The 57,671-nt window shown below is 37.2% G+C and carries 58 protein-coding genes and 2 pseudogenes (1 of these 60 running past the window's edge); 31 read left to right on the top strand and 29 right to left on the bottom strand.

Annotated features, from left to right (window positions below; all coding sequences use genetic code 11):
* Positions 1–1,419, top strand: partial view of a beta-carotene ketolase CrtO gene (gene crtO / locus C7H19_RS11035; RefSeq protein WP_106456937.1) — the 3' portion only. It extends 276 nt beyond the left edge of the window; the window shows 1,419 of its 1,695 coding nt (coding positions 277–1,695); its start codon lies off the left edge, out of view; the stop codon is at positions 1,417–1,419.
* A 297-nt stretch (positions 1,420–1,716) separates the two neighbouring features.
* On the opposite strand, the gene C7H19_RS11030 is transcribed toward crtO, so the two are convergent.
* Positions 1,717–3,462, bottom strand: a complete 1,746-nt coding sequence (locus C7H19_RS11030) for a serine/threonine-protein kinase (protein ID WP_106456936.1) — start codon at positions 3,460–3,462, stop codon at positions 1,717–1,719.
* 109 nt (positions 3,463–3,571) lie between these two features.
* Here C7H19_RS11030 and C7H19_RS11025 point away from each other — a divergent pair, with 109 nt between their 5' ends.
* The 3 genes from C7H19_RS11025 to C7H19_RS11015 all read left to right on the top strand — a co-directional run bounded on the left by C7H19_RS11025 (position 3,572) and on the right by C7H19_RS11015 (position 9,882).
* A complete protein-coding gene (locus C7H19_RS11025) occupies positions 3,572–4,348 on the top strand; it encodes a WecB/TagA/CpsF family glycosyltransferase (protein ID WP_106456935.1) in 777 nt (258 codons plus the stop codon).
* A gap of 31 nt (positions 4,349–4,379) precedes the next feature.
* Positions 4,380–5,900, top strand: a complete 1,521-nt coding sequence (locus C7H19_RS11020) for a sugar transferase (RefSeq protein WP_245927452.1) — start codon at positions 4,380–4,382, stop codon at positions 5,898–5,900.
* Positions 5,901–6,087: 187 nt separating this feature from the next.
* The gene (locus tag C7H19_RS11015; RefSeq protein WP_106456934.1) at positions 6,088–9,882 is read left to right on the top strand and encodes a sacsin N-terminal ATP-binding-like domain-containing protein; all 3,795 of its coding nucleotides are present in this window, start codon (positions 6,088–6,090) and stop codon (positions 9,880–9,882) included.
* A gap of 84 nt (positions 9,883–9,966) precedes the next feature.
* Here the strand turns inward: C7H19_RS11015 and C7H19_RS11010 are convergent, their stop codons facing one another.
* Positions 9,967–10,479 carry a single-stranded DNA-binding protein gene (locus C7H19_RS11010; RefSeq protein ID WP_106456933.1) on the bottom strand — a complete coding sequence of 171 codons (513 nt, stop codon included), beginning with the start codon at positions 10,477–10,479 and terminating at the stop codon, positions 9,967–9,969.
* A gap of 82 nt (positions 10,480–10,561) precedes the next feature.
* Complete coding sequence (locus C7H19_RS11005) at positions 10,562–13,087, bottom strand: mannose-1-phosphate guanyltransferase (RefSeq protein ID WP_106456932.1); 2,526 nt, start codon at positions 13,085–13,087, stop codon at positions 10,562–10,564.
* A gap of 410 nt (positions 13,088–13,497) precedes the next feature.
* Here C7H19_RS11005 and C7H19_RS11000 point away from each other — a divergent pair, with 410 nt between their 5' ends.
* Positions 13,498–14,226 (top strand): SDR family oxidoreductase, encoded by a 729-nt coding sequence (locus C7H19_RS11000; protein WP_106456931.1) that lies wholly within the window; start codon positions 13,498–13,500, stop codon positions 14,224–14,226.
* 41 nt (positions 14,227–14,267) lie between these two features.
* Complete coding sequence (folE, locus tag C7H19_RS10995) at positions 14,268–14,993, top strand: GTP cyclohydrolase I FolE (RefSeq protein ID WP_106456930.1); 726 nt, start codon at positions 14,268–14,270, stop codon at positions 14,991–14,993.
* Between the two features lie 30 nt (positions 14,994–15,023).
* Here folE and C7H19_RS10990 read toward each other — a convergent pair whose 3' ends face one another.
* Together C7H19_RS10990 and C7H19_RS10985 are read right to left on the bottom strand one after the other, a co-directional pair.
* Positions 15,024–15,242 carry a DUF2283 domain-containing protein gene (locus tag C7H19_RS10990; protein ID WP_106456929.1) on the bottom strand — a complete coding sequence of 73 codons (219 nt, stop codon included), beginning with the start codon at positions 15,240–15,242 and terminating at the stop codon, positions 15,024–15,026.
* Positions 15,235–15,507 (bottom strand): hypothetical protein, encoded by a 273-nt coding sequence (locus C7H19_RS10985; protein ID WP_106456928.1) that lies wholly within the window; start codon positions 15,505–15,507, stop codon positions 15,235–15,237. The genes C7H19_RS10990 and C7H19_RS10985 overlap by 8 nt, the downstream gene beginning before the upstream one ends.
* Positions 15,508–15,600: 93 nt before the next feature.
* Between C7H19_RS10985 and C7H19_RS10980 the strand changes: the two genes are divergently transcribed.
* Together C7H19_RS10980 and fghA are read left to right on the top strand one after the other, a co-directional pair.
* A complete protein-coding gene (locus C7H19_RS10980) occupies positions 15,601–16,710 on the top strand; it encodes an S-(hydroxymethyl)glutathione dehydrogenase/class III alcohol dehydrogenase (protein ID WP_106456927.1) in 1,110 nt (369 codons plus the stop codon).
* Positions 16,711–16,712: 2 nt separating this feature from the next.
* Entirely contained in the window at positions 16,713–17,561 is an 849-nt protein-coding gene (gene fghA, locus C7H19_RS10975) for an S-formylglutathione hydrolase (protein WP_106456926.1), read from the top strand.
* 236 nt (positions 17,562–17,797) lie between these two features.
* Here fghA and purN read toward each other — a convergent pair whose 3' ends face one another.
* Positions 17,798–18,445 carry a phosphoribosylglycinamide formyltransferase gene (purN, locus tag C7H19_RS10970; protein WP_106456925.1) on the bottom strand — a complete coding sequence of 216 codons (648 nt, stop codon included), beginning with the start codon at positions 18,443–18,445 and terminating at the stop codon, positions 17,798–17,800.
* Positions 18,446–18,454: 9 nt separating this feature from the next.
* Here purN and C7H19_RS10965 point away from each other — a divergent pair, with 9 nt between their 5' ends.
* The 6 genes from C7H19_RS10965 to C7H19_RS10940 all read left to right on the top strand — a co-directional run bounded on the left by C7H19_RS10965 (position 18,455) and on the right by C7H19_RS10940 (position 21,601).
* Positions 18,455–19,336 (top strand): carbohydrate ABC transporter permease, encoded by an 882-nt coding sequence (locus C7H19_RS10965; RefSeq protein WP_342752277.1) that lies wholly within the window; start codon positions 18,455–18,457, stop codon positions 19,334–19,336.
* A 343-nt stretch (positions 19,337–19,679) separates the two neighbouring features.
* Complete coding sequence (locus C7H19_RS10960; RefSeq protein WP_106456923.1) at positions 19,680–19,991, top strand: hypothetical protein; 312 nt, start codon at positions 19,680–19,682, stop codon at positions 19,989–19,991.
* Positions 19,992–20,120: 129 nt separating this feature from the next.
* Positions 20,121–20,429, top strand: a complete 309-nt coding sequence (locus C7H19_RS10955; RefSeq protein WP_106456922.1) for a hypothetical protein — start codon at positions 20,121–20,123, stop codon at positions 20,427–20,429.
* Positions 20,430–20,468: 39 nt separating this feature from the next.
* Positions 20,469–20,843 (top strand): hypothetical protein, encoded by a 375-nt coding sequence (locus C7H19_RS10950; RefSeq protein WP_106456921.1) that lies wholly within the window; start codon positions 20,469–20,471, stop codon positions 20,841–20,843.
* 6 nt (positions 20,844–20,849) lie between these two features.
* The gene (locus C7H19_RS10945) at positions 20,850–21,305 is read left to right on the top strand and encodes a hypothetical protein (RefSeq protein WP_219907631.1); all 456 of its coding nucleotides are present in this window, start codon (positions 20,850–20,852) and stop codon (positions 21,303–21,305) included.
* 5 nt (positions 21,306–21,310) lie between these two features.
* A complete protein-coding gene (locus tag C7H19_RS10940) occupies positions 21,311–21,601 on the top strand; it encodes a hypothetical protein (protein ID WP_106456919.1) in 291 nt (96 codons plus the stop codon).
* Between the two features lie 18 nt (positions 21,602–21,619).
* On the opposite strand, the gene C7H19_RS10935 is transcribed toward C7H19_RS10940, so the two are convergent.
* From C7H19_RS10935 to C7H19_RS10920, 4 genes are all read right to left on the bottom strand, one after another.
* Positions 21,620–22,948 (bottom strand): sensor histidine kinase, encoded by a 1,329-nt coding sequence (locus C7H19_RS10935; protein WP_106456918.1) that lies wholly within the window; start codon positions 22,946–22,948, stop codon positions 21,620–21,622.
* A gap of 2 nt (positions 22,949–22,950) precedes the next feature.
* Positions 22,951–24,510: a circadian clock protein KaiC gene (gene kaiC / locus C7H19_RS10930; RefSeq protein WP_106456917.1), complete on the bottom strand. Its 1,560-nt coding sequence runs from the start codon at positions 24,508–24,510 to the stop codon at positions 22,951–22,953.
* 92 nt (positions 24,511–24,602) lie between these two features.
* Positions 24,603–24,917 carry a circadian clock protein KaiB gene (gene kaiB / locus C7H19_RS10925; RefSeq protein WP_106456916.1) on the bottom strand — a complete coding sequence of 105 codons (315 nt, stop codon included), beginning with the start codon at positions 24,915–24,917 and terminating at the stop codon, positions 24,603–24,605.
* A 68-nt stretch (positions 24,918–24,985) separates the two neighbouring features.
* Entirely contained in the window at positions 24,986–25,885 is a 900-nt protein-coding gene (locus C7H19_RS10920) for a circadian clock protein KaiA (protein ID WP_106456915.1), read from the bottom strand.
* Between the two features lie 268 nt (positions 25,886–26,153).
* On the opposite strand from C7H19_RS10920, the gene C7H19_RS10915 reads away from it, so the two are divergent.
* Together C7H19_RS10915 and C7H19_RS10910 are read left to right on the top strand one after the other, a co-directional pair.
* Positions 26,154–28,700 carry an ATP-binding protein gene (locus C7H19_RS10915; RefSeq protein ID WP_106456914.1) on the top strand — a complete coding sequence of 849 codons (2,547 nt, stop codon included), beginning with the start codon at positions 26,154–26,156 and terminating at the stop codon, positions 28,698–28,700.
* A 102-nt stretch (positions 28,701–28,802) separates the two neighbouring features.
* Entirely contained in the window at positions 28,803–29,282 is a 480-nt protein-coding gene (locus C7H19_RS10910) for an SRPBCC family protein (protein ID WP_106456913.1), read from the top strand.
* A 10-nt stretch (positions 29,283–29,292) separates the two neighbouring features.
* On the opposite strand, the gene C7H19_RS10905 is transcribed toward C7H19_RS10910, so the two are convergent.
* The gene (locus tag C7H19_RS10905; protein WP_106456912.1) at positions 29,293–29,682 is read right to left on the bottom strand and encodes a hypothetical protein; all 390 of its coding nucleotides are present in this window, start codon (positions 29,680–29,682) and stop codon (positions 29,293–29,295) included.
* A gap of 130 nt (positions 29,683–29,812) precedes the next feature.
* On the opposite strand from C7H19_RS10905, the gene pheT reads away from it, so the two are divergent.
* The 8 genes and pseudogenes from pheT to C7H19_RS10875 all read left to right on the top strand — a co-directional run bounded on the left by pheT (position 29,813) and on the right by C7H19_RS10875 (position 35,441).
* Positions 29,813–32,239, top strand: a complete 2,427-nt coding sequence (pheT, locus tag C7H19_RS10900) for a phenylalanine--tRNA ligase subunit beta (RefSeq protein WP_106456911.1) — start codon at positions 29,813–29,815, stop codon at positions 32,237–32,239.
* Positions 32,240–32,253: 14 nt separating this feature from the next.
* Positions 32,254–32,523: a YciI family protein gene (locus C7H19_RS10895; RefSeq protein ID WP_106456910.1), complete on the top strand. Its 270-nt coding sequence runs from the start codon at positions 32,254–32,256 to the stop codon at positions 32,521–32,523.
* Between the two features lie 60 nt (positions 32,524–32,583).
* Positions 32,584–32,760, top strand: a complete 177-nt coding sequence (locus C7H19_RS25635; RefSeq protein WP_181280583.1) for a hypothetical protein — start codon at positions 32,584–32,586, stop codon at positions 32,758–32,760.
* 42 nt (positions 32,761–32,802) lie between these two features.
* Positions 32,803–32,991, top strand: a complete 189-nt coding sequence (locus C7H19_RS10890; protein WP_106456909.1) for a hypothetical protein — start codon at positions 32,803–32,805, stop codon at positions 32,989–32,991.
* Positions 32,992–33,032: 41 nt separating this feature from the next.
* The gene (locus C7H19_RS10885; RefSeq protein WP_106456908.1) at positions 33,033–33,245 is read left to right on the top strand and encodes a hypothetical protein; all 213 of its coding nucleotides are present in this window, start codon (positions 33,033–33,035) and stop codon (positions 33,243–33,245) included.
* Entirely contained in the window at positions 33,242–33,628 is a 387-nt protein-coding gene (locus C7H19_RS10880) for a type II toxin-antitoxin system VapC family toxin (RefSeq protein WP_106456907.1), read from the top strand. Before C7H19_RS10885 ends, C7H19_RS10880 begins: the two co-directional genes overlap by 4 nt.
* A 79-nt stretch (positions 33,629–33,707) precedes the next feature.
* Positions 33,708–33,803 (top strand): annotated as a pseudogene (locus C7H19_RS27180) (YciI family protein); the annotation flags it as partial.
* Positions 33,804–33,962: 159 nt separating this feature from the next.
* Positions 33,963–35,441: an alpha-amylase gene (locus C7H19_RS10875; RefSeq protein WP_106456906.1), complete on the top strand. Its 1,479-nt coding sequence runs from the start codon at positions 33,963–33,965 to the stop codon at positions 35,439–35,441.
* A 9-nt stretch (positions 35,442–35,450) separates the two neighbouring features.
* Here C7H19_RS10875 and cofH read toward each other — a convergent pair whose 3' ends face one another.
* From cofH to C7H19_RS10850, 5 genes are all read right to left on the bottom strand, one after another.
* Entirely contained in the window at positions 35,451–36,599 is a 1,149-nt protein-coding gene (cofH, locus tag C7H19_RS10870; RefSeq protein ID WP_106456905.1) for a 7,8-didemethyl-8-hydroxy-5-deazariboflavin synthase subunit CofH, read from the bottom strand.
* Between the two features lie 37 nt (positions 36,600–36,636).
* Entirely contained in the window at positions 36,637–37,248 is a 612-nt protein-coding gene (locus C7H19_RS10865) for a DUF3318 domain-containing protein (RefSeq protein WP_106456904.1), read from the bottom strand.
* Between the two features lie 34 nt (positions 37,249–37,282).
* Positions 37,283–37,462 carry a hypothetical protein gene (locus tag C7H19_RS10860; protein ID WP_106456903.1) on the bottom strand — a complete coding sequence of 60 codons (180 nt, stop codon included), beginning with the start codon at positions 37,460–37,462 and terminating at the stop codon, positions 37,283–37,285.
* Between the two features lie 168 nt (positions 37,463–37,630).
* Complete coding sequence (gene folB, locus C7H19_RS10855; RefSeq protein ID WP_106456902.1) at positions 37,631–37,999, bottom strand: dihydroneopterin aldolase; 369 nt, start codon at positions 37,997–37,999, stop codon at positions 37,631–37,633.
* A complete protein-coding gene (locus C7H19_RS10850) occupies positions 37,999–40,269 on the bottom strand; it encodes a PP2C family protein-serine/threonine phosphatase (protein WP_106456901.1) in 2,271 nt (756 codons plus the stop codon). The genes folB and C7H19_RS10850 overlap by 1 nt, the downstream gene beginning before the upstream one ends.
* A 388-nt stretch (positions 40,270–40,657) precedes the next feature.
* Here C7H19_RS10850 and C7H19_RS10845 point away from each other — a divergent pair, with 388 nt between their 5' ends.
* The gene (locus C7H19_RS10845; protein ID WP_106456900.1) at positions 40,658–41,809 is read left to right on the top strand and encodes a CIA30 family protein; all 1,152 of its coding nucleotides are present in this window, start codon (positions 40,658–40,660) and stop codon (positions 41,807–41,809) included.
* 3 nt (positions 41,810–41,812) lie between these two features.
* Here the strand turns inward: C7H19_RS10845 and C7H19_RS10840 are convergent, their stop codons facing one another.
* From C7H19_RS10840 to C7H19_RS10820, 5 genes are all read right to left on the bottom strand, one after another.
* A complete protein-coding gene (locus C7H19_RS10840; protein WP_106456899.1) occupies positions 41,813–42,337 on the bottom strand; it encodes a cytochrome in 525 nt (174 codons plus the stop codon).
* A gap of 65 nt (positions 42,338–42,402) precedes the next feature.
* Positions 42,403–43,323 carry an AAA family ATPase gene (locus C7H19_RS10835; RefSeq protein ID WP_106456898.1) on the bottom strand — a complete coding sequence of 307 codons (921 nt, stop codon included), beginning with the start codon at positions 43,321–43,323 and terminating at the stop codon, positions 42,403–42,405.
* 63 nt (positions 43,324–43,386) lie between these two features.
* Entirely contained in the window at positions 43,387–44,313 is a 927-nt protein-coding gene (locus C7H19_RS10830; RefSeq protein ID WP_106456897.1) for a bifunctional riboflavin kinase/FAD synthetase, read from the bottom strand.
* Positions 44,314–44,364: 51 nt separating this feature from the next.
* Positions 44,365–45,219, bottom strand: a complete 855-nt coding sequence (locus C7H19_RS10825) for an MBL fold metallo-hydrolase (protein WP_106456896.1) — start codon at positions 45,217–45,219, stop codon at positions 44,365–44,367.
* Between the two features lie 220 nt (positions 45,220–45,439).
* Positions 45,440–46,018: a DUF1802 family protein gene (locus tag C7H19_RS10820; protein ID WP_106456895.1), complete on the bottom strand. Its 579-nt coding sequence runs from the start codon at positions 46,016–46,018 to the stop codon at positions 45,440–45,442.
* A gap of 63 nt (positions 46,019–46,081) precedes the next feature.
* Between C7H19_RS10820 and C7H19_RS10815 the strand changes: the two genes are divergently transcribed.
* The gene (locus tag C7H19_RS10815) at positions 46,082–47,365 is read left to right on the top strand and encodes a TldD/PmbA family protein (RefSeq protein WP_106456894.1); all 1,284 of its coding nucleotides are present in this window, start codon (positions 46,082–46,084) and stop codon (positions 47,363–47,365) included.
* Here the strand turns inward: C7H19_RS10815 and C7H19_RS25630 are convergent, their stop codons facing one another.
* From C7H19_RS25630 to C7H19_RS10795, 5 genes are all read right to left on the bottom strand, one after another.
* Complete coding sequence (locus C7H19_RS25630; protein WP_181280582.1) at positions 47,366–47,542, bottom strand: hypothetical protein; 177 nt, start codon at positions 47,540–47,542, stop codon at positions 47,366–47,368.
* 56 nt (positions 47,543–47,598) lie between these two features.
* Positions 47,599–48,060, bottom strand: a complete 462-nt coding sequence (locus C7H19_RS10810; RefSeq protein WP_106456893.1) for a DUF29 domain-containing protein — start codon at positions 48,058–48,060, stop codon at positions 47,599–47,601.
* A 22-nt stretch (positions 48,061–48,082) separates the two neighbouring features.
* A complete protein-coding gene (locus tag C7H19_RS10805) occupies positions 48,083–48,664 on the bottom strand; it encodes a YqaA family protein (RefSeq protein WP_106456892.1) in 582 nt (193 codons plus the stop codon).
* Between the two features lie 215 nt (positions 48,665–48,879).
* A complete protein-coding gene (locus C7H19_RS10800; RefSeq protein ID WP_342752274.1) occupies positions 48,880–49,338 on the bottom strand; it encodes a Uma2 family endonuclease in 459 nt (152 codons plus the stop codon).
* Positions 49,339–49,443: 105 nt separating this feature from the next.
* Positions 49,444–49,719, bottom strand: coding sequence for a hypothetical protein (locus C7H19_RS10795; RefSeq protein ID WP_106456891.1), 276 nt, complete (start codon positions 49,717–49,719; stop codon positions 49,444–49,446).
* A 348-nt stretch (positions 49,720–50,067) separates the two neighbouring features.
* Between C7H19_RS10795 and C7H19_RS10790 the strand changes: the two genes are divergently transcribed.
* Both C7H19_RS10790 and C7H19_RS10785 read left to right on the top strand, forming a co-directional pair.
* Complete coding sequence (locus C7H19_RS10790) at positions 50,068–50,499, top strand: DUF3574 domain-containing protein (protein WP_146136510.1); 432 nt, start codon at positions 50,068–50,070, stop codon at positions 50,497–50,499.
* A gap of 102 nt (positions 50,500–50,601) precedes the next feature.
* Positions 50,602–51,600 (top strand): glutathione S-transferase family protein, encoded by a 999-nt coding sequence (locus C7H19_RS10785; protein WP_106456889.1) that lies wholly within the window; start codon positions 50,602–50,604, stop codon positions 51,598–51,600.
* Positions 51,601–51,624: 24 nt separating this feature from the next.
* Here the strand turns inward: C7H19_RS10785 and ahcY are convergent, their stop codons facing one another.
* Positions 51,625–52,902 (bottom strand): adenosylhomocysteinase, encoded by a 1,278-nt coding sequence (ahcY, locus tag C7H19_RS10780; RefSeq protein ID WP_106456888.1) that lies wholly within the window; start codon positions 52,900–52,902, stop codon positions 51,625–51,627.
* Between the two features lie 196 nt (positions 52,903–53,098).
* Between ahcY and C7H19_RS10775 the strand changes: the two genes are divergently transcribed.
* From C7H19_RS10775 to C7H19_RS26730, 3 genes are all read left to right on the top strand, one after another.
* Positions 53,099–56,182 carry an efflux RND transporter permease subunit gene (locus C7H19_RS10775; protein ID WP_106456887.1) on the top strand — a complete coding sequence of 1,028 codons (3,084 nt, stop codon included), beginning with the start codon at positions 53,099–53,101 and terminating at the stop codon, positions 56,180–56,182.
* A gap of 102 nt (positions 56,183–56,284) precedes the next feature.
* Positions 56,285–56,548 carry a hypothetical protein gene (locus C7H19_RS10770; RefSeq protein ID WP_106456886.1) on the top strand — a complete coding sequence of 88 codons (264 nt, stop codon included), beginning with the start codon at positions 56,285–56,287 and terminating at the stop codon, positions 56,546–56,548.
* Complete coding sequence (locus C7H19_RS26730) at positions 56,532–56,714, top strand: type II toxin-antitoxin system RelE/ParE family toxin (RefSeq protein WP_245927450.1); 183 nt, start codon at positions 56,532–56,534, stop codon at positions 56,712–56,714. The genes C7H19_RS10770 and C7H19_RS26730 overlap by 17 nt, the downstream gene beginning before the upstream one ends.
* A gap of 177 nt (positions 56,715–56,891) precedes the next feature.
* Here the strand turns inward: C7H19_RS26730 and C7H19_RS10760 are convergent, their stop codons facing one another.
* Both C7H19_RS10760 and C7H19_RS26725 read right to left on the bottom strand, forming a co-directional pair.
* A complete protein-coding gene (locus C7H19_RS10760; RefSeq protein WP_106456885.1) occupies positions 56,892–57,458 on the bottom strand; it encodes a Uma2 family endonuclease in 567 nt (188 codons plus the stop codon).
* 99 nt (positions 57,459–57,557) lie between these two features.
* Positions 57,558–57,671: pseudogene (locus tag C7H19_RS26725) on the bottom strand (photosystem II q(b) protein); the annotation flags it as partial.

Below are 57,671 nucleotides of genomic sequence, written 5' to 3'. Positions count from 1 at the left end.
TTTTGTCCTCACCCCGATGGTAAATACTTTTTGGCGCATCGTTCCGTCGAGAAGACCTGCGCTGAGATTGCCCGCTATAGTTCCCGTGATGCTGAAAAATATAGGGAATTTAATGACTTTTGGCAGCGAATGATCGGTGCAGTTACGCCCGTGTTTAATGCTCCCCCAAAATCCATAGTAGATATTGCTGGCAATTACAACATTACTCAACTAAAAGAACTTTTCTCCTTAGTCGGGTCAACAAATCAAACGCTAGACTTAGTACGAACTATGTTTACGAGTCCGTTGGATCTTCTCGACGAGTATTTTGATTCAGAATTTCTCAAAGCACCCTTAGCTCGGTTAGCATCGGAACTAAGCTCACCACCCTCTCAAAAAACCATGACCATCGGCTCAATGATGATGGCCTTGCGTCATAATCCAGGAATGGCACGTCCCTTGGGGGGAACGGGGGCGTTGACAGCAGCACTCATTCGATGTGTCCAGAGTTTAGGGGGCGAGATCCGTACATCACAATCTGTTAAACGTGTTCTAATTGATGAAGGACGTGCGATCGGTGTACAATTGACTAATGGTCAAGAATATCGCGCAAAACGGGGAATTATTTCTAGTTTAGATGCCAAACGACTGTTTTTACAGTTGATCGATCCCGCCGATGTCGATGCGGCCGATCCGAAGTTACGAGAACGGGTTGAGCGACGCATCCTCAATCACAATGAAGCGATTCTAAAGATTGACTGTGCCCTGAGTGAACCTCCCCGCTTTGTGCATCACAATCATCAAAATGAATATCTAATTGGTGCGGTATTAATTGCTGATTCTGTGACTCAAGTAGAGCTTGCTCATACAGAGCCAGAAATAGGTAGAATTCCTCTTGACGATCCATCTATGTATGTGGTAGTGCCAAGTGTACTTGATCCATCCCTGTCGCCAGAAGGAAAACATACACTGTGGATTGAGTTTTTTACCCCCTATCAAATTGCAGGAGCCGAGGGAACGGGTCTAAAAGGGACAGGGTGGACGGAGGAATTAAAAGAGCAAGTAGCAGATCGTGTTCTAGAAAAACTCGCTGAATATGCTCCTAATATCAAATCAGCCATCATTGCTCGTCGCGTTGAAAGTCCTCCAGAACTGGAAGAACGAGTCGGAGTACTCAAGGGGAATTACTATCATTTGGATATGTCTTTCGATCAAATGATGTTTTTCCGTCCACTTCCTGAGTTAGCCAACTATCAAACACCAATTGAGGGTTTATTTCTCACAGGTGCTGGTACTCATCCAGGTGGCTCAATTTCGGGAATGCCAGGGCGAAACTGCGCTCGTATGTTTCTACAAACTCAACAGCCAATCGTCCAAACGTTAGCGGATTTAGGCGATACTCTTAAATCTACAGCAAAGTCCATTTTTAATCAACTGTAAGGTTATTTTGTATCGATAAATGCGGATTTTAGTAGATTTATAATAGTTACTGTAACCTGAGTTTTCGATAAAATTAGCCTGCATAGCCAGTGAATGAATTCACTATCTCATAGCTAAAGTCCATTAAAATGAATTTTTAAGTCAGAAAGATTAGTCGGTTAAAACCGATTTAAACTATAAGACAGGGATTTTAATCAAGGAGCGTACTAATTACTCACTATAGAATTTATTCCTTGATTATTTTAAACAAAACTCAGGTTACTGTATTGCTGCTATTGTTTCATCAGACGTTTTCTCTTAAAAATCTTTTTTAAGGCTTAATTGTTGTAAGCAGCTTTGATTATTGGATTCTGTTGCTACTAAAATCTTCTCATCATTTAAAGTAGTTATAGCTGTAATTGTGGCTGATAAATTTATTTCACCCTGAATTATTCCTTGAGCATTTAATACAATAATTTCACCCAATGAACTCGCTAAAATATATCCCCAAGATTGGGCTAAAACGAAAGAGGGTTTAAACGGTAAGGGAATACGAGTAATCTTTAAAGGTTTTAATTTAATTAAAAGTCCTAAAAATGGTTTATTTGTTTCTATAGCAAATATTTCATAATCAGCAACTTTACTTAAGGTGACTAATTCAATCGCTAAAGTAATTGAAAAAGCTTTAAATAAATTTCCTCGACGATTAAAGATTTGGAATAAAGTATGCTCACTTGTAGATTGATGAATCACTAAACAATGTGATTGATCTAGCGTAATAATTTGTTGAATTTTTCCTTCAGTAATAGTAGATTTAATGAATTTGAAATCTTGCAATGAGTAAATATTAATTTCTTGGTAATTTAAAGCGATCGCTATCCATTTTCCCTTAATATCTATACTACTAATTAGTTGGTTTGCTGACCATGTTAATAATTTTTTTAGTTGTTCTTGTTCTACAAAAAAATGATATAGTGTATAAAGATTAGACTCTTCAGAAAAAGTAAATATATAAACAGTATTAGAACTAAACTCTAATTTAATAATTTCATCTTCAAAAGTTATTTTATAATCATGAAAAAATTCTAAATCTGTTTTATCATAATAAAATTGAACCATAAGCACATTTTTTTCTACCCAATAAATCCAATTTTGCACTACAGATAAATTGGTAATTTTACGACTCAAATAAACTTTCTTAATAATCTGAGAAAAATTATTTAAACTAGAACTAGAAGACGGGATAAAAAAAATATTATCAGATGAATTGCCTAATAACTCTTGCTCGGCTAAACGAACTGCTTCTAACATTTCTTGACTATTAGTAAAACGTCTTTGCGGCAACTTTCGTAACGCTTTTTCAATAATCGTTTGTAAAGAGAGAGGAATCGTATCAGATAAATTAAATGATTGACTTAAATGGGCTGCCATTAAATCTTTAGGAAAACCCGAAAAAGGACGCGAACCAACTAATAATTCATATAATAAAATACCTACCGCATAAAGATCAGAAGCGGCAGAATATTTCCCATAAAATCTTTCTGGTGCCATATAAGCTGGCGAACCTGTATAACCCCCGCTATGATAGGGTTGTAATTGTTCTTCTGACCATCGTGCAATCCCAAAATCTGAAAGTTTAGCAATGTATCCAGTCGAAGTAATTTTGAGTAAAATATTCTCTGGTTTAATATCACAATGAATAATTTTTTTGCGATGAGCATGGACTAAAGCGGATAAAATATCTTGAACCAGTTTTAAGATTAATTGAAGTGTAATTTTTTGTCCTGATTCCATTAACTCTCGTAAGGTTCCACCCTCACAATAATCCATTACTAAATATCTACCACCTTGATGATGTTCTATCCCATGAAAAGAAATAATATTCGGATGCTTTAAACTGACTAAATAGGACAATTCCCGTAAAAATTTCCGAGTCGGAAACTGTTTTATATCTAAATCTTTCAGGGCAAAAACTTGCCCATTTTCTCGATCAATCCCACAAAATACTTTACCAAATTGTCCTTGTCCAATTTGTCCCAAAGTCCGATATCGAGAACGTTGCATTAACTAAAAAGTATCGTAGTGAGTGTTTTTTTGAAAAGGATGGGTATCCTAACTACAGAATCTCTAAAATTATCTCTATTTTAGTCCAGTTTGGGAAGGTGTTAACTCGATGTTAGGCTCTCTTTTTTCTCACCAAAGTATTTTAGGCACTCGTATTGATGCGACAAGTTATGAAGATGCTTGCGATCGCATTCAAACATGGTGCGAGCAGAATCTTTCTTGTTACATCGTAGCGGCTAATGTTCATGTTGTCATGACGGGCTATTGGCGCAAACGCTATCAACGCATAATTAATCAAGCTAAACTAATTACACCCGATGGAATGCCTCTCGTCTGGGGAATGCGACTACTGGGAATGAGACGACAACGCCGTGTTTATGGGCCTGATCTTATGTTAGCTTGGTGCGATCGCGCTGCACAATTAAATATTCCGTTGTTTCTCTATGGTGGCACCGAAAACACCTTACAAAAACTTAAATTTAATCTCCTTAGACAATTTCCAGACTTGACAATTGTCGGAACTTATGCACCGCCGTTTCGTTCTTTGACTCCAGAAGAAGAAGCCCGCGATCGAGCTATGATTGAATCTTCGGGAGCTAAAGTAGTATTAGTGGGTTTGGGCTGTCCAAAACAAGAGGAATGGATGTCTCGCCAACAAGGATTACAAGCGGTTATGATTGGTGTTGGTGCGGCTTTTCGTTTTCATAGTGGGGAAGTTTCCCAGTCGCCACGCTGGATGATGCAGATGGGGTTAGAGTGGTTATATCGTCTGGTTACTGAACCTAAAAGACTTTGGCGACGCTATTTAATTAATAATCCGAGTTTTTTGCTGTTGTTTGGGTTACAAGTATTACACCAAAAATTTAAACCCGTAAAGAATTTTTAACAACAATTTAATTATTTGACTCAGTTGGGGAATGCTAATCATAGAACAACCCAAGGGAATTAGGTTGATTCAGGAATATTTAGCCTTTAAGAATGCCCAAAAAAGCTCAATGATGAAACTTAAGACTAAATCTTATTCTTTTTCCGAGGACATTCGCGCATCTCGTCCGTTCCAATGGGTTCGTCATCCGACTGAACAAGGGTATCGAGTAGCAATCTTATTACTCAGTGATATTCTAGCGTTAGCAGGTGCTTGGCAGATCGCCCGTTACTTAAATCAGTTTTATTCTCCCTTACCCCCTCAACTCGTCTGGTGGAGTTGGTTTGATATACCGAGTTTATTCTGGGTTTTTGTGGGTTGTACGCTGCTTTTATTTGCCAAAGGAAATTTATATAGTGTTCCCAAAAGTAGCCAAAATTATCTGAGAACCGTTAAACTGATCAGTTCTGTCTATCTTCTTTCTTTAGTTTTAATCTATTTTTACGATCCTAAAGTTGATCCGCCCCGTTCACTTTTTTTTACGGCGTGGTTTAGTAGTGTTGTCTTTGTCTTATTCGGTCGTCTTGTGGCTACACTCATTTTAGGACAAATCCAAACGCGAAAACCCAAAAAACCGATTTTTATCATTGCGTCTGCGTCCCAACTACCGAAGCTAATTCAAATTTTACAACGACGTTCTCAATATCAGGTCGTCGGTGTAGCTTTAGCCTCAACCGCTAATTCATCAACCACATTAAACAGTATTTTAGCTTCAAAGGCGGTAGAAGTTTTAGCAGAAGATCTCCCTCAAACCGACTTGGCATCGGCTTTATATTGGAATTTACGCCGCACTGGGATTACATTACGCTTACTTCCCTCTAGTCGAGAAATTCTGTATCGTCGGGGTGTTTCCGAAATTATGGCCGGGCTACCCACACTCAGGGTAGAAACATCTTTGTTAGTAGGTTGGGACTATCGAGTTAAGCGTATTATTGATTTTATTGGCTCTTTTGTTGGCATTATTTTACTCTCTCCTCTCTTTTTAATCATCGCTTTAATCATTAAACTATCGTCCAAAGGCCCAATTTTTTTCCGTCAAGAACGAACTGGGTTACAAGGAAAAACTTTTTATATGTGGAAGTTTCGGACAATGGTGAATAATGCTTCTCAACTCCAAAGTCAACTCGAAGCCCACAACGAAAGCCAAGACGGAATTATGTTTAAAATGAAGAATGACCCGCGTATTATTCCCTTTGGTCATTTGATGCGTCGTACCAGTATAGATGAACTACCGCAACTATTTAATGTTTTAATGGGTCAAATGAGTTTAGTCGGCCCGCGTCCTTTACCTCTGCGCGATGTGGAAAAGTTCCAAGCTTGGCATCACATTCGCCATCAGGTTGTACCCGGAATTACAGGACTATGGCAAATTTCGGGACGTTCTGATATTCAAGATTTTAATGATGCTGCACGATTAGATTTATTTTATATCGATAATTGGTCGTTGAATTTAGATTTAGATATTTTAGTGGAAACGGCTAGAATTGTTTTGTTTGGTAAGGGCGCTTATTAAGTTTTGTATCAGCTTTTAAAAATATTTTTAAGTTGAGTCAATTAAAACTAAATGTTAGAAATGATGAGTAATTGGGAACACTAGGATTAGATAACCTATAACTACACTTCTTTAAAACCGACAACGCAAAGAGGAGATAGGTAGGGTTCAGTGTAAAAGTTAAATTTAACTAACAAAGTTGTTTGTCATGGAAGAAAAACAATTTATTAAAAAACTATTCGACAAAAATTCAGATTATAATAATCCAGATCAGGCTATTGCTACTGCAAATCTTTGTAATACAATTTCAAAAGATATATATACTGATAGTCAGCGTTTTATCTATGAACTTCTTCAAAATGCCGATGATGCAAGCAATCAACATAATAAGCTTGATGTTCAAATAGATTTTGTCGGTAATTATGTCATTATTTCTCATAAAGGAGAGCCTTTTTCAAAAATTGATATTGAGAGCATTTCAAGTGCGGGTGACGGAACAAAAACAGGTTTTAAAGGAATTGGCTTTAAGTCAGTTTTCTCTCATTCTAACTATGTAATTATTAAAAGTAATAATTTTTGTTTTCGATATGATAAAAATTTTTGGAAAAACCATTGGAATAGCAATTGGGTAAATCAAAAGATTTGGCTACATGAAAGACGAACTAAGAAAAAAGATGATCAGCTAAAAATGCCTTGGCAAATGATTCCAATTTGGACAGAATTACCACTAGAATTAAAACAGCTTTCTGCTTTTCAGCAATTTAACGTCTCAACAGTTATTCAATACGATCAAATTGAAGAAATAAAACAAGATTTATCTAATTTACTATCTAATACACAAATTGTACTTTTCTTGCGGAGTCAAGAAGTTAAAATTACAGTAAATAGTAACGAAAAACTGACGATTGAAAAAATCAAAACTGAAAAAACTACTGTATTAAAGAGAAACGGTAACTTACAAAGCGAATGGCTCATTAAAACAGAACAGTTTAATATTCCAGAAAAAGTCCAAAAAGAAATAAATGCTGATGAAAAATCACCAAAAAGGCTAAAAGAAGCTTTGAGTACTGAAATTTCGTTTGCAATTCAATTAAAGGAAAATAAATTAAACGCAGTTAATAAAGAAAATAGTTTAATATTTACTTATTTGCCAACTTCTATTAACTATAATTTTCCATTTTTAGTTAATGCAAGTTTTTTAACTGATGCGGGAAGACAACATTTACATCAAGATGTTTTTTGGAATAACTGGATTTTTGAGCAAATTCCTTTAAAGTTTTTTGCATGGGTTGCTGAACTTGCCAATAAAACAAGTGAATATAGTCAGCAAATCTTAAGAATATTACCTAATAGGCTAAATAGCTATGGTACTTTAGAACAAAGTTATAATCGAGGCTATCAAAAAGCTCTTGAAACTATTGCTTTCCTTCCAAATTTAAGTGGTGATTTGCTAAAAGTAAGTGAAGCTATTTTTGATAAAGTGAGTATGTCTGAAGTTATTAACAAAACAACACTTATCAATTATCTCAATCATAAGTTAGCTAAAAACTTTACTATTCAGTCTTTTTTACCAGATTTAGAATTAATAAGTACATTAAATAAAATAGGTGTTATAGTTTTTGATCTTGATGATTTAGAAGGTTTTATTACTTCTGATATTTTTATCATACAGCATCAAGTTCATGAAAACTTTAACTTAATAAAATTTTTATTTGACCAAGCTAATCATTCAGGTAATGCAGAAGAATGGAAATATAAAATTAAACATATAAATTTTATATTTAATGAAAACTGCCACTTATGTAAACCAATTAATTTACTTTTTGGTCAACATTCTAAAGTTACAAATGAGGAAGTAATTCATAACTCTATTTTATCTCAAATCAAAAATAATCAAGCTATTTATAATTGGCTTTTACAACTAGGAGTAAAAGAGCCAACAGATACAGCTTTTATTGATCTAATAATTCAACAGCCAGAAAATTTTATCAATCATTCAAATGCTATAGAAACAATACGCTTTATTTTTAATATTTATAAACATAATCTTATTACAAGCTCGCAATTTGAAGAATTAAGAAAGGTACAACTTATAACTAAACAAGGTACTTTATTAAGTTGTGAGAAATGTTATCTATCTAATTTCTACGAACCTGAATTAAAATTAGAGCAAATCTATAATGATGATATCTATGTTTCTGAAGATTATGTTGAAAGTCAAAATGATAAAATAGAATGGAAAGCCTTTTTTATAAAAATGAATGTAAAACAGAACATTGAAAGTTATGAATTAAATAATCCTTCTATTTTATCTTTAAGTTCTAGTTTTGGAAATGAATATTTTGATGTAAATAAAGGTTATCTTTCTCAAACATTTATTAAACGATATAATCGTTATGGTTTTGATTCTCATAACCAAATTTCATTTTTTAGAAACTTGAGTTTTCTAGAAAATACCTTAAATAATCATACATTTGCTAAAATTTTTTGGAATAGCGTTATTTCTACACAAGAACTAGAGTTAAATTATTTACTTGTCTTACCAACTTTATCTTATGGATTAGGCAAAAGATATAACTACTTTACAGAGACAATAAACGAAACATATTTTCAATGGTTTGTACATAATAAAGATTGTATCCCAACAACACAAGGTAGATGCTGTCAACCTAGATTTGTCTATCTAAATACTTCTGAAATTAAAGAAATAGCGGGAAAGTATTTACCTGTTTTTGATTGTGATTTTATACTTTCTTCTGAATTGTGTAGCTTTTTTAAATTTACCGAAAATTTAAAGCTTAATGATTACCTTACCATTCTCAAAAATATAGTTGATGATACACTTTTAAGCGATGAAGAGCAAAAAGAAAATAAAAAAAGAGTAGGATTAATTTATCAAAAACTAGCTTTAATGGATTTGCATAGTTTTGACCAAGAAACAATTAGAATATGGGGAAGTCAAAACAAGCTTTTGTCCAAAGATGGTAAGACTTTTTTCTATCCTAAAGACTTATCCATTGTTACAGTTGAAGGTTTTAATGCTCCCAATTTAGCATATATCGAAGAACAAAGTTCCGAAATTATTGAATTATTGCGTTTGTTTGGAGTTACAATTATTGATACAGTAACTCCTTTGATTCCTAATAGTATAAAAGAAATGGAAGATCTAAAGAGTAAACTTATAGATATTTCGCCATTAATTGCTGTTATATCCATTGAAAAATCTAAAAAGCCTAAAGAATGGAGAACAGAACATAAACGAATTTATAAAAAACTTACAAATGTTCACTTCTTTAAAACTACTGAAATTTATTTATCATATGGAAATGAATCTGATAAACAAAAGCGAAGTTCTTGGGTAAAAGAAAATGATTTTTATTATGTTGGTAACTGGTACAGTTCAAGAGTGTTGGATGGTTTAGTTGATCCTTTAGTAAAATTTTTAGGTATTCGATACGCTGAAAGACTTTTGCTTGTACTGCTTTTAGAAAAATTTACTGATGGAATAGAGTATTTGAAGGAAAAAGGTTATGATGTTAATCTTATTCCTGAAGATTGTTTAAATACTAAAGAATCTGAAATGAATACAAGCAGTCTTGGCAGAGTTTATAACCTATCTGATGAAGAATTAGGAAGAAAAGGAGAAGAATTTGTTTTTGATGAATTAAAACGAATTTACAGCAAAAAATATACTTCTTCTATAGAAGAAACAAATACGGGTTTCAAGATAGGTAGTTTTGTAGAAGTTATTTGGCGTAATATTAATGGAAATACAAATGCAGACCACGATTTTAAAATTGTGGAAGATGAAAAAGAGCTATACATGGATAGTAAAGCAACACCTTACAGCAAAAATAATGAAAGTAAAATACCTTTTTATATATCAAAAAATGAATATACTTTAATGGAAAATGCAGAAAAATATTTGATTGCTAGAGTTTATAACGTTACAACAGAACCAATGGTTGAATTTATCAAATTAGAACTAGATAATATTGATTAATTGTAGGGGTTTGGTCGCCAAACCCATTCAAGATCAATTTTATTTTTCTCAGTAATAGATTAAATTTTTTGAATGAACAACAGCCTAAAATGGAATATCATCTAAATCTTGTTCTACATTTGCGGCTACGGGTTGCGAGGCTGAAAAGTTAGTTTCATAAATTGGCTCATCAAAGTCTTTTTCTTTAGCGGGTTCAGTGGTTTTGTTTTTATAAGCATTCATGGGGACCACTTTTTCGGTTTTTGGTGAGGCTGTAGCGGTGCTGGTTGGAGTATAGCTGCTTTCATATCCCAGATGATCTAAATGATAAATATGAGAAACGACTAACTCGGCGCGTTTTTCTTTGTATCCTTCAGGACGATCAAGTACATTCATCGAGAGACGGCCTTCAATAATAACACGATCGCCTTCTGTATATTTTTCGGTAATTTCCGTAGCTAAATTGCCCCAACCCACGACTTTCAATGTAGAGGAAGGTTCTTCGGGTTTTTGTCCTTCAAACTCGACTAACATCTGTGCGATCGGTGTTTGTTTATCTTGAGTGTAACGTAATTCTGGACTCCGAATAATTTTCGCCATTAGTACAAAACTATTCATAAGTGACCCGTCTCCTAAGTTTATAGGGTATAAAAAATCTACTCTTTCTATGATAGAACAAGTGTACGAGAACAGGGAGAATCTAAACACTGATAATCGTCCCTTGTTCTTGCTCGATAAATTGCTGAACCTGTTGACGATAAGATTTAAGAGATTGTTCAACCCATTCTCGGTCTTCACTATTCGCATAGAGATGTACTAAGGGTTCCCCCGCATCGGGTAAAATTAACACCCAATTATCATTATGATGACTAATAATTTTTACTCCATCAATTAACTCTAAATCTTCTGTCGAATGAGTTTCGATGAAATTACGCATCAAAGCCCCTTTAATTTTCCAAGGACACCGAACAGTCGTCGATTTATGGCATATTTTCGGTAAAACTGCGCGAATTTGAGCCAGCGATCGCTCTTGAATGGTGAGCATTTCCAAGAGTTTCGCAATACTAAACATCGCATCAAACCCAGGATGGAGATAGGGAAAAATAAAACCCATATCACCACTTCCCCCTAAAACCACATTCGGGATAGATTGAGAAGCCTCCATCAATGCGGTAGGATTGGCTTTAGTCCGTTTAATTTTACCATCGTGGCGACGAACAATCTGTTCTACTGCACTCGACGCATGGACAGGAACAACGATCGTACCTCTGGGATTAGCGGTTAGAATGGTATTCACCATCAAAGCGGTTAATTGTTCGCCTCGGATCGGAATGCCCCCCTCATCGACTAAAATAAATTGTTCACCATTAGCTGAAACCTGTACGCCTAAATTGCCTTTGAGAGCTTCTACCACTTGTCCAAGTTGATAGAGAAGGGTTTCCCGTTCCTGAGTCGATAAAGCTGCTTGACGTAAACTGGCATTTAAGACCACAGCATCACAACCGAATTTTGTCAAGAAGTCTGGTAAAATTGCACCCGACACGCCATAAACATAGTCAATGACGATTTTTGAACTACTATTGCGAACCGCTTCGACATTCAACTTGGCTTCAAAAGTATTACGATAGGTATCAAGAATATTGGCAGGATAGGAAATAATACCGATATCCTGAATGCCAACTCGTCGTAAATCTTCTTTAAAATAGGCTCCTTCAATTTTCTTTTCTTTAGCCTTAGAAAGATTAATACCTTTAGAGTCAAAAAATTCGATTAATAAAAAATCTGGCCGGTCTGGATGAATTCTAACATGGATGCCACCGACCACACCCAAACGAGAAGTCATGGTACGTGCAATGGGAATAGCCGTCGCTTGCAGGTTTTGGATATGCACACCCACCGACATCAACCCCCCAATAATAGAACGGCTGACCATACGGGAGACACTGCGCTGATCTCGTGATACCATGACCATTGAACCTGGTTTCAGGGTTGAACCATAAGCTGCACCCAGTTTAACGGCAAATTCTGGCGTAATATCAATATTAGCTAAACCTGAAACGCCACGTTGTCCAAATAAATTACGTTGAGCGGTACTACCCCAAATCAGGTTAATATTTAAGATTGCTCCAGACTCGATGCGTTTACTCGGCCATACCCTGACTCCGTTATTAATTTGCGCTTCTTCCCCGACGGTTGAAAGTTGTCCAATAACGGCAGCTTCAGCAACTTGGGCGCGTCGTTCGATGCGTGTTCCTCTGGCGATCGTACAGGCGGTGAGTTGGGCCTCTTCTCCAATCATAACGCCATTCCAAATAATCGATCGCTTAATTTGGGTTCCGCCTCCAATGGTGACGTTATCGCCAATGATGGTTTCTCCTTCTATAATCACATTGGGACCAATACGGCAATTATGTCCGATCATTGTTGGTGATTGAATCTTAGCCGTTGCATCAATGTAAGTATTACTGCCTACCCAAAGTCCTTGTTTTTTTTCTTCGTAGGCAAAATCTAACTTAACTTTACCGTGTAGGGCATCGTATTGCGCCTCTCGATAGACTTCTAAATGTCCAACATCACACCAATACCCCTCGGCGATATAGCCATAAATTGGCTCATTTTCGGCTAAAAGTAAAGGAAATAAATCTTGTGAAAAATCTGATTCTTCATTTTCCTTGATGTATTGCAAAACTTCGGGTTCTAGAATATAGGTCCCAATATTGACGGTATCGGAAAAGACTTCGCTCGTCGAGGGTTTTTCGAGAAATCTTTGAATTCTTTGTTCTTTATCGGTAATCACTACCCCAAAATCGATGGGATTTTGTACACGTGTTAAAATGATAGTGGCTTTGGATTGTTTGCTTTTGTGGAACTCGATCGCAGCATTTAGATCAAAATCGGTAATACTATCGCCACTAATCACCAAAAAAGTATCATCCAATAATTCTGCAATATTTTTGACACTTCCTGCTGTACCAAGGGGTTGATCTTCTTCTACAGAGTATTTCATCTTCACCCCAAAATCACTACCATCTTGAAAATAATCTTGGATCACATCGGGTAAATAATGTAGCGTCGTGATAATTTCCGTGATATTGTTGCGTTTGAGTAAGTTTATGATATGTTCTGCGATCGGACGATTTAAAATAGGAACCATCGGTTTAGGCAGTTCACAGGTTAAAGGACGTAATCTTGTTCCTGAGCCCCCAGCCATCAAAACTGCACGCATAAGCTTTTCATCCTTTCCAACTCGCTCTTATTTATCTATCTTCTCCCATTTATTCAGCTTTGATCTGTTCTCAATGGTTGATTCATTCAAATTTTTCTTGAAGTCTAAACCCATCACGAATAGAAAATGGCTCGCTCAGTAATTATAAATTCCTTCAATCGTTGCATAATTCGATTCTCAAACTTATCATGCTATAATCGATAATGTAACTTTTTGTAACAATTTTTAATCTTACTGTACTTGCTAAAAGCTCACTCATGTTTTATTTTTCGTCAACGGCACACTTTTTAAAGTAGCTTTTTTAAATATATTAGCTACTCTAGATCGGCACTCAGTGCTATTTATATAGGGTTAATGCCTCACTTAACCTGGCCTTAATTCTATTGAGTTATTAAAACTAAAAATTGATTATGGATGTTAAATCAAATCAACAGCGAGCCATTATTACAGGGGCAAGTAGCGGAATAGGTAAAGCCACTGCTTTAGCCTTTGCCAGGGCGGGAATTGATCTCGCTTTAGTGAGCCGTTCTATTGATAAACTCGAATTAGTAGCTTTATCAGCTAGAGATTTAGGTGTGGAAGCGAAAGCCTATGCGATCGATTTAGCTGACCTGACAACAGTTAAAGAAAATATCGCTAGGATCGATGATGATTTTGGCCCGATTAATATTATAGTCAATAATGCTGGAATGGGTTATACTAACTTGCTGAGTGACACGTCCTTATCGGATTGGCAAGCAGTATTAAATCTGAATTTAACTAGCATTTTTGAATGTGTGATGGGTATATTGCCCAAAATGCGTCAACGAAAAAGAGGAACTATTGTTAATATAGCCTCGATCGCGGCGCAAAATGCTTTTGCTGGTTGGGGGGCATATTGTGTCAGTAAAGCGGGTTTAGTCTCTTTTTCACAAGTTCTAGCCCAAGAAGAAAGAGAAAATCAGATCCGTGTAATCAGTGTTTGTCCAGGTTCAGTCAATACACCCATTTGGGATACTGATACTGTACAAGCTGATTTTGATCGCTTAATGATGTTAACTCCCGAAACAGTTGCCCAAGTAATTTTACAAGCAGTTCTTTTACCAGAAGAAGCAGTTATTGAAACAATAACCCTGACTTCTAGTGCAGGAACCCTGTAAAACCGATTTTAATTCATTCACCTTAATTTATTTTTCTTACTATGACCATAGCTTCTAACGGTTTAAATCGCCCAAATTCTTCTCCTGATGGTACTAACAGTGATTCTGGGAATAAATTAAGCGAACGTGTGACGACACGCCCCGATCGTAACACTCATAATGGACAAGTACCGCAAATTCAGGAAAACCCCGAAGTCAGTAAAGAACACCTGATGGATGCTGTACACACCATGTTAAAAGCAGTTGGTGAAGATCCCGAACGCGAAGGACTCCTCAAAACGCCAAAACGAGTCGCTGAAGCCATGCAATTTTTAACTCAAGGCTATCACCAATCTTTAGAAACCCTCGTCAATGGTGCAATATTTGATGAAGGTCATAATGAAATGGTTTTAGTCCGAGATATTGACTTTTTCAGTCTGTGTGAACATCATATGTTACCTTTTATGGGACGGGCCCATGTTGCCTATATTCCTAATCAAAAGGTTGTCGGTTTAAGTAAACTAGCGCGTATTGTCGAAATGTTTTCTAGACGCTTACAAGTACAAGAACGCCTCACCCGTCAAATAGCAGAAGCAGTTCAAGATATTTTAGATCCCCAAGGTGTAGCGGTTGTCATGGAAGCCACCCATATGTGTATGGTAATGCGGGGAGTACAAAAACCGGGTTCTTGGACAGTTACCAGCGCGATGTTAGGGGTATTTCAAGAAGAACAAAAAACCCGTGAAGAATTTTTGAATCTAATTCATCATCGACCCAACTTCTTCTAAGATTTGTGTAGGGTGGGCTTTGGGCCTGCCCTATCCTTGTTTAAGGAGTTTGATTTGGGCTGATTCTAAAATAGTATCTCGAATAAAAGAACTCGCCTGGATGATTTCTATTCCAATTAATTCTCCAAATTCATTTAGTTCAGCCGTAATATTTGGGCTAATCTCTAAGCTATCTGCTTCGGCTTCATCTGTAATCGTAAGATGAAGAATATCTTCTTTTTCAAAATAAACCATTTTTGTTTTATTCATTGACAAATCTTCCAGTTCTAAAACGATATTGTATTTGTTGGCGTGTTGTAGTGTGAATGGTTACAGGTGTAATGGATTGCTCGTTAACTTCATAAGGAATCATTACTAAACTATTGTTGTGTTTTCCTACTGCAATCATACGATCGCTAACCGTGTCATAATATCTTTCTCCTGAATATCTGAGAATTTCTTCAATTTTAGCAAGGTCAAATTGTCTTAGTCTTGCTCGATATCTTAGATAATCTGACCAAATAATATCAGGCATCGTTATGGTATTACCTAATTAAACGATATCCATTTTAAAGATAAGATGGGTAATGACAAGCGTTTCTGTCTCACTTCATATTAAACAAAATTTATGGATGTTAAAGCGGCTGTGGCTTTAGAAGCGGGTAAACCTTTGAGTATCGAAACAGTGCAACTCGAAAACCCGAAATCTGGCGAAGTCTTAATCGAAATTAAAGCGACTGGTATTTGTCATACTGATGCTTATACTCTATCTGGGGCTGATCCAGAAGGGCTATTCCCCGCAATTTTAGGACATGAAGGGGCGGGGGTCGTCGTCGAAGTGGGTGCAGGTGTGACGAGTCTTAAAGAGGGCGATCGGGTAATTCCTCTTTATACTCCCGAATGTCGTCAGTGTGAATATTGTCTTAGCATGAAAACGAATCTTTGTCAAGCAATTCGAGCCACCCAAGGTAGGGGAGTTATGCCGGATGGTACGAGTCGTTTTTCACTCGATGGGCAAATGCTACATCATTATATGGGAACGTCTACCTTTGCTAACTATACAGTTTTACCAGAAATTGCAGTGGCGAAAATCAGAGAGGATGCGCCCTTTGATAAGGTTTGTTATATCGGATGTGGTGTGACAACGGGAATAGGTGCAGTCATTAATACAGCGAAAGTCGAACCGGGTTCTAAAGTGGTCGTTTTTGGCTTGGGTGGAATTGGTTTAAATGTACTGCAAGGGGCGCGAATGGTTGGGGCTGATATGATTGTTGGTGTTGATATTAACCCAAATCGAAAAGAATTAGCCGAAAAATTTGGCATGACGCATTTTGTAAACCCCAAGGAAGTTGAGGGAGATTTAGTTAAATATCTGGTAGATTTAACGAAAGGTGGCGCGGATTATAGTTTTGAGTGTGTCGGTAATGTAGACTTGATGCGTCAAGCGTTGGAATGTTGTCACAAAGGATGGGGTGTTAGTACCATTATCGGGGTTGCTGGTGCAGGGCAAGAAATTAAAACACGTCCTTTTCAGTTAGTCACGGGTAGAGTCTGGAAAGGTACGGCTTTTGGTGGGGCTAGAGGACGAACAGATGTACCAAAAATTGTCGATTGGTATATGGATGGCAAAATTAATATTGATGATTTGATTACTCATGTCATGCCCTTAGATAAAATTAATGATGCGTTTGAGTTGATGCACCAAGGTAAGTCTATTCGTAGTGTGGTAACGTTCTAAATATGAATGAGTTAACAATTCGATCGCAGTCACGGTGTTTTGAGGGAATGGTGATGTATTGTAGTCATTTTTCTCAATGCTGCAATATAAATATGAATTTTGCGGTGTATGTGCCTCCGCAAGCAAAAACCCAGAAAGTCCCCATTTTGTATTATCTATCGGGTTTAACCTGTACTGATGAAAATTTTACGATTAAAGCAGGGGCGCAACGTTACGCGGCACAACACGGTATTTTATTAGTTATTCCAGATACTAGCCCTCGCAATACGGGAATACCTGGTGAGGATGATGTATATAATTTAGGAAGTGGGGCGGGTTTTTATCTAAATGCGATCGTGGAACCTTGGTCACAGTATTATCAAATGTATAGTTATGTGACGCAAGAATTACCCGATGTGATTCAAGCTAATTTTTCAGTTGATGCTACTCGTCAAAGTATTTTTGGTCATTCGATGGGGGGACATGGTGCGTTAATTTGTGCCTTGAAAAACCCTGAAAAATATCGCTCTGTGTCTGCTTTTGCGCCGATTTGCGCCCCGATACAGGATGAGTGGGGACAAAATGCGTTTTCTGCTTATTTAGGAACGGATTTCGCGTTATGGCAAGAATACGACGCAACGGAATTAGTCAAAAAAACGCAGTTATCCTACCCGATTTTAATTGATCAAGGAATGGATGATACATATTACATTCAAAAACAACTTTTACCCGAAGTGTTTGCGGATGCGTGTCAGTCGGTGGGACAATCTTTAAATCTCAGATTCCATGCGGGTTATGATCACAGTTATTTTATGATTGCGACTTTTATTGAAGATCATTTTATCCATCATGCAAAGGCTTTATTATCTTGAGTTACAAGAAATATGAGAAATAATAGAAGATAAAAAATTAATTTGGTGATAATGTTAGTTCCATAGACCACCGTGAAATAAATTTCACGGCTCAAAGCTCAAGTCTATTAAAATAGACTAGCTTCTTAATGATGAGTCGGTTTTAACCGACTTATGCTGTGAGACAGAGAATTTATTCTCTGGCAAGGTTAATATACTAAAAATTATTTAATTAGTAAGTTTGATCTGAAGTAGTCTCAAATTATCAGTTTAGCCGCTAATACGATCGCTTGTGGAAAAATACGATGTTCTTGTACTTGTATTCTAGCGTGTAAGGTTTCGGGGGTATCATCGCTTAAAATAGGGACAACGGCTTGCATTAAAATTAGTCCGCTATCGACTTCAACACTCACCAAATGTACTGTACATCCAGTAACCTTGACTTTTGCTTGTAGTGCTTGCTCAATCGCATGAATCCCTTTAAAACTAGGTAGAATACTGGGGTGAATATTGATCACATGATTGGGAAACGCATTCACTAAAACTTCTGTAACAATTCGCATCCATCCCGCCATAATTACCCATTCCACCTGATATTCTTTTAATATATCAACGATCGCCGTGTCTAAATCTTCTCGTTTTTTATAGTCTCGGTGATTTAAAAATACAGTGGGAATATTCCAACGATCGGCCCGTTCTTTAACTTTGGCATCAGGTATATTGTAGATTAGGACTTGAATCACTGCATTGAGTTCTTTATTTTCGATAGCTTGTGCGATAGCTTCAAAGTTACTACCACTTCCTGACGCTAAAACACCTAACTTGAGGGGTTGTTCTAAAAATAATTCTGCTTCACTTAACTGAGGAGAAATCAAACTAGGGGTAAAATCGGGAACAGCAGTCATAGATCATTCATGATGAAAAAACAACACAACTGGCTTGATCAGGATAACATTGTCGCTTGGATTTTCCTAGCCCCCGCTTTAATCTTACTCAGTATTTTCGTTTTTTATCCAATTATTTATCTAATTTATCTCAGTTTCACACGTGGTAGTTTTACAGTACGCGGTATTCATTGGGTAGGACTTCGCAACTATATTAGACTGTTTAGTGATCCTGATTTTTGGCAAGTTGTCAGGAATACGATTTATTTTACAGTAGCGACGGTGATTCCCAGTATATTTATTCCTTTGGGGTTAGCGGTTCTGTTAAATCAAACCATACCATTACGCGGGTTGTTGCGGACTGCTTTTTTCTTGCCTTCTATTACTTCTATTGTTGCAGTTGGTTTAGGGTTTCGTTGGCTATTTCAAACCGATGGCCCTGTTAATAATTTACTATCTTTATTGGGGATTGATCCGATACCTTGGCTAAGTAGTACCGTTTGGGCGATGCCTGTTCTAATTTTACTCAGTATTTGGAAACAATTAGGAATTAATCTCATTGTATTTCTAGCGGGATTACAAGCGATTCCCATTTCTCGGTATGAAGCAGCCGAATTAGATGGGGCGAATGAATGGGCGAAATTCTGGCATATTACCTTACCAGGGTTACAATCAACGATGATTTTTGTAGCAATTACAACGGCTATTTTTACCCTCAGAAGCTTTGAACAAGTATACGTCATTACGGGCGGTGGCCCACTGAATTCGACGAATTTACTGGTATATTTTATCTATGAGAAAGCTTTCGCCGATTTTGAATTTGGTTATGCAGCAGCAGCAGCAACGGTGTTATTAGGAATGGCTTTTCTTTTAGTTTATTGGCAATTACAAAGTTGGCGCGAAGAAAATTAGTGAGAAAATCCTCTGGGTTTACTCCTAAAATACTTCTTTTGATACTTGCTTATTGCTAAATTATAGATAAGACCACAACCAATATTTTTCAAAAAAAACAAAATTATATAAATTATCTTAGCTTTATTTGAACAAAATCATAGCTATTTTTTATGATAAAAGTCTTTTATTCTACTTTATTCTATTTTTTTCTATATATTAAGAAAATAATTTCTATTTTATTTGGGACTGACATGAAAAATTTTATCGAGTAACTTTTAATTAATAGCTCAATTGTTAATTGTCTTTATTTCAAGCAATTGACTATTAAATTAAAACCTTTACAAGAGTAGTGAAATCCATCATGAAAAAAATCATCTTTGCTCTATTAACTCTAACAACTGTCAGCACTTTCGCAATTCCTGTAAAAGCTGATGAAGTAAATATGCAAAATACTCAACAATTGAGTACTCAAATAGGTAATAACAATCGCAGCTATCAACGCAGTGAACAGAACATCCGTTCCTCTGCACAAAAGAGATATCACCACAATAACATTAATAGTACTGGTAGTGTTCAAGATCTCTACCAAGACTCTTATCAAGAAGGAAGCCGTAACATCGGTAGTCAAGTTAACAGACAAGAAATTGAAATGCGAACTCGATATAGACGCTAAATTCAGTTAACTCTCTATTCGATCAAGATCTAAAAAGGCGGGTTGACTCATTTATCATATAACAAATTGATCACCCGTCCTTCATTGAAACAACTTTAATCTATTACTTAAGATTATAGAGGTTAAGCCATGAATTGGAAATATTTCATTTGGCTTACTGGAGTACCATCATTTTTATTAATTGGTACTCTTGCTCAAGCGGGAGAAATGGAAATCCAAACGAGAAATGTAAATATTCACCGTACACAAAACGGTACTACTTACATCAATACAGAAAAAGTACAAGTGAATTCCTCACCCTCTAATGTTCCTTTTCGTCGAATTCCTTATCTTCGGCGAGAATGTCTCAGACAAAACCTTGTCCGTCAGTCTAGTAGACAGATTAATCAGTTTAGCCATGTCAGCAGTCAAACAATCAATTCTTATAACTGTCGCTAGATATAATTTGCCATTTTTGCTTTGAATGAAAGGTTTTTTATGAAAAAGAGCAATTTTTCCTTTAGTCTACTCATCTTGACTTTAGTCAGTGGAACTTGGTTATCTCATCCCGTGAATGCTCAGTGTCTCCAAGCCGATGTTTCTGTGCAATACAACATTAGTGGTTCACGGCAACCTACAAAACGTACCAATGATGTAGTAATGGAAAGTGAACCTGGATGTCGGGGAAATGCCAGCGTGACTACAGGAGTTCAGGGGAATATTGGTGGGACAACACCCGTAGAACAACATCGAATGGTACGTCATCAACAAAGAGGACAAGGTAACCCGACTGGGATTAATGGCTCAACTGTCCAAATCCGCTCTAATGTTGGTATTGATGTTTATGATCCTTCGGCACGCTATCGAAAGTAGTGTGAATTGATTAAAAAGGTAAATATTATGAATCTTTACCGTCTGGTTTTAGCGACTGTCTCAACTTTCTTGCTTGGTTTGGCATTTTATCCAGTGCCGCAGTCTTGGGGGCAATTCCAGACGGAGCGGGTTCAACAGCAAATTCAAGCAATAACTCTTGAAATCGATGCAGCTACTTTAAAATCTCCTTGGTGGCTTAGGATTAATACAACAAATTCTACTTTTATTAAAGGACAAATTACTTTAAATGGTAAAGTCATTCGTTCTCTAACAAAGACTAACGCGCCAATTAATATTGCTCCTTATTTAAAAGTCGGCATTAATAAAATTATCATTTCTGGAAAGTACTACCCTGCCAATGTTTCCATCATCATTGAGTTAAATGCTTCAGAGACAGAAATCACGCAGCAAACCGGGGGTAATGGTTTATTAAATCAGCTTTTAATTCTTGAGGTTAAATAAAAATTATGTTTGGAAAAATAAATCAAATTAGTCTGGTAAGTACAGTTTTATTAAGCTTAATGGCTTGGCCAACTGATGCCAAAAACGTAATCATTCAAAGGATAAATCAAAATGTGAGTGTCTCTGGAAATAACAATCAAGTTTATCAAATCATTAATCAAACAATTATCAACAATCCTCGAAGAAATCAAGTTAATCGTGATGATAAAAAAGAGAAAAACAATCCTGGTAGAGCTTTAGGTCACAGTGAACGGACACGTCAATGTGAAGATAATAATAATCATCATTCAGATTAAATAGTATGAGCGATCGCCTTACGATAACGGTAAAATGATTGTAAAAGTCGTTCCTTGATTTAAGACACTTTCGACACTGATTTGTCCGTGATGACTTTCGACAATAGTTTTGACGATCGCAAGTCCTAACCCTGAACCTCCCGAATTTTCTTTTTTATGAGTCCGAGAAGGATCAACGCGATAGAAACGGTCAAAAATATGGGGTAAATCAGTTTCAGGAATTCCCATTCCAGTATCTTTGACTTTAACCTGTAATGAATGGCGATCTCGAAGAGAGCCGCGAAGGGGTGCGCGTTTAATTTGTTGTAACTCGACTTCTACTAATTTGTCTTTCTCTAAAGAGGTGTGTTCGATCGCATTACTAATTAAATTCGTAAATAATCGAGCCAGTTGATCCCAATCCCCTTCTAGTGTATAATCTTCATCTGGATTCGTAGACGTTGAGAGTGGACTACGAATCTGTAAACATAAGCTGACATTCTGATTTTCTGCCATTTGGCGTTGTTCTTCCATCACTTCGATGAGTAACGCATCTAAAGGAACTGACTGAAAATTGGGCTGTACAATTCCACTATCGGAACGGGCTAAAAATAACAAATCATTGACTAAATTTCCCAGTCTTTGCGTTAGTCTTTCAATAATCTTCAGTTGTCGTTGTTGTAGTTGGGGTTCACTTTGGGGATATGCTAAGGCCATTTGTACATTAGTTTGAATCATCGCAATAGGATTTCGTAACTCATGGGATGCGTCGGCGGTAAATTGTTTTAAGCTAGAGTAAGAATCCTTGACGGGCTGCATCGCAATACCAGATAAAAACCAACCACTCGCACCGACACCAATAATCATGGCACTAATCCACAAAAACAAGTCTAAAATTAGTTGACGAATGGGTTTAGTCACTTCAAACCAGGGATGACTAACACGCAAATAACCTAAAAGAGTGTGTTCTCGTTCAACTCTCGTGGTAACTTGTCGTAATAAATGATCATCAGAAAGATAAATCGTCTCTCCATAACGGTTCGGATGTAGGGGAATGTTTAACGGTTCAGAAAAAGTAGACCAAAGCAATTGACCATTAGGATTAAACCATTCTAAATCAATATGATCATCCTCTTTTGGTGTGGTACTGCTGCCAAAAGTCGCCTCTAAATTAACCTGATATCTCGGTATACTTTGTAAGACAATCGATCGATTAACCACTTCCACAACGTGTTTTAGCGTATCATCAATGCGCTCGACGAGGGTATTACGGACATAAAAATAAACCCCTGTGGCAAACAATAGCAGCAAAATCGCCGTTACAGTCGTGTACCATAGAGCAAGACGACGACGTGTCCTCTGAAACATACCTACTCATCTTGAGTTTTTTCTTTCATATTACGCATAATTCTAGACAGTTCGGTTTTTTCATCAACCGTAATTCGAGTCGGTGAACCGCTAATGATACGCTCATAATTACGGAATGAATCTCTAATTTCTGGCCCGTCTTGATTAATTGTATATTCTCGTATCCCTTTATCATGCCATGAACCGCGCATTTTAAAGACGTTTAGGGCGCGTGACATTTCTCCTTTTATTTCCACATATTGCAGCATTAAAATTGTATCCGTAATCGTAGATATATGAGATTCTGTAATCGAATGCGCCCCCATAAATTGATCGGTTGTATTTGTAAAAAATCCCGTAATTTCTTCTTGTTTAGCAAACCCCGTTACACCGATCACAAACTGACGAAATGCGTTATTACTCACTCCTCTAGCTAATGCAGAAAGAGAATCGATCGCAATTCGAGAGGGTTTAAACTCAGCAATTTCGGATTTAATCATCTGTAAATGATCTTCTAATCCTGCTGATTCTGGATAAGAACAAAGTAGCTTTAATAAACCTTTTTTTTCCATTTCTTCAAAATCAATGCCCCACGAAAAAGCATTTCTAGAAAGTTGCGCCCGCGATTCTTCGTAAGCAAATAAAATCGCTCGTTCACCGCGTCTACAACCTTCTTCTAAAAACTTACTTACTAAAAGAGTTTTTCCTGTTCCTGTTGCACCAGTGGCTAAAATAATTGAATCTTTAAAGAAACCGCCCCCGCACATTTCATCAAGGGTTTTTACACCCGAAGAAATTCGCGCATTAGAAGATCTTTGAGTAAGTCGCATAGCCCCCAATGGAAAGATATTAATTCCATCATTAGTCATGGTAAACGGATATTCTCCTTTCATGTGGGTAGTGCCGCGCAGTTTCAGGATTTCAGCCGTCCGACGACGACGTTCTCCTTCTAAAACATTGCGAAAAATAACAACATTATCGGAGACAAATTCTTCAACACCAAAACGCGCTACTTGTCCGTATTCTTCGACACGTTCTGTGGTCATAATTGAGGTTACTTCGAGTTTTTTGAGACGAGCAACTAAACGAAAGATTTCGCGTCTTACAACCGAAGCGGCTTCATATTGTTGAAAGACGGCTGTTACTGAATCGACGGAAACCAGTTTCGCTTTATATTTTTGTATTGCGTATTGAATGCGCTCAATTAATGCCGATAAATCAAAGCTTCCAACGACTTCTTGTCCTTCAGGATCAGGAGAAGCATCTAAAATAAATAATTTTCCTTCTTCAATTAAAGCGGGTAAATCCCAACCAAAACTATAAGCATTTTGAATAATATCAATAGGTGATTCTTCAAAGGTGACGAATAATCCTGGGAAATCAAAATATTTGATACCGTGATAGAGAAACTGGATCGCCATCAAGGTTTTTCCGGTTCCTGATGTTCCACTAATCAGAGTCGTTCTTCCTGCTGGTAATCCACCATGACTAATTTCATCAAATCCCTCAATCATTGTCCGAATCTTTCGGACTCCTAGGGGGTAAATTTGTTTCTGTTTTCCATTCGGAATCTGTTGACTCATTGTTTTTTATCAGGATTGATCAAATTTTCTTATTCAAATCGAAAAAAATTGTTAATTTATTCTAGTACAATTAGTCAACTTTGGTTTTTACCCTAGCTTTCTAAGTCGCGTTCGCGGATCTCTTCATAAAGTAAATCGAGTCCGATGAGGACTTTTTCTCGATCTGAAAGATCACCGATAATTTTGCGAACGGGTGGGGGTAAAACCTTGGCTAAAGTAGGAGTCGCTAAAATCTTGTCTTCTTCGGCTAATTGCGGGTTTTTTAAGACATCAATGACTTTTAGCGCATAAACACCTTGAAATTCTTCTTCTAGGATGTTTTTTAGGGTTTTTAAGGCTCTAACTGAATTGGGGGTGTTCCCGGCTACATATAGCTTCAAAACATAAGTTTTTTTTAGGCTATTCATAAAATTAAATTATACAATATTGGGGTTGTTGAAGTCGAGGTTAATGATGACCTCATTTTAGAAGATTTTCAATCAAGGCTAAATAATAACTCATAAGGGATATCTTCACGAGGAATAGAACGTCGATACATTTCTCCTAAGTGGGCCAGGATATCAATCAAAGCGAGGCGATAATCTAATAAAATTTCTTCGCTTCTTCCTTCAAGTTTTAATTGTTGAGAAAAAATATCTATTAATTCCATATGAATTTCTAGAATTTGTGAGACTGACACATCAGCAAAAAAAACTTGATTGACAAATTGATCAATTTCTTGATTAATTGAAGATTCGGTCGAAAAATAATTTAGAATGATTTCCCGATAATCATTTTTAAGTTGTTTTAGTAGTTCTTGTTTATCACTTGTCGACAGATTTCTATAAAATAATTGAGGATTTCTTTTATAGTATACGCCTAAATAGCCCAATCGTTCTTTAAGTTTTTCGGCTAAACGTCGTTGCTGTAAAAGTAGGAAGCTTTGCTTGTCCTCATATGAATTTGCTCGTGTTTTTAACACATTTTGCTCGGCTAAGGAACAATTAGGACCTAAATGAAGAAATTGGGCGATCGCATGATCAATTAATGAGCTAATTTCTTTAATTTTTTCCTTTTCTATCTGTATTTCGGCACGGTGATAAAAATGAGTTGGATGCTCTCCATGAACAGATTCTATACTTAATTCATCGGAAATAATAACAATCGGTAATAGTAAACCTTCCTCATACAATTGGTTAAAAAACGGTAAAAAGGAAGATTGATTATAAACAATTAAACAATCTATTTTTTCTTTGTGTTCTTCAAGACAATTGATGAATTCATCTGGAGATTGAATAAAATATAAATCGTATCGCTCCTCATTCAGTAAGGTTCTTAAAGACTGAGTGAGGTCAGGATCAAGGACAAATAAATAAATTGTGAGTCGAAAAGACAAAGGTATCTCGCTAAAATAACAAACAGTAAATCAAAAAAGATTAAGTAATGTTTCAGAACTGTAAATCACAGTCAAAAATGTGGTAAGCAATCGGAGACGCGAAGAAAATAAAACTTAATGCTTCATCTGAATTAATTGTAATTAATTGTAATTTTTTTAGATCTTCTTTCCCTCTAGGAGAGTCATAATAAAAGTTGAAGAACAGAACCGAAAATAAACGGACTTGTTCTCTCCTCGTTTTTTTTAGTCACTCAGAAATGGGTTTTTCATGGTTAAGCCTAAACTTTACCTCAATCATTTTAGTCAGCAAGTCCCCGTTTGTGAACAAACGGCTAACTTAGAAACTGTGCTGACCACTCTACAATCAGGCCAACATGAAATGATAATAGTGATCGACCAAGACAAACGCCCAAAGGGAGCGCTCTATTGTCGGCACTTGCTCACCCATTTTGTTGACCATTGGCAAAGAATCGGGACTCCTCAAAACAAATCTCCTATCTTTAATCTTAGATCGCTCATGCTTCCTCTTGCTACCCTAAACGAGAAAATGAGTGTTGATGAATTTTTAACATTACCACAGTCCGAGGAACAAAACAGTAATTCAAATACGATCTATGGTCTTGTAGATGATAAGGGCGTATTTGTTGGTTTACTCAATAGCTGGAGTCTTTTAAAATCGTTTTCGGTTAAAAAAGACGCAAAACACCCCTCAGACTTTTCCCAATGGCCAAACCATCGTTTAAATCAATTTTTGCAAGAATTTATCGAACAATTCCCACTCCCGATGATGCTTCATAGTGAGCAAAATCAGGTAGTTTATCAGAACCAAAAATGGTTAGAACAAATTGGGGAATCGATTTTGATGGGTAATATGAATGTAAGTCCCTTGTCGCTTAAGGCGGGAACTTCCCTAAATTCCCCCCTATCCCATTATTGGTGGAATTCTTTACCTGATCCTTTATCGAAAATTCAGGCCGAATGTTTAAAAGAAAGTGAATCTTTAGTCGCTCAGTTTGTCCCAGCTTCGGCAAAAATAGCAGTAGAAGAATCAGTGCTACAATTAGCAGAACAAGTAGCGATCGCCTCAAATGAAACCCCAACTAAAACTAACAAAACGATCTGGCAATTTAGCAAAATTCCGTTACATTTTTCCGAGCTAGATTTTTCCGAGCAATACCCTAAATCATCGCCAAATCTAGATTCTGCTCCATTATGGCTTGTTTTAGCAACAGATGTTACTCAACAACAACAATGCTCCCAAGAATTAGCGATTAAAAATGCCGATTTAGTGTACTTAAATCGTCTCAAAGATGAGTTTCTCGCTTGTATTAGCCATGAACTGAAATCCCCTCTAACCGCAGTTGTTGGGTTATCCAGTTTACTCAAAGAACAAAAAATCGGTGAACTCAATTCCCGTCAGGCGCATTATGCGGAATTAATTTATAAAAGTGGTCGTCAATTAATGTCTCTTGTTAATGATTTACTCGATTTAACGCGCCTAGAAACTGGACAATTAAAACTTAATCCAACTGTTGTTAAAATTCAACGCGCTTGTCAACGAGCTTATGAATCATTGCAAGATAAACATAAAGGAAAAGACGATCGCATTAATTTTAGTTTAGACATTGAACCTGGTTTAGAGCAATTAGTAATCGATGAATTGCGCTTACAACAAATGTTAATTCATTTGTTAGATAATGCCCTGAAATTTACCCCAGAAGCTGGCGAAATTGGGATTCGGGTTAATCGTTGGGAAAATTGGATTGCTTTTACCATTTGGGATACAGGGATCGGTATTCCCGAAGAATTTCAACATCTAATTTTTCAGAAATTCCAACAATTAGAAAGTCCTCTAACTCGACAATTTGAAGGAACAGGATTAGGACTTGTTTTAACCCAACGTTTAGCTAAAGCACATGGGGGCGATATTTCTTTTATCTCAAAAGGAGGCGAAGGAAGTCAATTCACCTTACTTTTGCCACCTCATCCCCTGCCGCAAAATGTTGATTTTCAAAACAATTCTACATCAGGTCAACCTAATTGTCCTATTGTTTTAGTTATTGAGTCAGCAGCGCGTTTAATTAATGAAATTACCGAACAATTAAACGATTTAGGCTATCGAGTGATAATTGCTCGCACGGGAACTGAAGCACTCGAAAAAGCCCGACAAGTTCGACCCCATCGCATTTTCTTAAATCCTTTGTTACCCTTATTATCAGGATGGGATGTTCTAACTTTACTTAAATCTGATCCCCGTACCAGTAATATTAAAGTAATTGTCACGGCTTTAAGCGAACATCAAATCTATAGTGAACAAAAAGGGGCTGATGGTTTTGTTACCCTTCCTGTCGAAAAAACAGCCTTACAAACTGTTTTAGATCAATTAGCCTTAAAAACAGCTTCTTTTCTCAAAAATGTGACGATTTTGCGTCTTTATCCCCACGCTAAACCCGTTGATTCTCATTCAGTAATTCATTCATCGGCTTTAGATTTGCTTTTTAATAGCCAATTTGCTGAACTTAATTATCGTCTTTTAGAAGCAGATAGTTTAGAACAAGCGGAAATTATGGCGAGTGTCTGGAATGTAGATGTGGTGATTTTAGATGATTTTATGACAGAAGACCCTAAATCTTATCTAATGGCTTTAAGCGAGTGTGAATCTTTATCGACTATTCCGCTTATTACTTTAGATGCAACGGTAACAGCTTGTGCGAATCAAATTAGTAACCTATTCGTTTTCCCTTGTCTAATCCCTAAAAGTGAGAATCAAATCGAACAATTATTACAAGTTATACAAATTGCGATCGAGTCTTGATATCTATCCTTGGTTACAATTTTTTTTAACTTCCCGTCTTATAACCAAAACTCAGGTTAGAATAATACATCTGATTAACCTTCTCACTGCAGGAGGGGTACTGTGATACTCAATTTTTCGTTTAAGTTAATTGCCGCAAAGGGTAAGTTAGTTTGTTACTTTTCCCTTTACAAAACCTATCGCGTCGTTAGTACTGCCCCTGTAGACGTACTTTGGCAAAAACTCATTAATTTAGCTGATGCTTCTTGGAATCCTTTGATTGCTAGAACAAACGTACCACGTGGTTTAATTCCGAAACCTGGTTTAATTTATCAAGTTGTGACTCGCTTTACTCCCTTTCCAATTCAGTTTTTTGTCGAAAATGTACGCCCTGGAGAGTTACTTAGTATCAGAGTTTTAGCCATTCCTGGAATGGAACAAAAAATCACTTATCAGGTAGAGTCTACCCTATGTGGTAGCTATATTTCCTATTCTGTCACCCTACGAGGTTGGTTATCCCCTTTTATTTGGTGGTTAATTCGTCCCTATTCTGCCCGTGTCGCCGCCGAATTAGCCCAAGCTGCTGAAAGAGTGAGTGTTTAGTTTAGGATAATTAATTTCCGTTTCGTTCACTGTCACGACGGATTAAATAGTCTACAATTCGATCTAATCTTTCAACGGCGGCATTAAGTGAGGGGACTTCTTGAGTAACCAAAGTATCCACCGTTTGAGAGAGATTATCGACTGTTTGAGCTAAATCCTCTACTGTGTTAGTTAATCTATCTACAGCTTCTAGGGTAATACGTTGAGTTTCGATAACAGCTTGTTGACTAGCTCTGAGTTCTTCAAATCCAGCTTGTTGACTGTTTCTGAGTTCGACAAGTCCTGACGCAAAAGCTTTCATTGTCTCTGTTATTTCCGATAAAGCTGCATTAATCCCTCTAATCGATTGACTATGCTCATTAACCGTTGTTTCTAGCTGTTGTAATCTTTCTTCTGACATTTAGGTTTAACTCCCATCAATTCTGTTTTTTAAACTAACTCATTTTAACTGTAGCATCCTCAACAAACACAAAGAAACGGGCTGATATGAGATACTAGGTTTGAGGTCAATCAAGCGTCAAAAGAAATCAATGCGTATCTCTGTCAACTGGTTAAAAGAATTAGTCAACTTAACCCTAACCCCTGAAAAATTAGCCCTTACCTTGACGGTAGCAGGCATTGAAGTAGAAGATATAGATGATCGTCGTAAAAACGCTGATGGTGTTGTCGTTGGTAGAATTTTAGAGCGTCAGCCACATCCCAACGCTGATAAATTAAGTGTTTGTACGGTTGACATTGGGCAAGAGAACTCCTCAACGATTGTTTGTGGTGCGCCCAATGCGAGGGCTGATATTTTCGTTCCTGTGGCTACTCTAGGAACTTATTTACCCGCGATCGATCTTAAAATTAAATCGGCTAAATTGCGCGGCGTTCAATCTGAAGGGATGATTTGTTCTCTGACTGAATTGGGTTTAGAAAAAGAATCAAATGGTATTTATATTTTCCCTGATAGCACAGAATTGCAAATTGGTCAAGATGTTCGCCCCTTACTCGGTTTAGATGATGTGATTTTAGATATTTCTCCCACTGCTAACCGCGCCGATGCGTTGAGTATGATTGGAGTAGCACGGGAAATAGCCGCTTTAACGGGTGCAACTTTATCACTTCCTGAAGTAACACCTATATCTATTCCAGACAAAAAAGATTTACTTAAAATTACCGTTGAAGATGAACAAGCTTGTTTAGCATACATCGGAACTGCGATCGAAGGCGTAAAGATTGCACCGTCTCCGAAATGGTTACAACAACGCTTACAAGCAGCAGGTGTTAGACCGATCAATAATATAGTAGATGTAACGAATTATGTCTTACTTGAATGGGGACAGCCACTTCATGCTTTTGATCAAGATAAGTTAGAAAAATTGGCGAAGGGTGAAGCTTTAAATATTGGTGTACGGTTTGCGACTGAGGGTGAAACACTTCATACTCTTGATGGACAAACTCGCAATCTAAAACCACAAAACTTACTGATTACTGCTAATGATACACCTGTTGCGATCGCGGGCGTAATGGGTGGCGAAGAAACAGAAGTCGATGAAAATACCCAAAATATTATTCTAGAATCTGCATTATTCGATCCGATTACAGTGCGTCGTTCCTCAAAAAGTCAAAACCTACGCAGTGAGTCGAGTACACGGTATGAAAAAGGCGTTAACCCTAATGCTTTAGAAGATGCGGCTAATAGAGCGATCGCACTTATTATAGAACTTGCGGGCGGTACTGTAGTAACTCAATCTATCGCCGATGCTCGTGCTGATTATTCTAGTCGTTCCATTGAATTACGTCTAGACCGTTTACATCAAATTTTAGGGAATGTAGAAACAGGAAAAATTGCCGCATCCGATGTAGAAAGAATACTCACCGACTTAGGATGTCAGTTAGGGAATGTTCACCAAACGCCTAAAATTTGGTCTGTAACTGTTCCATCTTATCGTTATCGAGATTTAGAAAGAGAAATCGATCTTATCGAAGAAGTCGCCCGTTTATATGGTTATGATCATTTCTGTGATACCTTGCCATCAAAAACTGAAGCGGGTGGTTTATCCTTTGAAGAACAGATACAACGTAAGCTTAGAGAGTTATTTCGTTCCGTCGGTTTAACCGAATTAGTGCAGTATTCCCTCGTCAAACCCGTAAAAGATGAAGTTACTCTAGCAAACCCGCTTTTTGCTGAATATTCTGCCCTCAGAACTAACCTACTTTCTGGTTTAATTGATGCCTTTGAATATAATTTAGCACAAGGAAACGGGGCATTAAATGGCTTTGAAATTGGTCGTGTTTTCTGGCGTACTGAAGATGGAATTGGTGAAGCCGATCGCATTGGTGGTATCTTAGGAGGAGATCTTTTACCTGATGGAAACTGGGTAAGAGGCGGAAAAAATGACCCGATGACATGGTATCAAGCAAAAGGTATCCTAGAAAGTGTCTTTGAACGTTTGGGGTTAACAGTCGAATATCAAGCAACCACCGAAGACGAACGCTTACACCCAGGTAGAACCGCATTACTATCATTAAATAAGCAAAATTTGGGCATTTTTGGTCAACTTCATCCCCAACTACGACAAGAAAAAGGTTTCCCTGATGCCGTATATGGGTTTGAATTAAATTTTGATGTGCTATTATCGGCTTTAAATAAAGACGAACAGATAACCCCTCGTTTTAAAGCATATTCGACTTATCCCGCAGTAGCTAGAGATTTAGCCTTTTTTGCCCCTCTCAAAATATCTGTTGCAGAGTTAGAAAAAACGATGAAGAAAGCGGGAGGAGAACTTTTAGAAACAGTGCAAGTCTTTGATGAGTATAAAGGGGCAAATGTGCCAGAAGGAGAACGAAGCCTAGCTTTTAGTTTAGTCTATCGGACAAGCGATCGAACTTTGACTGATACCGAAGTCGAACCCGTACACAACAAAATACGCGAAGCTTTAGTTAAACAATTCCAAGTCACACTTAGAAGTTAGGAGCTAATAAAAATATGCCAAAATACATCATGTGGGGTAGCTACTGCGAGGATGTAATCGAAAAACGTGCGCCCTACCGCCAGGAACACTTAAACGGTTTAGTTTCCCAAAAAGAACAAGGAATCTTAGTCACATTAGGCCCGACCAAAGATGTTACTAAAGTCTTTGGAATTTATGATGCAGAAAACGAGGAAATTGTCAAGAAATTAATCGAAACCGATACCTATTGGAAAAATGGTATTTGGACGGAATACGAAATTAAAGAATGGATACAAGCAATTTAGGGTAAACTAGACGATTTTGAGGGATTGGTTTATTTAACTGATCCCTTCGGATAAGAATCGATGACGATTACAATCATTCAGCATAAAAATGTAATTATGTCAAGAGATTTGGTAGTTTATGTTAAAACATCTAATACCTTTGAGGAAGTTCTTCAACGTCTAGGGAATCTTTTAGGAGTGACTTTTATCCCCCAATATCATCAACCTTGGCCAACTGCTTGTTATTCAGGATTATGATTAACGCTTCGAGTCGTTGGAGATTTAGACTATGAAGATGATATGGGGATACCATTTTCTCAATACGATTATCAGATTTTTGTTTTTGCCTATCTGACAGTTCAAGAACGCAAAATTTGGTTTAACCTTGAATATTATATGGCTATGTTTATTTATATGAGAATAGATGAAAAGTTAGGCTGGAAGTGTATGCTGGTTGAAGATGCCCAAAGATTATTAGCAAAAAATTAAATTTCTTAAAAATTCTCTAAAAAACTAAAAAAGAAACATTTATGATTAATCGTGAACAATTAAAACTTGAAATTGATTCAATAGACGAGAGACATATAGAAGTCTTGCATCGCATCATTCTGGCTTTAAAGCAACCATTATTAACTTCTACATTAACGGAAAAAACAAGCGAAATTAATCCTTTAAAGGGTAGTGTCACCTTTGAACATGATTTGGTTTCGCCGATTGATATGTCATGGGATGCCGAACAGTGATCATTCTTGATACCCATGCTTGGATCTGGTGGGCAAACGAGTCTACAAATCTCTCCTCAAACGCTTCTAAAATCATTAGTGAAACAGATTTAATTGGTATTCCCGCGATCTGTTGTTGGGAATTAGCCATGCTTATAACCAAAGGAAGAATTGGACTATCAATGGATGTGCAAGTCTGGATCGACCTAGCACTTCAACGTCCCAAAGTCAAACTACTACCATTAACTCCTGAGATCGCTGTACTTTCAACCCGATTACCTGGAGACTTTCATGGCGATCCATCTGACCGCTTAATTGTCGCTAGTTGCTTAGTTTACAAAGCACCATTAGTCTCAAAAGATGAAAAAATCAAAAACTGGCAATATTTACAGGTAATTTGGTAGCTGTACCTATGTTTAAGTCAATTCATTTTTTAATGATATTCATAAATCGTACTTCTTTGCTGGAAAGAACGATCAATAAGAGGAAATTGTCAAGAACTTAATCGAATCCGATCCCTATTGAAAAAATGGCATTTGGACGGAATACGAAATAAAAGAATGGATTCAAGCGATATAATGACCAATTGACCCACAAGAACCACAAAGAATCTATAAAATTAGCATAATTTGCTAAAAATTCCTTCTTTCAATAGAGAGAGAGAGAAAAAAGGAAGTATCAAGTATATTCATTACAGTCAAAAAAATCTAATCGTATTTTTTACTTGTGGAGATAGTTATGTCCGAAACAAATGGTGTGATGATGCAATATTTCCACTGGTATATTCCAGAGGATGGTTCACTCTGGAATCAACTAGCGGAGTCGGCAGAAGAATTAGCCGAAGCTGGGATAACATCACTTTGGTTACCTCCTGCTTATAAAGGTACCGGTGGCGGGTTGGATGTAGGCTATGCAGTTTATGATCTATTTGATTTAGGTGAATTTGACCAAAAGGGTTCTGTACGAACAAAATACGGCACAAAAGAAGAATATTTACAAGCCATTCAAGCAGCCAAAAAAGCAGGAATTAGGATCTATGCTGATGTTGTTCTAAACCACAAATTAGGCGCAGATGAAGAAGAAGAAGTTGAAGCAACACCTTTTAATCCAGATAACCGCAATGAAACCGTAGGCGAATATCAAAAAATTAAAGCTTGGACTCATTTTACCTTCCCAGGTCGCGGCGATAAATATTCTAGTATGAAGTGGCATTGGTGGCATTTTGATGCGATCGATTACAACGTTTATAATGGCGAGGAAAATGCGATTTATTTGCTCAAAGGTAAAGAATTTGAGGACAATGTTGACCTAGAAAAGGGGAATTACGATTATCTGATGGGTTGTGATCTCGATATGCAAAACCCCGAAGTTTCTGGCGAACTAAAATACTGGGGTGAATGGTATGTCGATACGACTGACGTTGATGGTTTTCGTTTTGATGCGGTTAAACACGTAAAAGCCGAATTCTTCAGCGAATGGCTGGATCACGTTAGCCATTATGCCCAGCGTGATTTATTTGCTGTGGGTGAATATTGGTCTTATGAAGTCGAGGCACTTCATAGCTTTGTTGAAGCAACAGGCGGTAAAGTGACGTTATTTGATGCACCACTTCATTACAATTTTCATGCAGCTAGTCAAGCTGGTGATAGCTACGATATGCGTCAGATTTTCGATAATACCCTTGTTCAACATCAACCGGCGCTCGCTGTTACACTAACTGAAAATCACGATTCACAACCCCTACAATCGTTAGAATCAGTCGTTGAGCCTTGGTTTAAGCCCCTTGCCTATGCCTTGCTCTTGCTACGACGTGAAGGCTATCCTTGTATTTTCTATGCTGACTACTACGGGGCCCATTACAAGGATACTGGCAATGATGGCAATGAACATGAAATTTGGATGGATAGCCATCGCTGGATCATTGATAAATATTTGTATGCCCGAAAAACCTACGCCTACGGTGAACAATACGACTATTTCGATCACGCCAATACAATAGCATGGACACGCTTAGGTGATGAAGAACATCCAGGAGGAATGGCAGTCGTTCTAAGTAATGGTGGAGATGGTACGAAATGGATGGAAGTTGGGCAACCGAATCAAACGTATATTGATATTACCGAACATATCAGCGAACCTGTTACAACTAATGACGAAGGTTGGGCAGATTTTCGATGCAATGGTGGTTCGGTTTCGGTTTGGGTTCCACAGTCCTAGTTATTTTCCCTAAAGATACTCATAAATTGTACTTCTTTGCTGAAAAGGACGATCGATTGATTGAATGGCTTGTTGCAGGGTATCGACTTCCATACAAGTACCACCCTGCGCCCCTGCCATACTGGTAATATGTTCCTCCATCAGTGTTCCACCAATATCGTTACAACCCCATCTGAGGGCTTCTACTGCCCCATTTAAGCCCAATTTTACCCAACTGGGTTGATGATTGGCTATCCAGTTTCCTAGATATAATCGGGATACGGCAGTGAGTAAAAGGGTATCGGCTAACACGGGTTGATCGCGTCCTACTCTATTTCTCAGGGGTTTTGGGGCTTCTTGTCCGACAAAGGGTAAGAGAATAAATTCAGTGATACGGGTGGGATAGCCTTGTAAAATTGAGTTTTGTTGTAGCGATCGCAATTTATTTAAATGACTAATTTGTTGTTCTTTGCTTTCGATCTGACCGCATAACATTGTACTGGTTGTTGGTACACCTAAACGATGTGCTGTACTAACAATTTCTAACCAAGTTTCGCTATTAATTTTCTCTGGACAGATCACTCGTCTTACAGCATCTTCTAACACTTCGGCGGCGGTTCCGGGCATCGATCCTAGCCCTGCATCCCGTAAAGCAGTAATCACATCCTCGTAACTAATTTTATCTTCTCTGGCGATAAACTGAATTTCTTGCGGTGAAAAGGCGTGTAGATGAAGCTGTGGAAAGGTTTCTTTAATTGATGTGACCAATTCTAGATAAAAATCTAAACTCGTTCCATTTCGTTTTGCTTCGGGGTTTAAACCGCCCTGCATACAAATTTCTGTGGCTTTTCGTTGTACTGCATCCGATACTTTTTCTAAGATTTGAGCAATATCTAACCAAAACGCGCCATCTTCTCCATCATCTCGCCTGAATGCACAAAAACTGCAATGTTGTTCACAAATGTTACTAAAATTTACATTGCGATTAATGACATATGTAACAGTTTCACCGACTTGTATAGCACGAAGCTGATCGGCTGTCTGTTGAATTTCTGTAATAATATCTGGATCGGTTTGTTGCAGTAAAATTAGTCCTTCTGGGGGTGATAAATCTTTACCGCTTCTAACCTCGTTTAAAATCGTTCGGGTGGTCTTTGTTGCGCTAATCACGTTGATCATCTTTATTCTTCTTACACCGATTGTAGAAGAATTTCGATTATTTTTCTTGTCGCAAATTACTAGGAACACTGACGGGAGAAAGATTACCAATAACTCGCAAATTTTGAGAACGCAGTAACTCGGTAAAATTTAAAGGACGATTTTCAATTTGGGCGACGGTTTCGAGGGCGGATAATAAATGACGAGCGGCTTCTGTTTCGGTGTATCCTCGTCTTATGGCGACTTGAATGGCGGACTCATCTGCATCAAGTTCTTTTTTGATACTGCGGTTACTACGCCAAATTTGATTAGTGGCGATCGCAGTTAGTCCACCAGCAACAATAATTCCCACTGCATCACCTTGACTAATTTCGATTAAGAGTCCTAATAAACCTGCTGCCGTAATGGCTTGATAGATATTAGGTTTAAACCATTTAATACCGATTAAACCACTAACCGACCTTAAAAGAAGTAAATCACGCTGCGATCTAGATAAATTTTGCCATAGATCGAAGTTAATTAAGATCGGTCGTGTTCCTTGTTGCCAAGGCATCGGGAGAGAAGTTTCAATAACTTTAGCTTGTTGAGGTTGACTGACTATTTTCGTCATCATTCGCCCAGAGGCAGGCATTAAGTCGAGTAAATGACTAATTTCGGCATCTAGATTCATGGAAAATCGCTAATCGAAATTTGTACAAGATTCATTACTGAGTATAATGGCTTTCGGAGTTGATATCTTTTTTTAAACATTTTTCTAATAAATTGATTTTATAAGAATACCAAAATCGATAGGGATGCCACACTTGAGAATGATAGCGATCAAAGACAGGTTGATTAAGATATTGCCAAACGGGATGACAGATTTGTTTAGCTTTCCATAACATTGTGAGAAGATCTCCAAAGTAATATTTTTGGTCATCCTTCCCGTAGTCTGTGAGAGAGGATTGATTATCTATTTATTAATCTGGCAGATCTAGGCTAGAGTTACTTACATGAGAATTACTGAATATTTTAGAAATAGATTCTTAAGGATCAGTGTAATTACGAATTTTTTACCCAAGGGTGTCGCAATTTCTTGTAATATCGATGGTAATGGTGCCACCAAAATCAGGTATCGGGGCGGCAGGTTTAAAAAGCTTGACACGAACTTGTTGCACTTTTTCGAGTGAAAGAACCTCATTTGCGATCGCTGTGGCTAATTTTTCCACTAAAGCAAATTTAGACGTTTTGATTAAGCGTTGTACGATATTAATCGCTTCTCGATAATCTACCGTATCCGAAATGCGATCGCTTTTTCCCGCCTCAGATAATTCTACCCATAAGGTGAGATCTACTTCAAACCATTGACCTAAAACTTGTTCTTCTCTAAGATAACCCGTATAGCCATAACAGCGAATTCCAGTTAAATGTATCGTATCCATCAGTTAGTACTCGGTGAAGAAGAGGGAGAGGGAGTAGGGATAGAACATTGATTTTGTTCTTCTGGTGTGGGGCTAACGATCGCATTTTGTAACCCATCGATCGTAATCGTTCCCTGCAATGATTGTAGATCAACAGGAGAACAGACCTCTAATTTAACTATATTACTTTGCTCAGATGGCGGCTCAATCACTTTAACAACGCTATTAGGGGGCAAAGGAATAGAAGCAGTCACCTGGACATTATCAGTGGTTGTAGCCGATTGTAAAGTAATTTCCGTGATAGTTTTTACGATCTGTCCCGATGTCAGGGTTTCAAGAGGTAATACAGCAGGAGAAATAGAAGGTGTTGGGGTAGACTCAACTTCAACTGTCGAAAATGAAGTTCGCCAAAAATAAAAACCAGCAAGACTAGCGAGTAATAAACCTAACCCACCCAATAATAAAGGCGATATTGAAGACTGACGAGGAGAAACCGCAGGAGCAGGTGTCGCTACTGGAGTAGAAAGGGGTACGGGTGAAGTGACTCTCGGTTGTACTGAGAATGAGGGTTCTGTGGGAAATTCTGATGCTGCTTCTGCATCGTGTTCGGTGTCATAGGTTGCTAGAGGGTCTATTTCTACAGGCTTTGGTCGAGATTTTGATGTAATTTCTTCATAATTTAAAGGTTGTATGGGGTTGATGGCGTTTTGAACTTTACAGTAAAATAGAGCGATCGTTGAATTATCATGACCATTTTTTTGATTAGCAATTTCAATTAAACGTTGTCCGACTTGAGCGACGGTTTTTTCGCCAGTTAAAATGGGTACAATCTCACTATCCCAATATTGTTCGACTCGATCGTAATCGCTCAAACCATCCGAACAAAGTAGAAAGATACAATCTTCATCTAAAATATAACGCTGTACAGTGGGATTAAGGGAAGAAGCCGAACTCATGCCTAAAGCTTGCACTAATGCCCCCGCATTGGGGTATTGAATAGCATCACGGTAGATAAGATAGCCTAAACGAACTTCTCTAGAGGCTAAATCATCATCTACTGTAATTTGGTGACAGCCTTGTGACGTAATGCGATAGACTCTAGAATCGCCCACATGACCAATATACATTTGATGTTGATGGGCTAACGCCATGACTAGGGTTGTACCCATGCGTCGTCTTTCTTGACGTTTTTCTTGATCATTACGCCGACTAATGGCATCATTCGCTTTACCAATTGACTGATTTAGGGTTTGGGTGAGATAATCCCAATTCCAGTTAGACTGATTTTTGAAAATATGAGTAAGGTCTGATTGCAGTGTTTTAATTGCAAGCTGTGAGGCTATTTCTCCGCCTTCTTGCCCGCCAATTCCATCACAAACGATCGCTAAGGTGGTTTTTTGTTCATCGAAGCTTAAAGCGGTTCCTGATGTGGGATAACAAGCATCTTCGTTATGTTCCCGCATGGTTCCTGTATCGGTGCCAGTATAAAGATGATACGATCGCTGTTGTGATGCTGCACAATATTGTAGGGCTTGATCTATTATTGCTTTTAACTGATTGGTGTTTTGGATTTTTTCTGAGGCGAGATCTTCACACAGTCCTTCTAAAACGTTTTTGATTTCAGGGGATGATTGAGGTATCCAATTAGACCAGACTTGAGCGAGTTGTTTTAATTGTATAGGATCAAGCTCATCACGGTCTATGGCTAATTCAAGAATTTGTACTGTTGCACCATTTACTCGTAATAAAGATGGTTCTAAGAGACTAGATACAACGTGTCTTTCTTGAAAAGGTTGCCAAAGATGGGCGATTTGCCATATCCAATAAAGTTGACGGATGGGGGTAGCATTGGGCCAAAATTGAGTGAGGGGCGGTATTAAATCTGGATCTTGTAACTCTCCAGATGGGTCTATGGGGACTGTACCATATTCGAGCATCCAAATCGACATATCGAGGCGATCGTCAGGAGTCGGAATATAGCCGTATACTTGAGGAACGTGCCAACGATAGGGAAATAATTTTAGATAGGGGAGAATATAAGAAGGAAATTCATCGGGCGCTTGCGGTGCTAGTACAGGTTTGGTATCCAAAACGACTTGAGGTGCTTTTACTAAATATCGATCTTCGACTAATTCTTCGAGTCGATAATAGGTTTTAACCCAATCTCCTAACATCCTTAAATACCGCCGTACTAATGGTGTACCGCATTTGTCACAACATTTATTAGCTAAGGAATTGGGGGCTAAACAAGTTAAGTTTTGACATTGAATGGTTACCGCCTTTTGTTCCATGACACTCTCGAATTTTTGGAGCCATAAACAGATTGTAATCGGTCTTTAGACATTTCTTAAAAAGACTAATATCTGAATTTTAGATTTTTTTGGCAGAAAGTAGATTTTTCAGGTTGGGCGTTAGGTGCGTCTGTCGCTACAAGAAAAACACTGGGCATCGTTTAACTGGCTTTTTACGTTTTGTACAGTCTGATACCGTTTGCTGGTGTTTTGCTCAGATAAGGCGATCGCATTTTAATTAATTCATTCAATCGAAAAATCAAAAATTAACATTTATAATATTATTATAAGACCATTTTTCACAATTATTTAAATGGTCATAATGTAGAGGTTTTGGTTTCCCAATCCTCATTTATTGTTATTTTATTTATATATATTAATTAAATTTATGGCTAATAACACACGAAATCGATGGGACATCAAGCGTTTTATTGAAACGTTGAATTATTTTGATATTATTCCATTTATTGGAACTTTCCCCAAGTGGTTGTGTTTCAATAAATCAGAGCAAAAAGGAAAAGAACAATCAATGGGTGTCATTTTAGTTTTAGGTTCAATGAGTGCCGTTGGGCAACAAGTGATAAGTCAACTGTTAGCAAAAAATTATCAAGTTAGAACAATTGTTCAAGATGTTAATAAAGCTCAAGAATTATTCAATGAAAAAATAGAAGTAATTCAAGCTAATGAAAGTAATTTTGACTTAATGAAACAAGTTAATGGAATAATCTGTTGTTTTGATTCTTTAAATTCTGATGAACAACAATTACTTAAAAATAGTGTAGAACTTTTTCAAGGACAAAACAGAGCAGGAGAAAAATTACTTTTTGACTTTACTAAACCTAACGAAAATATGCGATCGCTTTGGGGTGCGGTGGATGATGTCGTGATGGGTGGAGTTAGTGAAAGTAATCTAAGATTTGTGAGAGAAAGGGCGATTTTTTCGGGAAATGTTTCTATTGCTAATAACGGTGGTTTTGCCTCGGTAAGAACTCGAAATTTTAATCCTCCTTTGGATTTATCAAATTACGAAGGAATACAACTTAGAATAGAAGGTGATGGCAAACGTTATAAATTTATTACACGTTGTGAGGGGAAATGGGATGGTTTAAGTTATTGTTATTCTTTTGATACGATTTATAATTTTCCGCAAACGCTCCAAATTCCCTTTAAAGAATTGATTCCTGTTTTTCGGGCGAAAACGGTGAGCAATGCGGGTGAATTTGATTCTAGTAAAGTGTATTCGTTCCAATTAATGCACAGTAAATTTGAATATGATGGCGCATTGAATCCGCGTTTTTCTCCTGGTTTATTTGGTTTAGAAATAGAATCTATTAAAGCTTATGGTGGTCAACAAAATACCTCACAATTAATTGTAGCGACCCCAGAATATAATACAACAGTAGAATCTATCCTAAAAAATAGTGAGTTAATTTATACACTCATTCATTATTTACCCAGTACATCAATTAATAAAGTTAGTCAATCTTGTATTCAAGCATTAGAAAATCCTCAACTTGGCTGTTCAACTATTAACTTATAATTTTCACGGTGCATCGTCCCATTGAGGGGTTAACGTCTGAAAATCATATTGTTTCGCGCCTGGATGACAAAGAATACAGCTTTGATGACTGATGGGTTTTGGAAGTTCAACGCGAGGATGAAGGGCTTTAAAATATCTAGATTGTGCTACATATGTAGGTCTTGGTTCATCGATATTTAAGGGACGAGAATAAGCATTTAGATAATTCCAAATTAATAATTGAGAAACGCTAATCAGTTGATTTAAAGAAACTCCATAATGTGCATCTGGTTTTTCAATCAATCTACGCCATGTTTCGGTTGGTAACACTTCTGGAGGTAATGCGATATGACAAGCTGAACAGGTTTCGACATATAATGCTTGTGCTTCTTGATAACGTGGTGAAGCGGGGTCTACGGGTCGATAACCGCTTGGGAGTGGGTTAACTGCGATCGCTAATCCACACCCTAATACTATCGTAAAACAAACGATCGCCCCAAACAAGAAAACAGATTCAAGACGATTGAAGAATTTTTGAAAATAAAACATTACTTACCATCTGCCTTAATAGTCACTATTTTTACTGTAGACGCTACAAAGCAGATTTGTGGTTCTCATGCGGCGACTTTTTCGATGGGAACCGAGTCTAAAAGCTTGCGTACAATTGTTTTAGTCTGACGACCACTCACGGGAATAATACGATGAGAAAATACATAAGGTACTAAAAACTTGACATCATCGGGAATTACATAATCTCGATGTTCGAGGAACGCATAAGCTTGGGCGGCTTTTTGTAGTATTATTGTACCACGCGGACTAATTCCTAGACGTATCTCATCATGATGACGCGATGCTCTAACTAAATCTAAAATATATTGCTGAAGTGTCGCAGTAACTTTGACTCTTGTAACTTGTTGTTGTAATTCTCTCACATCTTCTAGAGAAAGACAGGGTTTTAATTCATCTAAATTTATTTGTCCTTGATGCTTTTGTAACATCATCAATTCTTCTTTTTCGGTGGGATAGCCTAAACTTAGAGAAACGGTAAATCGATCCATTTGGGCTTCTGGTAGTGCAAATGTTCCATGATGTTCAACGGGATTTTGAGTCGCAATCACAAAAAATGGCGTTTCTACAGAACGAGTTTCCCCATCAATAGTGACTTGTTTTTCTTCCATCACTTCCAGTAAAGCGGACTGAGTACGAGGAGTAGCGCGATTAATTTCATCAGCGAGTAAAATATTACTAAAGATTGGCCCTGGCAAAAATTCAAATTCTCTTTTATTTGGGTTCCAAATATTAGTACCTGTAATATCCGTTGGGAGCAAATCGGGTGTACACTGAATTCGTTGGAATCGTCCATTAATCGCTCGTGCTAAAGACTTTGCTAACAGGGTTTTACCGACTCCTGGGACATCTTCTAGTAAAGCATGACCTCCACTGAGCAAAGCAACAATCACCAAATTTATCGCATCCGTTTTACCGACAATCGAATAACTCAGATGATCAATTAAATCGTCTATCTTTTGTCTCATAGATCTAAGGGTTTTTCATTAGTCTATTGTTAAGTTGCCCAATTCTGACCGTAGAGTTCACACTTAAACTGCTAAAATTTTTCTTGCTTGGTCACAGTCTCTGATGATTTGGGCTTTTAGGGCTTCTAGAGAGGGGAATTTTTGTTCAGGACGCAGGAATTTTTCTAAGCTAACGGTGAGAGTTTGTCCGTATAAATCCCCTTTCCAGTCTAATAAATGTACTTCGATTGTGGGTGAAGAGCCTTCTACTGTGGGACGACAACCTATATTCATGACTCCAGGTAGGGAAAATTCGTCTTTTAAACTGACTTTGACACAATAGACCCCAAAACGAGGTAATAATTTTTCGGCGGGTAATAACAGGTTAGCAGTGGAAAAACCGATCGTCCGTCCAATTTGTTGTCCTTTGATGACAGTACCCATTAGACTGTAAGAACGTCCTAACATTTGGCTGGCTTGTTCCATATCACCATCGGCTAAAGATTGACGAATCCGAGAACTACTGATACGACTATTGAAACAGGTTAAGAGTGAAGTAATTATAACTTCTGTATTATATTTTTTGGCGATCGCTTTTAACTCTTCGGCGGTTCCCAAACGTTTATAACCAAAGCGAAAATCTTCGCCAACGCTAACCCGTTTCGCAGCAAGTTTACCGATTAAAATTTCTTCGACAAACTGCTGAGGACTCAAAGACGCTAATTCTTGATTAAATGGAATTAAAACCAGTTGTTCAATGCCCAATTTCTCTAAAATTTGATTTTTTTCGGGGAGAGGGGTCAAAAGTTGCCGTTTTTGACCACTAAAAAACTCTTGAGGATGGGGACAAAAAGTAACAACGGTCGAATGAAGGGACGTTAACGTTAAATTAGAAGACAAAATTGGCTCGAAAACGCACTGATGACCCAAGTGTATGCCATCGAAGTTACCTAAAGCGATCGCATTTGGTGTCAAAAGAAGAGGAGAAGTCAGAGAATTTACAATCTGCACGCTTTACATTTTTACACAATAAATGTCTTATCTTAACTTTAACAGTCTATCCTAGTCTGAGCGGGGGATGAGTTCGATCGATAAACCTTCTCTAGCCAAAATCGTATGAGGAAAAGCCAAAGAAGCTTGTTCACCAATTTGATCTAAAACAACATCATCATGAGCCGGATCGTGATGAAATAAAACTAACTGCTTAACTCCTGCTGCTTTAGCAATTTTAACCGCTTCTTCCCATGTCGAATGACCCCAACCGATTTTTGTCGATCGTGGATCATAATATTCTTCATTAGTATAAGTTGCATCAATAATCAATACATCGGCATTAAGGGACAACCGAAGCACATTTTCATCTAACCTATCGGGAAAATGTTCTGTATCGGTGATATAAGCAGCGCTCAAACCTCGCCAATTAATCCGATAACCGATCGCCTCCCCAGGATGATTTAAACTAGCAGTATCAAGAGATATATCGCCGAGTTGTAATGTTTCCCCTGCTTCTAAGTCATAAAACTTTAAATCGGCTTGCATAATCTGAAGCGGAACGGGAAAATTAGGGTGTAACATCTGAGCATGAAGACGCTGTTTCATGGTCGCACAATTTGGGGCTGGTGCGCCATAAATCCTAAACTCATTACCTTTGACGAAAGCAGGGACAAAAAAAGGAAAACCTTGAATATGATCCCAGTGAGAATGAGTAAAAAATAGATGGGCTTTTACAGGCATTTGTGACAAGAGAGATTGTCCTAAAATCCGTATTCCTGTTCCTCCGTCAAAAATGAGTCTTTCACTGCCGACTTGCATTTCGACACAAGAGGTATTACCACCATAGCGCACGGTTTCTACTCCGGGACAGGGAATACTTCCTCTAACTCCCCAGAATTTGATGTGAAATCTGTTGTCTATCATAAGCGAAGTGTCGAAGCAAGGAAAACTGGTTAAGTCAAAACAATCAAAAAACTTCGATTATTCTATTAAAACATCAAATTTTTGACAATGTACCATAGCTTAACTTCAATAGTCAGCATTTTTCCGACAGATCAGACTAAATATTACAAATTGCAGGATTTTTTTGTAATTTTTTTCACACAGATGTAATACAAACTATTTTTTTCTACAGTTGTCGGTTTTAGTGGGTGCATTGTAGTGCAATGTCTTTAACTCTTTCCTGATACTCTTCATTTTTCAGTACTGCAGTACTTGACTCTAAAGAAATGGGTTCTAATAAATTAATCCAAGACTGACACCCTCCGTATGTAGGATCATAGGGAATGTGTAAAGCTTCGGGTAATAAATAAACTCGCAGTAAAAGTAGGTGTAAAGGTTGTTTTGGTTTCCAGTTTAAACGATCGCTGACTAATTTTTCATTCCAGATATGATAGGGAAGCAGTTGATTAACGATGTTTTCTTCAGTTACGGTTAAAATATCGGTAATTTGCGCCCAACTACTAATTTTAATCGTGTCGGGATGCCAACCAGAAGCTACAGGAGTTACGTTTGCTGCATATTCGGGTTTAAGTAATTCTGGTTTTTGGTGTTCGTAGGTGGGATAGAGTAATACTTGTTCGTATTTAATGCTAAATTTGCCTTTTTCTTCTTTAATTCCACCTTTACGCAATAAGAGTATTGTTTCGCCCTTTTCTAATGCTGTAATTGCGGTATCCCATTCTTTGAGTGCGTGGGTTAGTCTTGTAATGGTTGATTGCATTGATTGAATTCCAAACTCGCTTATGATCAAAGATAACCCATATAAATTGTGTTCTGAACAATCATGACCCTAGAAGCACAACAACTGATAGACTTAGCATTAAAATCAGGTGCGTCTCATGCTGAAGTATATCAGTCTCGTTCTTTGTCTCGTCCTGTTTTTTTTGAAGCAAACCGTCTTAAACAGCTAGAAAGCGCCGAAGCGGAGGGAACTGCTTTAAGATTATGGAAAGATAATTCCCCAGGGTTAGCGGTTGCTTATGGGGAGGTTGAACCCAAAATATTAGTAGAAAAAGCGATCGCCTTATGTGATCTTAACCCAAAAGAAACGATAGAATTAGCAGATGCTCGTACAGATATTCGTCCTAATGTGGGTGAGTCGATCGCTACAGAAAAATTAGTCGAATTAGGAAAAGATGCAATTAATCAAATTCGAGATGTTTATCCAGATGTTATCTGTAATGCTCAATTAGATAGTGAAGTAGAAACAACACTTTTAGTCAATTCCCAAGGTTTACATTGTGAGTATACAGATACGTCGGTTAGCTACTATGTGGGTGTGGAATGGGTAAGAGGTGAGGATTTTTTAGGGGTTTATGATGGAGAATATACCAGAGGGAAAATTAATCCCCATGCAACGATTCAACAGTTATTACAGCGTTTACAATGGGCTAAATCTAATGTAGCGTCTCCAACGGGTAAAGTTCCTGTTTTATTTACAGCAAATGCAGCAACAATTTTATGGGGTACTGTTGCATCGGCACTCAATGGAAAGTTAGTCAAAGAAAAGTCTTCCCCTTGGAGTGATAAACTAGGCGAAGGTGTTTTATCGGATTTAATTACGCTGTCGCAACAACCAAATTTATCACCTTATGATTATCCTTTTGATGATGAGGGAACACTAACTCAGTTTTTATCGTTGATGGAAAAAGGAACCGTAAAACAATTTTACTGCGATCGGACAACGGCTAGATCTTTAAACACCGAAACGACAGGTAATGGTTTTCGTCCAAGTTTAGGAAGGTATCCAACTCCTGATTTAGTTAATCTCGTTGTTGAACCTGGAATGGGTACTTTAGAGAATCTAATCGAGCAAATCGATCATGGTATTATTATTGATCAAATTTTAGGCGGTGAACCGGATCTATCGGGTGATTTTTCGATCAATATTGATTTAGGTTATCGAGTGGAAAAGGGAAAGATTACAGGACGAGTTAAAGATACGATGGTTGCAGGGAATGTTTATACGGCACTCAAACAAGTTATCACACTCGGAAGCGATCGGACTTGGAATGGTTCGTGTTACACTCCGTCTATCATCGTGGATGGTTTATCTGTGATTAATTAGTTACTTTGCTTTCCATGTGCCACCATAACGGTAATGAGGATTATCTTTCGCTAAAACCTCCCAACAGGAAGGACAAACTAACCGCCATTTTCCACTATCATCATCCTGTATGCGGTAACGAATTGTAACAAGTGCTTGACATTTTTCACAAGCTTTCAATTTTAAATTTTTAATCATGCTTCTATTTTCAACCTCATGACGTATATCGAAAGGGTTTGGAGACCAAACCCCTACTATTCAGGAAAATAATCAGAATTTAGAAGCTCATCGGGACTATAAGGACATTTTTCAGGAAATACAGTTGTAGAGAGTTGTGTTTTAGAAATTGCTTTTTTTCTTGCTTTAGCATAAACAACATCAATTCTTTGCAAAAAATAATTATAAAGTGTTTTTGATGAAAAAAGTAACTCTAATTCATAACGAAAATTATCAATTTCATCCTTCCAACCTTCTCCACATCGTTCTCGTTCTTGTATCCAATAGGAGTATAGCAAAAGATGAATCAGTAATTGTCGTAAATAGCTGTCAACTTTGTTTCTTTGCTCATTTCCCAATGCTTCCATCTCCTCTATTAAATGAGGTAAGTCTAAAGACTCAATTTCTTGACGCTGTAGTTGTTTAAGGGTTTCATCGAGCCAAAGAACGTAATCTTCATCGTATAATTGTTCAATGGCGTACTTTAACTGAGTTGTCATTAACCCACCTCTTAAAGAAGATTTAAAAGAATTTTAAAAGAGCAAATCCTAAAATTAAGACAGCCAAAAATCCCCAAGCTAACCAATCAAAATACTTATCAATCCATACTTTAATTGTAGCTCCTTTCCAATAGATTAATCCTGCAACAAGGAAAAAACGAAAACTACGTCCGAGAATAGAAGCTAAAACAAATTGAAAGAAATCAAACTTAAAGACACCAGATGCAATGGTAAATACTTTATAGGGAATAGGTGTAATAGCTGCGACTAAAACTCCCCAAAAACCCCAAGTATCGTATAAAGTTTTAACTTGATTAAAAACTTCCTGATGAGGGTCATATAAATTGAGTAACCATTGACCTATTGTATCAAAGGCAAAAACTCCGATCGCATATCCGGCTATTCCTCCTAAAACTGAACCGACTGTACAAATTGTCGCAAACTGAAAAGCAGCTTTAGGTAACCCGACACAAAGTGCAATTAGTAGTACATCTGGTGGAATGGGAAAACAAGAAGACTCAACAAAAGCTAAAATAAATAATGCCCAAACACCATAAGGCGTATCACTCCAACTAATGACCCAGTTATAGGCTTTTCTTAGCATATCAATAAAATATAAAAGTTATACATGATTAAATTTTATTTAATATAGCAGATTTTCTGACAAGTTGATTATTTTGATTTAATCTCCCATTAAAATTATTTAAGGGTTTGATTTTATAGACTTACTTGATCATCAATATCGGCTAATGTAATTTGTAAATCAAGTGTATTTAAAATTAATAGATCATTTTCATTTTTATATTCTTTGAAAATCCATTAATTTTCGCTTGTTTGATAATATTGGTCAATTAAAAGATATTCTTTAACGGTCAAAATTGTACGATAAGCAGCGAACTTTTCATCTTTATCAAAGCTTCGAGTAGATTTAGATAAGACTTCTGCAACAAGCATCGGATTAGTAATTGTATCATTTCTTCCTTGGGCTAATTCTACTTCTCCAGCAACAACCATTACATCAAGATAAGTATAAATACGTTTTTCGGGAATCCATACTCGTAAGTCAGTTACAAAAACTTCATAGGGCTTTCGTTTTAAAGCAGAATACAATTCTGAAAATAAATTACCAGTAATTTTATTATGATTCGGGGTTCCACCTGGCATAAGAATAATTTTTCCATCGATATAGTGATGACGTTCGTCTGAAGCAACTTCTAATTCTAGATACTCTTCGGAAGTATAATTTGTTTTTTCTAAAAGCTTTTCAGGTGCTTGCATATATTTTTTACCGTAAATCAAAAGGTGAGCCTTAGCCCACCCTCGTTTAATTCTATCGATTGATCGATAATATGTATTTAATGCCTAAGTCAAATCCAGCCTATCTTAAGCTTGGAGTTTTGAGGCAAATATCACTAGCAACACCACTAAACCTAGAAAGCGTCGGAAGTAGTTCACCCCTTGAAACAGTTCTAACCATGCCCAAGTAAATATACTCCCAAAGGCTAACGTGTCTAAAATTAGATAAAAATTGCCTTCGGGAACTATGAATTTTAGTAAAGTTGCTCCCAACCAAAGTAAGATAGGTAAATTGGGCTTTTGAGCAATTACAATATTGCCCTCGTCATCTCGAAAAGTTTTATCAAATAGAGTATTGTCCATCGTTAAATCATGCACCAGAATTAATAATTGTTCTAAAATCTGTTAGCATTCTAATAAAGTTTTAAGATTTAAGACCTACTTCTTAAGAGAGATTCACTAGTAATAGATTTCATCAAGCAGAAGAAGGCAAGAATTTAGGGAAATCGCTTCTTCAGAGAGATTCATTAGCTAGGGATTTAATCTGTATGTAAGAACTTAGAGTATTTATTTAACACCATACTCAGAAATTTTAGGCTTATATGAATCGATTTATACTCTATTGGAAATTAGCTAGAATTGTTATATTAGTAAATTAAATTTTTAGCTCAAAATAAAACATAATTATCAAAAAAAATCTGAGGTAAAAACTTGAAAACTTACTCATTGCCTTTTATTCTGTGCTTATCTTTGCTTAGTCCTCTAACACCTACGCATTTTTTACAGATTTCTCCAGTGATGGGTCAAGAAGTATTAGACCCTCAGAAAAAAGAATGGATTAAGGTAGAACTTTATTTTGGTTTATCATCAAAAACAAGAGAAATTAGTGAGCAAGAATGGCAACAGTTTCTTAATTATGAAATTACGCCACGTTTTCCAGAAGGATTAACGGTAATAGATAGTTATGGTCAGTATTTGCATTCTGAGGGGTGCCTCGTCAAAGAAAGAGCAAAAATTGCCATTATTCTTTTAAAACAACCGTTGAATGAGCAAAAAATACAAGAAATCATCGAATTATTTAAAGAAACTTTTCAACAAGAATCCGTTTTGAAAGTTATTACACCTGTACAAGCTGAATTTTAATATAAAGAAATATAAAGCTTGACGGAAAAGCAAAAACTTAATCCTGAAGACAATATTAGAGATTCAAAACCTTAAATTTCGGATTGCAGTTAGGTGATAATTATGACATCAGGAATAATGATTAAAGGCAAATGGACAACTAACAGAAATTTAGTAGATTCGAGCGGGAAATTCATTGAGATACCGACAACGTTTCGCTCTTGGGTAAGTGCAGATGGACAAAGCGGTTTTAAAGCAGAACCAGGACGGTATCATCTCTATGTTGCCTTAGCTTGTCCTTGGGCGCATCGTACCTTAATTATGCGAGAACTTAAAGGATTAAATGATATTATCTCACTTTCTATTGTCGATCCGATTATGAGCGATCGAGGATGGAAATTTTCTTCAAACACGGGTGCTATTCCAGATTCTATTAATCACGCTCAATATTTGCAAGAGATCTATCTCAAAGCTGAACCCAACTACACAGGAAGAATTACAGTTCCCGTGTTGTGGGATAAGCATACTCAAACCATTGTCAATAATGAATCTAGCGAAATTATGCGGATGTTTGACGTAGAATTTGCTCATTTGGCAACACAGAAAATAGATTTATACCCAAGGGAATTACAGCAGAAGATTGATGAAACCATTGAGATAATTTATCAAATCAATAAAGGTGTCTATCGTGCTGGTTTTGCCACTTCTCAAGCAGCTTATGAAGAAGCAGTAAGGGAACTATTCGAGCATTTAGACCGATGGGAAACCATTTTAAGTAAACAGCGATATTTATGTGGAGAACAGCTTACTGAAGCTGATATTTGTTTGTTTGTAACGCTGTATCGTTTCGACTCAGTATATTATAGTCTTTTTAAATACAATTTAAGGCGAATCCTCGACTATGAGAATCTTTGGAATTATCTAAAAGATCTCTATCAAATTCAGAGGTTTAGAGTAACTTGTAATATGGAACATACGAAACGCGGTTATTACACCAGTATGACTGAAATTAATCCCAATCAAATTGTACCACTGGGGCCAATCATTGATTTTGATGAACCGCACGATCGCATCGCGCTTTTACAGCTTTTAATAAAAAAGGTGAGCATTAGCCCACCCTAATTTAATTCTATCGATTAATTGAGATTATGTACCCGATGTCCAAGAGTTAATATAATTAATTTGTTCAGCAGTAAGGCTATCTATTGAAATACCCATCGCTTTTAATTTTAGAGCGGCGATATCTTGGTCAAGTTCAGTAGGAATAGAATAAATTCCTGGAGCAAGTTGACCTTTATTTTTGACTAAATATTCACATCCTAAAGCTTGGTTAGCAAAACTCATATCCATTACTGCGCTGGGATGTCCTTCAGCAGCAGCAAGGTTCACTAGACGACCTTCACCTAAAACGACAATTGATTTACCATTGGGTAAGCTGTATTGTTGGGTAAAGTTGCGAACGTCTTTAACTTCGGTTGCTTTTGCACCTAATGATTTAAGGTCAATTTCAATATCAAAGTGACCAGAGTTACACACCATCGCACCATCTTTCATCATCTCAAAATGTTCGGCGCGAATCACGTGCATATTACCAGTAACAGTCACAAAAACATCACCTTGGGATGCAGCTTCAGACATTGGCATCACCCGGAAACCATCCATCGCCGCCTCGATCGCTCTTACGGGGTTAATTTCGGTTACAATCACGTTAGAACCCAGTCCACGCGCCCGCATTGCCACACCTTTACCACACCAACCATAACCGGCAACAACAACGGTTTTACCAGCTAATAGAACGTTGGTGGCACGAATGATACCATCTAAAGTAGATTGACCTGTACCATAACGGTTATCAAAGAAATGTTTAGTTTCTGCATCGTTGACGTTGATAGCGGGGAAACTAAGAACACCATCTTTGAGCATTGCTTGTAAGCGAACAATTCCTGTAGTGGTTTCTTCGGTGGTACCAATAATATCGCTGAGTTGATGTTTGCGTTCTTTTACTAGAGTTGCCACAACATCGCAACCATCATCAATAATAATATTGGGTTTGTGGTCAAGTGCAATTTGGACGTGACGGTGATAGGTGTCGTTGTCTTCGCCTTTTATTGCAAAAACGGGAATACCGTAGTTAGCTACTAAACAAGCTGCTACATCATCTTGAGTCGATAGGGGGTTGCTGGCGATAAGAATAGCATCTGCACCACCCGCTTTAAGAGCAATAGCAAGGTTAGCGGTTTCTGTAGTGACGTGGCAACAAGCAATTAGGCGAAGTCCCGCGAAAGGCTTTTCTTGGGCAAATCGTTCGGTAATTTGACGCAAAACGGGCATTTCTCTAGCTGCCCAGTCAATGCGCTGTTGACCCATAGACGCTAAAGAAATATCTTTGATATCGTATTTTTGTTTAATAGGGGTAACGGTCATAAAAAAGTATCCTTGATTAATGGTCAATATAGAGTTAACTTAACTTAACATCTTCTTAGATATTTTAGAAGTCTTTACGACATAACTCATCTGTGTGTCAAATATCATTCGTAGTTCATTTGAGCCTTTACTTGAGATAGAGAGTCTAAAGATTAACATTTGTTATCTTATGTAAAGAGAGTAAACTTCAAAAACCATGCCATCTTTTAGCAGACTCGCTATCCGCAACCATATCGGGACTTTAATGCTAACCTTGGCGTTGGTTGTTCTCGGTGTTTTCTTTATTTTTCGTCTTCAAGTTGACCTTTTGCCGTCTATTACTTATCCCCGTATTGGTTTAAGAGTCGATGCGCCTGGTATTTCCCCAGAAGTCGCCATCGAAGAAATTACTAAACCCCTTGAAGAGGCTATGAGTGCTACAGAAGGAGTGATACAAGTGTATTCAAGCACTCGTGAAGGTAGAATTAGTCTAGATCTTTTCTTTGCATTAGGGGAAAATGTAGACCAAGCTCTCAATGAGGCGACTGCGAGTTTAAGTAGAGCGCGATCGACTTTACCTGATAGTATAGAGGAACCGCGATTATTTAAGTTTGACCCGTCTCGGCTACCTGTATATGAATTTGCTTTAAGGTCATCTACTTTAAGTCCTTTAGATTTGCGAATTTTTGCCGAAGAAGAATTAAGTCGAGAGTTAAGTATTGTTTCTGGTGTCGCTGCGGTTGATGTTTCTGGTGGCGTTAATGAAGAGGTTCAAGTTAATCTTGATTTACAACGATTACAAGCGGTTGGTGTTGGTTTAAATCAGGTTTTAAGCGCGTTAGAAGACCGAAATTTAGATACAGCAGGTGGGCGTTTAGAAGGAGAAGCGGGAGAACCTGTAACACGGACAAGAGGGAAGTTTCAAAGTATTTCAGAAATCGAAAATTTAGCTTTAAATGTTAACTCAGAGCGGATTTATTTAAAAGATGTTGCTAATATTGTAGATGGCTCCGAAGAGCAAAGAATTTTTGTTTCTCTCAATGGTAAACCTGCAGTTAAAGTTAGTATTCAAAAACAACCTGATGCGAATACAATTGCTGTTGTTGATAATGTAAAAAAACGTCTTGCAGAGTTACGTTCCAGAGGTTTGATTCCAGAAAATATCGATTTTGTTGCGACAACTGATGAATCGATTTTTATTCGCAATGCTATTAGTAATGTTATTTCTTCGGGTTTAGTCGGTGCAGCATTAGCGGGTATTACTGTTTTATTCTTTTTAAAATCTCTACGTCAAACTTTAATTATTTTAATTGCGATTCCCCTAGCTTCGTTGACAGCTATTATCTTAATGCAGTTATTTGGTTTATCTTTAAATGTATTCAGTTTAGGGGGATTAGCTTTAGGGGTTGGTATTGTTGTTGATAACTCAATTGTTATGTTAGAAAATATTGCCCTTTATCTGCGTTCTAATCATCCTGATGAAGTGATTCATGCAGCCGAACAAGGTAGCCAAGAGGTGGAATCTGCTTTAATAGCCTCGACAGCGACTAATTTAGTTTCTGTTGTTCCATTTTTATTGATTGGTGGCTTCTTTTCGCTTTTATTTAATGAAATTATTTTAACGATTAGTTTTGCGGTTGCAGCGTCTTTATTAGGGGCGTTAACGGTTGTGCCGGTGTTGAGTTCGCGGTTGTTTACAATTAAAGCAACAAGTGGTATTTCTAAGTTTTGGTTACTGAAAACTTTTAATCAGAAGTTAGACGGATTTGAGCAAGTTTATACAAAGTTTTTAGCAAAAATATTACAATATCGTTGGTTGACTTTAATTTTAGCTTTTATCATTTTGGGTGGTAGTAGTCTTTGGATGTTTCAACGAATTCCTCAAGAAATTATTCCGAGAATTAATACAGGTCAAGCTAATCTTTTTGTTCAGTTTCCCCCAGGCACGACGCTAAAGCAAAATGTAAAAGTGATGACAGCTATTGATCAAATTTTACTAAAACAACCTGAAACAGAGTATGTTTTTACGACCAGTGGAGGTGCTTTATTTGGCAATAATTCGACCGAAAATTTATTACGTGGTACTAGCACAATTACTTTTAAAGAAGGAACGAATGTAGAAAAGTTTGTCGAGCAAGTCAATCCAAAATTAAATCAGCTTAATTTAGTCGATATTCGAGTACGTTTAACACCAGGACAAGTGAGAGGAATTATTTTAACTAATTCTCCCGTTAATAATTCAGAAATTGATTTAATTTTACAAAGTCAAAATGAAGAATTATTAAATAAAGTAGGACAAAATGTTTTAAATTTATTAGATGAAAAAGTAGACTTAGCACGTTTTCGCCCTAATGCTGATCCTCAAGAAACTGAAATACAAATTAAACCTGATTGGACAAGAATTGAATCTTTAGGATTAAGTGCAAGAGAAATCGGAGAAACAATTCAGACTGCAATAGAAGGCACTATTGCTACTGAATTACAAAGAGGAGATCGCTTAGTAGATATTCGCGTGCAACTCGCCGAACAAGACCGAAATAATATCGGCCAATTGGCTAATATACCTTTATTTCTTGCAAATAATTCACCGTTAAATCTACGAGATATTGCAAATTTTACCGAGGGACAAACACCAGCAGAAATACAAAGAATTAATCAGCGTCAAGTTTTTATTATTTCAGGTAATTTAGCCGAAGGAGCAAAATTAAGTGAGGCATCCGCGCAAGTTCAACAAGTAATTTCAACGATTAATTTTCCAGAAGGAGTAAATCTTTTACCAAGTTCTACGGCTGAATCAACACGTCAATTGCAGTCATCATTTAAAATATTAGGCGGATTAGCTATTTTTCTCGTTTTCGTTGTTATGGCAGTTCAATATAACTCACTCATTGATCCTCTAATTATTATTTTAACCGTACCTTTAGCCTTAGCGGGTGGTATTTGGGGTTTATTTATTACCCAAACTCCGATTAGTGCTATGGTGGTTGTTGGTGCAGTTTTATTAGTAGGAATTGTCGTTAATAATGCGATTATTATGGTAGAATTAGCCAATCAATTAAAAGAACAATATAACCTCAGTCGTCGTATCGCTATTCTAAAAGCAGCCCCACAAAGATTACGCCCAATTTTAATGACAACAATTACAACTGTTTTAGGTCTTTTTCCACTCGCATTAGGTTTAGGTGCAGGAGGCGAATTTTTACAGCCCCTAGGAGTTGTTGTCTTTTCAGGTTTGTCTTTAGCTACTCTGCTAACTCTTTTTATTATTCCTTGTTTTTATATTTTGTTTTCAGGTAAGTAATATTATTTTATTTTATGAAGATAATAGATTGAATGTAGGGTTAGGAAAACCAAACCCATAAGATTTGATATAATTAAATAAATAATAAACTTTGTATAACTTATGCTAAAAACGGTCGCAGGAATTTATCAAAATGGACAAATTGAGTTAACTGAACTTCCTCAAAATGTGAGCGATCGTACTCAAGTTCTAATTACTTTTTTTGATTCTAGTAAAATTCATTCAATTAAATTACGCCAACTGATTGAGCAGTTAGAAACGATCGCAGGTATTGAGCAAGGTTTTGAGGAACTCAACGCAGGGAAAAATCGCTCTATCGAAGATTTTGTTCAAGAAATGCAGCAAAAATATGACATTTCAGGTTAAAATCACCCCCATTGCAGAATCTCAGATTGAAAAAGTTTATTGCTGGTATCGAGAGCAAAACCCTGACTTTGCTGATCGATGGTTTCGAGGATTGATGAATAAAATTGCCACTCTACAAGAGAAACCACAACGGTGTACTTTAGCAGTTGAAAGCGAGATTTTTTGAGAAGAAGTGCGTCAACTTCTGTATGGAAAATCTAAAGGCATTTATCGAATACTTTTTACAATTCGAGAGCAAACAGTTTATGTCTTGTACATACGCCATAGCGCCCAAGCTCCACTTACATCGATTGATTTAGAGGAACTAGATAACGAAGGCTAGAATAAACAGAATTCAAAAAATTTAAACTTTTCTCTTTAACCAAGAAAAGACATCATCAACAGTAATCTCTAATTCTAAACCTGATAATATAGGTAAAAGCTCCCCACCTGAAAACTCAATCGGAAGCTTTTCAGGTTGAAAAACTAAAATAATTCGTTCTTCTGGATCGACTAACCACCCTAACTGACTGCCATATTTTAAACAATGTAAAATATTACGAATAACTTTTGTTGTTTTTTGTTGTGGTGAAAGAATTTCTACAATCCAATCAGGATAAATATTAAAAGCATTCTCGATTTCTCCATTGTCATCAAAAGGAATTCGCTCCCAAGTAAAAACAACCGCATCAGGAACAATTGATCGCCCACCAAAAGTACAACGAAGTTCAGGGAAAGCCATCGCAATTTGTCGATCTTCTGCAACTTCATTAATAGCATTACAAAACTTTAGCTGAAGTCGAGAATGTTTTCCTTGAGGCATCGGTTTTTGAGTAATAATACCATCAATAAACTCACGCGCTGGTTTAGTCTCAGGAAGTTGTAAAAAGTCCTCTAGACTTAGTTGAGGAGTGATGATTGAAGTAACCATCTAAGCTAATTTCTTCAAGTTTCTGCTATTCTAGCAACAATATCCCAAAAACAAAAAGCACCCCATTTACTGGAGTGCCTTCTGTTGGAATCTCAAAGATTAACCATTGATTGCGGGTGCGCTTAGAGGTTCAGCAGAAGCTAAATCTAAGGGGAAGTTGTGAGCATTGCGCTCGTGCATTACTTCCATACCGATACCTGCGCGGTTTAATAC

The sequence above is a fragment of the Aphanothece hegewaldii CCALA 016 genome, assembly GCF_003007785.1.
Taxonomy (GTDB): domain Bacteria; phylum Cyanobacteriota; class Cyanobacteriia; order Cyanobacteriales; family Microcystaceae; genus Chroococcus; species Chroococcus hegewaldii.
The sequence above is the reverse complement of the archived record's forward strand: the minus strand, read 5'-3'. Positions and strand labels throughout refer to the sequence as shown.

What these genes read in the sequence shown, in the direction of transcription:
- folE (WP_106456930.1), top strand. Translation starts at nt 14,268, where the DNA reads ATGACCATAGCTTCTAACGGTTTAAATCGCCCAAATTCTTCTCCTGAT.
- C7H19_RS10785 (WP_106456889.1), top strand. Translation starts at nt 50,602, where the DNA reads ATGACATCAGGAATAATGATTAAAGGCAAATGGACAACTAACAGAAAT.
- kaiC (WP_106456917.1), bottom strand. Translation starts at nt 24,510, where the DNA reads ATGAGTCAACAGATTCCGAATGGAAAACAGAAACAAATTTACCCCCTA.
- C7H19_RS25630 (WP_181280582.1), bottom strand. Translation starts at nt 47,542, where the DNA reads ATGATTAAAAATTTAAAATTGAAAGCTTGTGAAAAATGTCAAGCACTT.
- purN (WP_106456925.1), bottom strand. Translation starts at nt 18,445, where the DNA reads ATGACTGCTGTTCCCGATTTTACCCCTAGTTTGATTTCTCCTCAGTTA.
- C7H19_RS10980 (WP_106456927.1), top strand. Translation starts at nt 15,601, where the DNA reads ATGGATGTTAAAGCGGCTGTGGCTTTAGAAGCGGGTAAACCTTTGAGT.
- C7H19_RS10860 (WP_106456903.1), bottom strand. Translation starts at nt 37,462, where the DNA reads ATGTTATGGAAAGCTAAACAAATCTGTCATCCCGTTTGGCAATATCTT.
- C7H19_RS10985 (WP_106456928.1), bottom strand. Translation starts at nt 15,507, where the DNA reads ATGCCTGATATTATTTGGTCAGATTATCTAAGATATCGAGCAAGACTA.
- C7H19_RS10905 (WP_106456912.1), bottom strand. Translation starts at nt 29,682, where the DNA reads ATGTCAGAAGAAAGATTACAACAGCTAGAAACAACGGTTAATGAGCAT.
- C7H19_RS10850 (WP_106456901.1), bottom strand. Translation starts at nt 40,269, where the DNA reads ATGGAACAAAAGGCGGTAACCATTCAATGTCAAAACTTAACTTGTTTA.
- C7H19_RS11000 (WP_106456931.1), top strand. Translation starts at nt 13,498, where the DNA reads ATGGATGTTAAATCAAATCAACAGCGAGCCATTATTACAGGGGCAAGT.
- C7H19_RS26730 (WP_245927450.1), top strand. Translation starts at nt 56,532, where the DNA reads ATGACATTTCAGGTTAAAATCACCCCCATTGCAGAATCTCAGATTGAA.
- C7H19_RS10885 (WP_106456908.1), top strand. Translation starts at nt 33,033, where the DNA reads ATGATTAATCGTGAACAATTAAAACTTGAAATTGATTCAATAGACGAG.
- C7H19_RS10800 (WP_342752274.1), bottom strand. Translation starts at nt 49,338, where the DNA reads ATGCAAGCACCTGAAAAGCTTTTAGAAAAAACAAATTATACTTCCGAA.
- cofH (WP_106456905.1), bottom strand. Translation starts at nt 36,599, where the DNA reads ATGATCAACGTGATTAGCGCAACAAAGACCACCCGAACGATTTTAAAC.
- pheT (WP_106456911.1), top strand. Translation starts at nt 29,813, where the DNA reads ATGCGTATCTCTGTCAACTGGTTAAAAGAATTAGTCAACTTAACCCTA.
- C7H19_RS10915 (WP_106456914.1), top strand. Translation starts at nt 26,154, where the DNA reads ATGGTTAAGCCTAAACTTTACCTCAATCATTTTAGTCAGCAAGTCCCC.
- C7H19_RS10960 (WP_106456923.1), top strand. Translation starts at nt 19,680, where the DNA reads ATGAAAAAAATCATCTTTGCTCTATTAACTCTAACAACTGTCAGCACT.
- C7H19_RS11015 (WP_106456934.1), top strand. Translation starts at nt 6,088, where the DNA reads ATGGAAGAAAAACAATTTATTAAAAAACTATTCGACAAAAATTCAGAT.
- C7H19_RS10875 (WP_106456906.1), top strand. Translation starts at nt 33,963, where the DNA reads ATGTCCGAAACAAATGGTGTGATGATGCAATATTTCCACTGGTATATT.
- C7H19_RS11020 (WP_245927452.1), top strand. Translation starts at nt 4,380, where the DNA reads ATGCTAATCATAGAACAACCCAAGGGAATTAGGTTGATTCAGGAATAT.
- C7H19_RS10955 (WP_106456922.1), top strand. Translation starts at nt 20,121, where the DNA reads ATGAATTGGAAATATTTCATTTGGCTTACTGGAGTACCATCATTTTTA.
- kaiB (WP_106456916.1), bottom strand. Translation starts at nt 24,917, where the DNA reads ATGAATAGCCTAAAAAAAACTTATGTTTTGAAGCTATATGTAGCCGGG.
- C7H19_RS10950 (WP_106456921.1), top strand. Translation starts at nt 20,469, where the DNA reads ATGAAAAAGAGCAATTTTTCCTTTAGTCTACTCATCTTGACTTTAGTC.
- C7H19_RS10820 (WP_106456895.1), bottom strand. Translation starts at nt 46,018, where the DNA reads ATGCAATCAACCATTACAAGACTAACCCACGCACTCAAAGAATGGGAT.
- C7H19_RS10805 (WP_106456892.1), bottom strand. Translation starts at nt 48,664, where the DNA reads ATGCTAAGAAAAGCCTATAACTGGGTCATTAGTTGGAGTGATACGCCT.
- folB (WP_106456902.1), bottom strand. Translation starts at nt 37,999, where the DNA reads ATGGATACGATACATTTAACTGGAATTCGCTGTTATGGCTATACGGGT.
- C7H19_RS10815 (WP_106456894.1), top strand. Translation starts at nt 46,082, where the DNA reads ATGACCCTAGAAGCACAACAACTGATAGACTTAGCATTAAAATCAGGT.
- ahcY (WP_106456888.1), bottom strand. Translation starts at nt 52,902, where the DNA reads ATGACCGTTACCCCTATTAAACAAAAATACGATATCAAAGATATTTCT.
- C7H19_RS11025 (WP_106456935.1), top strand. Translation starts at nt 3,572, where the DNA reads ATGTTAGGCTCTCTTTTTTCTCACCAAAGTATTTTAGGCACTCGTATT.
- C7H19_RS10775 (WP_106456887.1), top strand. Translation starts at nt 53,099, where the DNA reads ATGCCATCTTTTAGCAGACTCGCTATCCGCAACCATATCGGGACTTTA.
- C7H19_RS10760 (WP_106456885.1), bottom strand. Translation starts at nt 57,458, where the DNA reads ATGGTTACTTCAATCATCACTCCTCAACTAAGTCTAGAGGACTTTTTA.
- C7H19_RS10935 (WP_106456918.1), bottom strand. Translation starts at nt 22,948, where the DNA reads ATGTTTCAGAGGACACGTCGTCGTCTTGCTCTATGGTACACGACTGTA.
- C7H19_RS10965 (WP_342752277.1), top strand. Translation starts at nt 18,455, where the DNA reads ATGATGAAAAAACAACACAACTGGCTTGATCAGGATAACATTGTCGCT.
- C7H19_RS10940 (WP_106456919.1), top strand. Translation starts at nt 21,311, where the DNA reads ATGTTTGGAAAAATAAATCAAATTAGTCTGGTAAGTACAGTTTTATTA.
- C7H19_RS11030 (WP_106456936.1), bottom strand. Translation starts at nt 3,462, where the DNA reads ATGCAACGTTCTCGATATCGGACTTTGGGACAAATTGGACAAGGACAA.
- C7H19_RS10840 (WP_106456899.1), bottom strand. Translation starts at nt 42,337, where the DNA reads ATGTTTTATTTTCAAAAATTCTTCAATCGTCTTGAATCTGTTTTCTTG.
- C7H19_RS10810 (WP_106456893.1), bottom strand. Translation starts at nt 48,060, where the DNA reads ATGACAACTCAGTTAAAGTACGCCATTGAACAATTATACGATGAAGAT.
- C7H19_RS10865 (WP_106456904.1), bottom strand. Translation starts at nt 37,248, where the DNA reads ATGAATCTAGATGCCGAAATTAGTCATTTACTCGACTTAATGCCTGCC.
- C7H19_RS10825 (WP_106456896.1), bottom strand. Translation starts at nt 45,219, where the DNA reads ATGATAGACAACAGATTTCACATCAAATTCTGGGGAGTTAGAGGAAGT.
- C7H19_RS10835 (WP_106456898.1), bottom strand. Translation starts at nt 43,323, where the DNA reads ATGAGACAAAAGATAGACGATTTAATTGATCATCTGAGTTATTCGATT.
- C7H19_RS10895 (WP_106456910.1), top strand. Translation starts at nt 32,254, where the DNA reads ATGCCAAAATACATCATGTGGGGTAGCTACTGCGAGGATGTAATCGAA.
- fghA (WP_106456926.1), top strand. Translation starts at nt 16,713, where the DNA reads ATGAATGAGTTAACAATTCGATCGCAGTCACGGTGTTTTGAGGGAATG.
- C7H19_RS11010 (WP_106456933.1), bottom strand. Translation starts at nt 10,479, where the DNA reads ATGAATAGTTTTGTACTAATGGCGAAAATTATTCGGAGTCCAGAATTA.
- C7H19_RS10845 (WP_106456900.1), top strand. Translation starts at nt 40,658, where the DNA reads ATGGCTAATAACACACGAAATCGATGGGACATCAAGCGTTTTATTGAA.
- C7H19_RS25635 (WP_181280583.1), top strand. Translation starts at nt 32,584, where the DNA reads ATGACGATTACAATCATTCAGCATAAAAATGTAATTATGTCAAGAGAT.
- C7H19_RS10890 (WP_106456909.1), top strand. Translation starts at nt 32,803, where the DNA reads ATGGGGATACCATTTTCTCAATACGATTATCAGATTTTTGTTTTTGCC.
- C7H19_RS10770 (WP_106456886.1), top strand. Translation starts at nt 56,285, where the DNA reads ATGCTAAAAACGGTCGCAGGAATTTATCAAAATGGACAAATTGAGTTA.
- C7H19_RS11005 (WP_106456932.1), bottom strand. Translation starts at nt 13,087, where the DNA reads ATGCGTGCAGTTTTGATGGCTGGGGGCTCAGGAACAAGATTACGTCCT.
- C7H19_RS10990 (WP_106456929.1), bottom strand. Translation starts at nt 15,242, where the DNA reads ATGAATAAAACAAAAATGGTTTATTTTGAAAAAGAAGATATTCTTCAT.
- C7H19_RS10795 (WP_106456891.1), bottom strand. Translation starts at nt 49,719, where the DNA reads ATGGACAATACTCTATTTGATAAAACTTTTCGAGATGACGAGGGCAAT.